The following is a 57671-nucleotide window of genomic DNA, read 5'->3' as shown; positions in this document are numbered from 1 at the left end:
CGGAGGTGAGCAACATATCCATTTCGCGGGCGGGCGGCGCTGGCGCCACCTGCTGGGCCAGATCGAGCAGTTCGTCGGTGGTATCGCCCATGGCCGAGCAGACGACCACCACATCGTGGCCCTGCTTCTTCGTTTCGACGATCCGTTCAGCGACGCGCCGGATGCGCTCGGCGGTTGCTACCGAGGATCCTCCGTACTTCTGAACCACGAGAGCCACGACAGGGTCCTCCAAGATCGACAAACAGCTGCTAACAGCTCCCCAGAGTACCGGCCGAGGTCTATCTAATTTGCTGGTACCTCCCGGCCCGGCAGCGTCGAGGGGGCCTGACGCGAGTCGATCTTGATGCCGATCGCTGCCATGAGCGGGTGCGTTTTCGTGTTCTGGAACGCGGCGATCAGCCACTCGCCGCGCTGGCCGACGACAACCGTCGCCTGCACGTTCATGGCACAGCGGGTGCGGCGCTGCCGGGGCTCGAGCACCGCATGTGTTCCAGCGGCTGCACGAGACCGCGGTGCGCGTCACGGCCCTGCTGCGCGACACCGAATCCGGATAGCTCCACCGCCAGATCCGAGGAGGACGATGGACGCCATGAAGAGCACGGTGATCGAGGTGACCACGGGACGATCCGAGGTCGTATACGACCTCACCCCGCAGTGTGCGTCATTTGCGCGGGAGGCGGGCGCGGACGGACTCCTGCACATCTTCGTTCCGCACGCCACGGCCGGAATCGCCATCATGGAACTCGGTGCGCGCAGCGATGACGATCTACTCGCCGCACTGCGCGACCTGCTGCCCGCCGATGATCGCTGGCGGCATGCGCACGGCTCGCGCGGGCACGGACGCGCACATGTGATGCCCGCGCTGATCCCGCCCTACGCCACCGTTCCGGTCATCGGCGGTGCGCTGACATTGGGCACTTGGCAGTCGATCGCGCTGGTCGATCTGAATGTCGACAATCCGGATCGGGAAGTGCGCCTGTCGTTTCTGCGCGGCTGACCGGAGCCAGCGCCGGGTGCGAGCCAGGCGAGTTCGGTGCGATCGGCGATCCCGAGCTCGGCGTAGACATGGGCCAGATGCGTTTCGACGGTGCCGCGGCTGATGAACATGGCGATCTGCGGATCGGTCAGGCCGGAGACCGCATGATCGTCGGAAGGCCGCTGCTGCCAACGCCCTTCGCGCCGACACCAGACCATCGCATCGGCGGGCCGTCCGGAATCGAGTGCCCGCAGGGCGTGCACCCGCTCCCAGCCGGGGACGAACGGCGCTGTCTCCGCACCGTCGACGAGCCGACGCCTCAGGCCCTGGTCAGCCAGGTGACCTGGGTGCCGTTGCCGAGCTCGGTGCGCTCGGTCGGCGCGAACAGCGTCGGATCGAATTCACCTGCGAAAGCCGGGGTTCCGCTACCGGCGACCACCGGATAGCTCTTGATGACGAGTTCATCGATCTCGCCGAGCAGTTGCGCGGCGAGTTTGCCACCACCCGCCAGCCAGATGTCCATGCCGTCCTCCTGCTTCAGGCGACGAACCAGACCGACGGGATCGCTGTCGACGAGCTCCACCGGCGGGTCGTCGATGCGGCCGAGGGAGCTCGACACGATGTACTGCCGCATATGGGCGTACGGACTGGTCAGGCCGACGGCCAGGCCCGGGGCGTAGGTGCCCCGGCCCATGACCAAGGTGTCGAACTTCTGGTTCGGAGCATCGACCGCCAGCCCGATATGCGGGCGCACATGGGTGGGCAGCGTCTCCGGGTACTCGGCTTTCAGCCAGTCCCACATGTCATCACCGACCGGATAGAAGCTGACGTCATCGCCGGGACCCGCGATGTAGCCGTCGAGGGACATGCCGACGAAGTAGACGAGTTTTCGCATACCGATACCTCTTTCGTGCCGCTGGATGGTCAGGCCCGGGAGAACCAGGTGACCTGGGCGCCATTGCCGAATTCCCGGCGCTGGGTGGGTGTGAACAGGGTGGGGTCGAATGCGCCCGAGAAGGCGGAGATGCCGCCACCCGCGACGACCGGATAGCTCTTGATGATCATCTCGTCGAGCTCGCCGAGCAGCGCCCCGGCCAGCTTGCCGCCGCCGCACAGCCAGATATCGCCGCCCTCTTCGGTTTTCAACCGCCGCACCAGAGCGACCGGATCGCTCGCGACCACCTCGACCTTCGGATCGTCGATCGGTCCGAGGGTGCTCGAGATGACGTACTGCTGCATATGCGCATATGGGCTGGTGACGCCCTCCGACAGCGCGGGTTCATAGCTCGCCCGTCCCATCAGGACGGTGTCGAAGCGCGCGGCCGGTTCGTCCACCGCTCTCCCGAAGTGCGGTCGCGCGGGACTCGGCACGAAGTCCGGATACCGCTCGTTGATCCAGGTCGTCATCTCGGCGTCCATTGGATAGAAGTCGTACTCCCCCGCCGGACCCGCGATGTAGCCGTCGAGCGATACGGCCACGTAGTAAACAAGCTTTCGCATATCAAAACCGCCTGATCCGTTGTACTCTGTATGTAGTGATTTGAAATGTAGTACTACGGATGGAGTGGTGTCAAGTGGTCCGGACGAATCCCGAGCGACGGCAGGCGCTGCTCGACGCGGCGCTCGAGGTACTGGCCAAGGAGGGAGCGCGCGGGCTCACCTTCCGGGCGGTGGACAAGGAGGCCGCGGTGCCCGCGGGTACGGCGTCGAACTACTTCGCCAGCCGCGACGACCTGCTCACCCAGGCCGGCGGCCGCTTCTATGAGCGCTTGGCGCCGAGCGCGGCGACCATGGCCGAACTCACCACCGGCCCGAAGACGCGTGCGCATATCACCGACTTGATGCGGGAGCTGGTCGGCCGCATCGAGGCGTTCCGCACCGGCTACCTGGCCATGCTCGAGCTGCGCCTGGAGGCGACCCGGCGACCGGAGCTGCGCGCGGTCATGACCGAGGCGGTGCGCGCAGATCTGGAATTCAACGTGCGCAACCACCTCGATGCCGGAATGCCCGGCGACGAGAAGTCGGTGATTCTGCTCTATCTGGCGCTGAATTGGCTGATCGTGGACCGGCTCACGCTGCCGGGGATCTTCACCGAGGAGCACAGCCAGGAGCTGATCGAAGCGGCGGTCGACCGACTCATCGGAAGCGAGTGAAACGCCGCGTTATGCGGCAGCCCTTGTGATGCACGTCACTGCCATTCGATAATGGGGCCATGATGGCGAATGTCGGAGACCGGCTCCTCGTGCATGGACACGTTGTGGGACAGGGCGATCGCCATGGCGAAATCGTCGAAGTCCGGGGGCCCGAGGGAGCACCGCCCTACGTGGTGCGATTCGACGACGGGCATGAATCGCTCGTCTACCCGGGCCCGGACGCGATTATCGAACCCGCAATGCCCTGAGCCGCGAAGCCCGAGGGCCCGCTAGCGGCGGGCCCGTTCTTTGCTGCGCGGCCACGCCCGGCCCGGAAATCCCGCGATCGACACCCGGCCGGCCGTCGCGATCACCGACGGCCGGATGCCGGTCCGGCTTTCCGGCCGGGCGGACGAATACCCCGGCCGGTCCGACGGCAAGTCCACTGGACCCCACGATTTCGCCGTTTGATCGAATTTGAATCGGAAAACGTTCTGGCAGTTCATAATCGATCGTGATCACCCCGAGATATGCAGCGGGAACCGCCCCATGTGGTCCCGAGCACCGGACGCTCGGTTGACTTGCGAATGTGTCGCTGGGCACAATTTGCCGATGTAGTTGGGTGGGGGCGGAGGTATGGAATGCGTACAAAGACCGATATCCGTTTCGTCGTCGACGCCGATCCCGAGCAGGTAATGGATGCATTGGCCGCGGTAGAGATGCTCCCGGAGTGGTCGACCTCCTACACCGACGCACGAGTCGCGAGCCGCGACGTCGAGCTACGCCCGCGCCGGGTATTCGTCAAAGCGGAGCTGATGGGCAGTTCGGATCTACAGGTGCTGGAGTACGAATGGACCGATATCCGGTCCTCCTGGGAGGTCACCGACAGCACGCGCGGCGTCAAGGGCGGTGGCTGGTTCGAGGTCACCGCGGGCGCGGACGGCACCGACGTCTGGTACCACGTGGAGCTCTACGTCCCGATCCCCATTCCGGGCATGCTGGTGAGCCGGACCATGCGCCGCTCGAACGAGACCATCGTGCAGAACTTCATCGAGTTCGCCGAGGGCTTCACCGAGAACGAGAACTTCCAAGCCGTGTAGCCGAGCTCCTTCGAGCAACCGGCAAACGGTGCACCGGTCGTATTCGGATGCGACTATGTGCACCATGATCGGTTCCAAACGGGCGCGACTTCTGCCAACGGCCGAGGACGCGTCGGTCACCCAGCTCGAGTTGTTCTTCGACCTCGTGCTCGTCTTCGCCTTCACCATGGTCACCGACCTCGCCGCACACGACACCAGCGCCAAGAACATGTTGCGCGCCGGGCTGGTACTCGCCGTCATGTGGTGGCTGTGGATCGCCTACTCCTGGCTCGGCAATGTGATACGCGCGGATGAGGGCATCGCCCGAGTCGCCATGTTCGTCGCGATGGGCGGCGGCTTCCTGGCCGCGCTCACCATTCCCGAGGCATTCCGCGATCTGTCCGGCGGATGGTTCGGGCCGCTGGTCTTTGCGATCGCGTATCTGATCGTGCGCCTGGTGCATCTGGGCATGTTCCTGCTGGCCAGCGCCGAGGATTCGCAACTGCGCAACCAGGTTCTGAAGTGGAGCCTGGGTTCGATCACCATCGGCACGTCCCTGCTCGTCATCGCCGCCATGACCACCGGAACCGTGCAGATCGTGCTGTGGATCGCGGCGATCGCCGGAGATATGGGCTGGACCCTGCTGGCGGGCGAGGACTGGCGAGTGAATTCGCCGAGCCACTTCTCCGAGCGCTACGGACTGATCATCATTGTGGCGCTCGGCGAATCGATCGTCTCGATCGGCATCGGCGTTGCCGGACTGCCGATTTCGTGGCCGATCGCGGTCGGATCGATGCTGGGGCTGGCGGTATCGGGTCTGCTGTGGTGGGCGTATTTCGATGTGGCAGCACTGTCGGTGGAGCACGAGTTGCGGCGGGCCGAGGGTGAACGACAGATCAAGATCGCCCGAAACTGCTACACGTTCTGGCATTTCCCGATGATCGCCGGAATCATCCTGCTCTCGCTCGGGCTGAAGAAGGTGCTCTACTACGTCGGCGACGAATCGGCGCACACCTTGCACGACGCGCTCTACGGCATCCCGCTGTTCTCGCTGTACGGCGGTGTGGCGCTGTATCTGATCGCGCTGGTCGGATTCAAGCACTACGCGACCCGCAATGTCACGGTGCCGCGACTGGTGGCCGCGGTGGTGCTGCTCGCGCTGATCCCAGCGGCCTGCGCGCTGCCCGCACTGGGCGCACTGGCGCTACTGTGCGGTGTGCTGGTGCTGCTGATCGTTTGGGAGACAATGCGTTACGCACAGCCGCGTGATGAGATCAGGCACGCGACACACGGCTGAGCTGGTGCCGCACGCTCGCTTCGGACGGCGTCGGGCCGTGGTTGGACGGCTCGACGCGCACCCCGGCGTGCACCGCGTCCCGGATCTGATCCACGTTCTCGCGGATCACGTCCGAGACCAGTTCGTCGGTGCGCGGATCGGCGAGCACCTGGAAGACGATGCGAAATGTGGTGTCGGCAATGAGCCGGATGATCTCGTCGTGGAACGGGATGTAGCGGACCCGGCCGGCCTGCGGATCGTTCTTGATGAGTTCGAGGATCATCTCGTCCATTTCGGCGCGGTTCTCCTCCAGCGCCGCGGCGATATTGCGAGTGTAGTGGCCCGCGCGCAGCACCTGCGCGACCTCGTCGAGTATGGCGATGGTCATGGGGCGCTTGATGACATCGACGATGGTCGTCACGAAGCGGTTCACCACCGCGGCGGTCACCCGCTCACCGAGCGCCCGATCGGCCACCCGGCCGACGCGGACCGCGATCGCCACTATCCGCAGTAACCGGAACCCTCGGAAGAACGGGCTGGTCACCGGGATCATGCCGAGCACTTCGTACCAGTAGATGAACGGGAACGTCCACGACCAGCCCGCACGCCGCCAGCGCCACAGGAATTCGGCGGCGAAGATCGCGCATACCGAATAGTCGATGACCACGATCACCCGGTAGGTGTGCGCGGTGACGTCGAAGAAGGTGACCCAGGTGACCAGCGCGACCGAGACGATGGCCAGCGCCAACATCACCAGATCCGACCACAGCGCGGGTGGTTTGCGCGGAAAGTCCAGCTTCGGCGCTTCATCGAGGCCGTACCGGGTCGGCCTGGTTGGAGTTGCCACGTGAGGATCCCTTCGACGCCGAACGGTCCCGCCGACAGTAATACGCGCCGCGCCGGGCTACTTCCCAGCGCGGATGATCGCCTCGATATTGCGCTCGGCCAGCGCGGCAATGGTGAGCGACGGATTCACCGTGCCGGTGCTCCCGGGAATGGCCGCACCGTCCATCACGTACAGGCCGGGATGGCCGTGTACGCGGCCATTGCCGTCGGTGGCCCGGCCGAGCACCGCACCACCCAGCGGATGCGCGGTGAACAGGCTGTTCGCGTCGTAGCCGAGGGCACCGTATTCGACAAGGGCATTGGCGCGTTCGGCGATCCGGTGATCGACCGCGCGGGCGGCCGCCACGATATCGTCACGGTTCTTGGTCGACCAGGACAATCCGACCGCATTGCGGGCGCGGTCGTAGCCGAAGCGCGCGCGGGCCGGATCGAGCACCATGCCCAGTGAGGCGAGCGCACCGGTCTCGAACGGAATGCCCGGGATATACCAACTTTCGAGGGTGAGCGGCACCGCGGATTCGTCCAGGATCCGGCTCACGCTCGGCACGCCCTGACCGAAGCCGGCGAGCTGGCTGGCGCCGCGGGCCAGCACCACATCACCGTTGGTGCCCCAGCCGTCGCCGATGTGCTCGTTGAGGTTCGGCAGTGCGCCGGTGGCCTGGGCCCGGACCAGCAGTTCCGAGGTTCCGACCGAACCGGCGCCGAGGAAAAGGCGGTCGCAGGTGAGAGTGCGGGTGCCGATCACCTCGCCGGTCGGCGCAAGTTTGGTGACGGTCACCGCGTAGCGGCCCCCGGATTCTTGCGCGATGGAGTCGACGCGGTGGCCCGGATAGATGGCGGAATTGCCGGTGTCCTGGGCATAGCGCAGGTAGTTCTGGTTGAGGTCGAACTTCGCGCCATTGGAGTTGCCCAGATTGCTGCGCGCCACCGTCGCGGAAGGCCTTGTGGTGCCAGCGATTTCGCCGCGCACAATATCCCAGTTGAAGATCGAGTCATTGGCGAGCGGCTGGTAGCCCGCCTTGCGCACCTGCTCGTCCCAGGCCCGGGAATGCGCGAACGGCGATGCCGCGTAGAGGTCGCCGGGAATCGGGCTGAGCCGCAACATCTCCCGCACGCGCGGGTAATAGACGCTGTCCATTTCGCCGTAGTCGACGGTGCCGCCGAAGACGTGGTCGAAGAAGCGGCGCTCGGGCGCGACCATCGCACCGGAGAAGATCACCGAGCCGCCACCGACCGCGGCCGCCCGCCATACGTCGATGCCCGGGTACTGGGTGCAGTCGAGCACTCCGCCGAAGCTGGCGAAATGCATCGGCACCTTGGTGACGCCGGTGAAGTTGGTGCGATGCCAGAAGCCGCGGCCGTCGGGCAGATCGTCACCGGTGAAGATCTCCCGCCACGGGTCATTGGGCCAGCGCGAACCGCGCTCCAGCACGGTATTGGCGATACCGGCCTCGGCCAGGCGCAGCGCGGCGACCGCGGCGCCGAAGCCGGAGCCGATCACGATCGCGGGCGAATGCGCGGGCGGATCGGGAAGTGGCGCAAAGATTTCCGGCACCCACATGCGGAAGAGGTTGTCCCACATGGGATCTACCGCACCGGATGGGCCCGTACCCATTGCAGCACCCGCGACACCCAACATCGCGGCCGCACCTGCTGCCTTGAAAAAGGCACGTCTGTGCACCCGGCCACCTCCCTCGTCACGCATGGCCGAGCGCAGACTACCGGGATTCCGGTGCGCTGAACAGTGCTGGGAATGATCTTGGTCGACCGAGGGGATGCGTGGGCGGCGGCAGCGGTTGTCGAAGTGGCCGTGCGCCCGAAACCGGAAGGCCGCGTGGTTTGTTCAGTCGGCGAAAGGTGCTCTATCCGGCTTGCAGGTCGCACCGGGTGCGGGGAGTTGCAGGTCGACGAGATAGTGCTCCCGGAGACGGCCCGCACAGTCGCCCACCACCTCGTGGCCATAGCCGCCCTCGATGACCACCAGTCTGGCATTGACCAATTCCTGCTGGGCCCGGCGGGCGGCCGTCAGCGGGGTGACCGGATCGAACCGATTGTTGAACAGCAGGGCCGGCTTATCCGAGCGCAGAATCCACGGACCGGTGATGCGCTGCGGATAACCCTTGGCGGATGCGGGCCAGGCTCCGCAGGCCTGGCGCAGATACAGCCACATGGCACCGTAATGCGGTGCGGTATTCGCGAATTCCGCTGCCAGCGTTGGCCATTGCTCGGGTTCGTGACCGAAGTTGTTGTCCGCGCAGCTGATCGCGGTGTAGGCGTCGAGGAAATTGTCGGCGAAACCGCCAGCGGCCAGAATCTGCTGTACCGCGTCGGGATTGCCCGCCGGACCACGCTCGAGTTCGGTGAGCAGCTCGGCCAGCGCGGGCCAGCCCTCCTTCGGGTCGTAGAGCATGGTGGCGTGCGCGGGCAGCACCTCGGTCAGGGTCACCGCGCGGGCGCGCTCACCCGCTCCGACCTCGATCGGGCCCTGACGAAGCCGGTCGAGCACGGCATCGTTGCGGGTGCGCAGTGCGGCGGCGTCGGTCTTGGCCGGGCCCGCGAAGGCGCATCGCGGCTGGCCCGCTTCGGCGCACAGCCGCAGGAATTCGGTGAGCACCTCCTCGGTGCCCGCCGCGGAGTCGGCGATTTGGGCGGACGAATCGTTGGTGTAGGCGTCCGGGTCGATCATCGAACCGAGTTGCAGTGCGCGGACCCGGTCGCCGAAGAGCGCGCCGTAGACCTCGCCCAGATAACTCGCGTAGGACGCGCCCTCATAGGTCATGGTCGCGTCGCCGACCGCGCGGCGCAGCAGATCCAGATCGCGGGCGGCATCGACGGTGGTGAGATGCGGCAGTAGCTCCGGACTGTTCGCGGCGCATCCGGCGGCCAGCGCACGGGCGTTGCGCGCGGCGATGCCCTCCTGTTCGGCAGTGGTCGGCGGCAGCAGGAATTCGGACCAGAACCGGTGCTGCTCTTCGGCATTCGGGAAGCAGCGCACCTGTCCGCTGCGGCCGATGCCGCGCTGGTCGAAGGTGATCACATCGAATCGGCGGGCCACCTCACCGGCGAACAGCTCGCCGTGGCTGGCCCATTTGAAGCCCGAACCGCCGGGGCCGCCGACCGCGGTGAACAGAGTGCCGATGCGCCGGTCCTTTTCGGTGGCAGGCTGTTTGATGATCGCCAGGGCCAGCGTCGGGCCGTTGGGCTGCGCATAGTCGATCGGGACCGCCGCGGTGGCGCACTGATACCTGCTCAACTCGGGTTCGGCGCACTGCGCCCAATCGAGTTTCGGGGTCGGCGCCGCATCGGCCTGTGCGACGAGCTCGGCGATCTGCGATACCGCCTCGCTCTGCCGGGTGCACGCGACCAATGACGGTACCAAGACGACCAGTGCCAACCCGACGATCTTCCACCCACGCATACCGATCATCCTGCGTTGCGGACCCGGTCCACGTCGTCCTCCTTTGGTACCAATCCCGCTCCGCCGCAAGTGCGTCCGCACTAGGGGCGTCGAATCTCGAGTGCCACGTACTTCCTCCACCTCAGGTCGAACTCGCCCGGGTCGACAGGACTATTGCCGCTCGGCCCGCGGACCGACTACCGCGCCGCTCGGTGCTAGGTCATCAGCAATCGGACGACGGCAATGCTGCCCACCACCACGATGACCCCGCGCAGGACATTGGGCGGCATCCGCCTGCCCAACTTCGCGCCCAACTGCCCGCCGATGATCGAGCCGACGGCGATCAGCACCGCCACCCGCCAGTCGACATCGGCGATCAGCGTGAAGATCACCGCGGAGACCGCGTTGACCAACAGTCCGAGCACATTCTTGACGCCGTTCAGCCGCTGGATGTCCTCGTGCACGAACACCCCGAGCAGGCCGATCAGCAGCACACCCTGCGCCGCGCCGAAATAGCCGCCGTAGATGCCGCACGCGAAGATCGCGAGGAACAGGATCAGGCCACCATGTTCGGGTTGCGGACCGGTATCGGCCGCGCGGCGCTGTTTCACCCAGCGCGCCAGCCGCGGCTGAACCACGACCAAGATCAGCGCCACGATGATCAGCGCCGGGACGATGGCCTTGAAGGCCGACGCCGGAAGCGTGAGCAGCAGGATCGCACCGGTGATGCCGCCGAGCAGGGACGCGGTGCCGAGCCGGACCAGCCTGGCGCGCTGTCCGGTGAGTTCGCGGCGGTAGCCGTACGCGCCGCTGATTCCGCCGGGGACCAGCCCGATGGTGTTCGAGACATTCGCCGTGACCGGCGGGATCCCGAAGGCGAGCAGCACCGGGAAGGTGATGAGGGTGCCCGATCCCACGATGGTGTTGATGCCGCCCGCCGCGATACCCGCGCCGAAAACGGCCAGTTGTTCCAACCAAGTCATCTGAACTACCTCTTACGTCCCGTCGGAGCCTGTGGTTGACCTCACCGGGCTCCGTACCGGCGTTCACCAGCCGGTCGGAACGCTAATCGTTACGTCGGATGACCGGACGATGGGGACCGGGCTTTCATCGACGCATTGCCGCACTGTAAACTCGCCGACATCATGCAGCGGGCACTTCTTCTCGGCCGCCGCGACGGGGTCTGATCGGACCGGCTTCCCGTCGCGGGGTTCTGCGGCGCCGGTCGACCCCATAACTGGGATCCACCACACCCTGGAGAAATCGCATGTCCCCCGCTGACGCTTTCGTATCCGGCACGCGCACCATCACACCCCCGTCCAAGCCCGCGCCCGCCGACCAGCCCGCCTGGAACCGACAGCAGAACTCGTCCATGCCGACCTTCCGGTACCGGCCCTTCGCCGAGGAGGTCGAGCCGATCACGCTGCCCGACCGCACCTGGCCGGACAAGATCATCGACCGCGCCCCCGGCTGGTGCGCCGTCGACCTGCGCGATGGCAACCAGGCGCTGATCGATCCGATGAGCCCCGCTCGCAAGCGCCGCATGTTCGACCTGCTGGTGCGGATGGGCTACAAGGAGATCGAGGTCGGCTTCCCGTCGGCCAGCCAGACCGATTTCGACTTCGTCCGCGAGATCATCGAGGACGGGGCCATTCCCGAGGACGTCTCCATCCAGGTGCTGACCCAGTGTCGCGCCGAGCTGATCGAGCGCACCTTCGAGGCGTGCGCCGGTGCGGCCAATGTGATCGTCCACTTCTACAACTCGACCTCGGTGCTGCAGCGGCGTGTGGTGTTCCGCGCGGACCAGGAAGCGGTGAAGAAGATCGCGACCGATGCCGCGACGCTGTGCCTGGAGATCGAAAAGAACTACCCGGACACCAACTGGCGCTACGAGTACAGCCCGGAGTCCTACACCGGCACCGAGCTGGCTTACGCCAAGGAGGTCTGCGACGCGGTCACCGAGATCATCGCGCCGACCCCGGATAAGCCGATGATCATCAACCTGCCCGCGACCGTCGAGATGGCGACCCCGAATGTGTACGCCGATTCGATCGAGTGGATGAGCCGCAACCTGGCCCGCCGCGATTCGATCGTGCTGTCGCTGCACCCACACAATGACCGCGGCACCGCGGTGGCCGCCGCCGAACTGGGCTACCAGGCCGGAGCCGATCGCATCGAGGGCTGTCTGTTCGGCAACGGTGAGCGCACCGGCAATGTGTGCCTGGTGACGCTGGGGATGAATATGTTCTCCCGCGGCGTCGATCCGCAGATCAACTTCTCCGATATCGACGAGATCCGCCGCACCGTCGAATACTGCAACCAGCTGCCGGTGCACGAGCGCCACCCGTACGGCGGCGATCTGGTCTACACCGCGTTCTCCGGATCGCACCAGGACGCGATCAACAAGGGTCTGGACGCGATGAAGGTGGCGGCCGACGCGGCCGATTCGGATGTCGACGACATCGTCTGGGAGGTGCCCTACCTGCCGATCGACCCGAAGGATGTCGGACGCACCTACGAGGCCGTCATCCGGGTCAACTCGCAGTCGGGCAAGGGCGGCGTCGCCTACATCATGAAGACCGACCACGGGCTGGTGCTGCCGCGGCGGCTGCAGATCGAGTTCTCCCAGGCGATCCAGAAGATCACCGACGGTGAGGGCGGCGAGGTCTCGCCCAAGGAGATGTGGGACGTCTTCGCCGAGGAGTACCTGAGCCCGATCCGCCCACTGGAGCGGATGCGCCAGAAGGTCACCGCCTCGGAAACCGACGGCGGCGTCGACTCGATCGCCGCGGTGGTGAAGGTCGACGGCGTGGAGCAGGAGATCACCGGCGCGGGCAATGGCCCGCTCGCCGCCTTCGTCGACGCGATCGCGGCGGTCGGCTTCGATGTGCGGGTGCTGGATTACTCCGAGCACGCGATGTCGGCCGGTGACGACGCGCAGGCCGCGGCGTATGTGGAGTGCGCGGTCGGCGACAAGGTGGTTTGGGGTGTGGGTATCGCCACGTCCATTACGACCGCGTCGCTGCGGGCTGTTGTTTCGGCGGTCAACCGGGCGCACTGAGGCGATCCTGCCGCGCTGAAGCGCTGCTATATCAGCGGCGCGGAACCACTTCCCGAACTCGGCCCGAGCCGCATTTGGTAGGGCTCGGGCCGAATTCCCCCCATGGACCGGTTCACAGTCTCGTGGTTACGAGGTGGTCACCACGCCACAGGTCCGAAGCGGTCGACGAAGATCCCGGTCGGACCATCCGCGTCGATCATCGCAAGTCCGACGATCGAGTCGGTGCCCTCGGTGACCGTCAGCTGACCGGTGTGATTGTTCATATCGGTGGCGGCGAAGGTGTGGTTGGCGACTTCTCCGGGAGTCGCGACATTGAACTTGATCTGCGGCAGAGCCTGGGCGTACCGGACGGTAATCATGTTCAGCGCCGCCTTCGACGAGGTGTAAGCGAGCTCGTGCATTTTCGACACGGGCTGCTCGGGATCGGTGACGACCGCGAAGGAACCGGCGGCGCTGGACACCATCACCACCCGCGGATTGTCCGCCTTCTGCAGCAAGGGCAGGAAGGCATTCGTGACCCTGATCGGTCCGTACACGTTGGTGTCGTAGACGGAGTGAATTTCGTCGACCGTCGCGTCCGCGGGCGCGATGACCTGCCCGGGCGCGCCTGCATTGTTGATCAGCACATCCAGCCGGTCGGTGTGCTCGCGGACGAGCCCGACCGCGTCGGCCACCGACTCGTCCGAGGTCACATCGAGCGGCACCAGGACCACGTTCGCGCCATCGGCGGTCAGCCTCTCGGCCGCCGCTCGCCCTCGGGCTTCGTCACGCGATCCGAGGAAGATCGTCCAACCCTGTTCGCCGAGCCGCCGGGCCGCCTCGAGTCCGAGTCCCTTGTTCGCCCCGGTGATAAGCACCGAGGTCTGTTCCGTATTCGTCATGGCCACAAGACGCCGGGCGGCACTCGGCTGTGACGTCATGTGATCGCCCTCACACCACCGTTCATCCCCAAGCGGATCTCGGATTCGACGCGGGTTCTCGGGTATTCGGCGGCGCGGCAATTCAGATAGCACGACGCCCCAGCCGAGCAGCGAACTTGCCGAGCACCGACACTGCTTGGCGCGACTCCCATGCATGCACCCTGTCACGGGACAATCGCTTGCCGCCGATGATCGCATGGATCTCGATGGGATCGCTCATGACGGTTCCCACCTCTGGCTATTCGGTGATTTCAGCGTGCCGTACGCCGTCGTTGCAGGCGACATGCCAGGGCGGGGGCGACCACCAACCGGGCACGAACCTCGGCTGCCATCCGCCGACGTGGACTCGCTGTGCCGGTCACAGCGTCAGCGAATCAGGCTGCGCTGCTACACATTCACTCTGGAACGGACCAGGACCGGAGCCTCCGGATGCCTTCACTACTGTCCTGGAGCCGCTGCGGCCGTTCCCGTTGAACGGCTGCTTTGCGATCGGCCCTGCTTTCCTCACGGCCAGACAGGGTCCGAGCTCGCTTGCTCGGGTGGTACTGGAACCCCTTGGCCAGCGAGGTCGTTCGGGCCCGCACCGACCGGGCTCGTCGGGTGGTTCGTCGGACCGGGTTCGTTCGAGCCGAGTTTGCTCGAGCCGAGTTCATGGATCCGGGCTTCGTTGGGGCCGAGGTCGTTCGGGCCGGGTCCGAGCGATCCGGCACCTCGGCTGAGACCGGGGAGTACGGTGAGAACAGGATGCCCATTGGTGACGAACTGATGCCGATTCGGGCGTCCGAGTCTCGAACTCGCTGTTGGATCAGTGTTTTCGAGCCGCCTGCTAGCAGTGGTTAGTGGCGGCGTGTCACCCGGCTCGCCCGCTGTATACACCACGGCGCGGGGCATGAACCCCGTGCTAGCGTTGATTCGCATTCAAGCGCCGAGCTCTCTGCTCGAATTCCGAGCAGATGGGGGAACAGTGACAACTAACGACCACAACCCGACTTCTCCGCCCTGGCTGCAGAGTCACTCGGTGGATACGGCCGAGGTCACCACCGACTCTTCGGGTCAGCACACGGCGCAGGACGAGGCGGCCGAATCCGCAACCGCCGACGCGGCACCCGAGCACGCAGGCGACGGGCACGAGACCGCCGAGGCCACCGACCAGCACGAATCCGAGCAGCCCGACGAGCCCGCACAGTTGGAGCCCGGGCAATTCGCCGGATACCCCGTGGGGCCGATGGATCAGACCACGACCTACCCGCAGGCCGGGATGCCACAGCAGTACGGACCGCCCGACGGCTTCGCGCCGCCCGGTGCGCCGGAGCCGTACGGGCCTTACAGCACCAGCCAATTCGCGCAGCCGGGTCCTGGGCAGAGTGGTAGCCACCCGGTGCAGCCCGAGCCGTCCTATGGTGAGTTCCGGCAGGATATCGGGCCCGATGGGCTGGTCCGGCGGGTGTCGCAGGATGGTCACGGCGAACCGCAGAGTGGGCCGATCTACAGCTGGGCGCCGCCACCGCCGGTGCAGCCGCCGATGTATCAGCAGCCGCCCATGGGGCAACCGCCGATGGGGCAACCGCCCATGGCTCAGCCGCCCATGGGTCAGCCGCACGCCGGGCAGTTGCCCTATGCGGAACAGGGTCCGCCGGGCTATGTGGATCAGGGGCCGAATACCGGTCAGATGCCGTACGCCGAGCAGGGGCCGCCGCCCGGATGGCAAGGCGGGCCGCCGAATCCGTATCAGCCGCAGCAGCCGTTCCAGCCGCAGCATGTGCCGCAGCCTGGGCAGCCAGGGCATTCGGTCAATGATCTGAATCTGCTCAAGCGGGCCCGCAAGGCACCGCGCAGTGGCTGGCGCCGGGCCGTGCACAAGGCCTCCGGCGGCATGATCAATCCGGGTGAGTCCGCGGCGGATGTCGTCTACCGCGATCTCGTCGACCGGGTGAATCAGCCGGTGCGCGGCGACTATCGGATCGCGATCCTTTCGCTCAAGGGTGGCGTCGGCAAGACCACGACCACGGTCGGGCTCGGATCGACGTTCTCCTCACTGCGCGGCGACCGGGTCATCGCGATCGACGCCAATCCCGACCTCGGCACGCTCGCGCACCGGGTGCCGCGGCAGACCCGCTCCACCGTGCGCAACCTGCTCGAGGACAGCCACATCACCAGGTACTCCGATGTCCGGGCGCATACCTCCCAGGCACCGAGCCGACTGGAAGTGCTTGCCAGTGAACAGGATCCAGCGGTTTCCGAGGCCTTCAGCGAGGCCGACTACCGCCAGGCCATCGGCATCCTGCAGTCGTTCTACAACATCATCCTCACCGACTGCGGCACCGGCTTGATGCACTCGGCAATGGCCGGTGTACTGGATATGGCCAGCTCGCTGGTGCTCGTGACCTCCCCCGCCATCGACGGCGCCCGCAGCGCCTCCGCCACCCTGGACTGGCTCGACCACCACGGCTACGGCAAGTTGGTCGAACGAACCGTGGTGGTGGTCAACGCCTCTCGCCGCGGCGCCTCCACCGTCGACCTGGACCAACTACGCAAACTCTTCCTGGACCGCACCCGAGCAGTCCAGGTGGTCCCCTTCGACGACCACCTCGCCGAGGGCGCCGAAATCGACCTCGAACTGGTCAGCAAACCAACCCGCCGAGCCCTCCTCGAACTAGCCGCCATGGTCGCCGACGACTTCAGCTACATCGGCTCCCAGCAATACCGCCCAGGCCCACCCCGCCACCACTAACCCCCAAACCGGCCGCCCCGCCTCCCCCGGCACTGGCGCAGAACATTTGGCTACCTCGCACAGAGACACCCTGTGCGAGGTAGCCAATTAGTATGCAGCACAAGGTTGTCGGCCCCAACAGGCCGTGCCGAAGAACCAAGTTGGACAGCCGATCACCATGCGCTGATGCAGGTAAACGTCGAGAGCGATGCTGCATCAGCGCATTCTCGAGGGAGTGGGGTGGTCTGGGGAGGCTGGTGGTGGGGGTTATTCGGCTGTTACTTGGTGGGCGGCGGTGTGGAAGGCGGTTAGGACGGTGGCTATGGCGGGGCGGGTGGCGGCGTGCGGGCGGGTGGCCAGTTCGTAGAGGCGGGCGGCGCGGACGCCGGAGAGGCGTAGGACCGCGAGGTTGGGGTGGGCCACGGCCCAGCGGGGCATGAGGGCCACGCCGTAGTTGGCGGCGACCAGGGTTTCGATTACGCGGAAGTCGTTGAGGCGCTGGGCTATACGGGGTTGGACGCCGGTCATGGTGGCGATGGAGCGTAGGACATCGTCGACCGGGAAGCCGCCGCGGACGCTGAGCCAGGTTTCCTCCGCGAGTTCGGCGGGTGTCACCTCGGTGCGGCCAGCGAGCGGATGCGTCAGGGCGACAACGACATCGGTGGGTTCGCGCATGATGACGGTGGTACTGACACGCGGGCCTGCGATACCGGGCGAGCGCTCGTCGCGGTGGGTGAGGACGATGTCGTAGTCGGCGAGCAGGCGCGGCACTTCGCTCGGCGGAACATCCTCGTCGCGGGCGATGACCTCGACGCCACTGTCGGCGAGAGCAGGCAGCACCCGCGGCAGCAATAGTGCGGCGCCGGATGGAAACAACGCGACGCGGACGCGACCGCGGGCAGAGCCGCGATGGTGGGCCATCTCGGCCACGGCGCGGTCCATCGCGGCTAGCACCTCGTCGGCGCGCACGACGAGGGCGTGCCCCGCATCGGTGAGGCGCACCCGCCGACCATCGGGCTCGAGCAAGGCGACGCCCGCCTCCTTGCCGAGCACCTTGAGCTGCTGCGACACCGCAGAAGGCGTCATCGAAAGCGCCTCCGCGACAGCCGCAATCGTCCCGCGATCCGCGAATTCACGCAGCACCCGCAGCCGCTCAACAGCCATCGGCGGCCCAACACTGGGGGCTCGACTGGGATCGGGGTTCGAGATCATTAAGTGATGCTACATTGATAGTGCATATTTATTCGATTGTTCTTATTTGTTTTATTACTCACGATAAAGAACGTGACGAATCGTGATCGACTGCTCGGGCTCGCTGTTGTGGTGCTCTGGGGGCTGAACTTCATTGCTATTCGGGTGGGGCTGGACCACTTTCCGCCGTTCTTTTTCGCTGCGCTGCGGTTTGTGGTGATCGCGGTGCCGGTGGTGGTGTTCGTTCCGCGGCCGGAAGTGCCGATGCGGTGGTTTCTGCTGTACGGCATCGGATTCGGGATTCTGCAGTTCGCGTTCCTGTTCACGGCGATGCGGGCGGGGATGCCGACCGGGTTGTCCTCGCTGGTGCTGCAGTCCTCGGCGCCGTTCACGGTTGTGCTCGGTGCGCTGATGCTGCGGGAGCGGTTGCAGGGGACGCAGCTGTTCGGCCTTGCGGTCGCGGTGGCGGGCATCGTGGTGATCGGGGTCGATCGGGCGCAGCATGCCGCACTGCTGCCGGTGGTGCTGACACTGGCGGGCGGGCTCGGTTGGGCCTTCGGCAATATCGGGTCCCGGCTGGCCACCGCATCAGGTGGCGTCAACCCGCTGCACCTCACGCTGTGGATGACGGTTGTGCCACCGATCCCGCTCTTCGCACTCTCCGCACTCACCGAGGGACCGACAACCGGTCTGCGCGCACTCACCGACGCCACCTCCCCCAGCGGCTGGCACGCACTGCTCGGGCTCGCCTATATCGTCGCGCTCGGCACCATCACAGGCTCCGGTCTGTGGACCTACCTGATGAGCCGTTACCCGGCCAGCACTGTTGCGCCGATGTCCCTGCTCGTCCCGGTGGTCGGCATCCTCGCCGCCTGGGCCGCATTCGGTGAGGACCCGACGCCGCTATCGCTGCTCGGTGGAGCAATCGTGATCGCAGGTGCATTCGCGGCAACGAAAGCCGGGCGCCGCGATGCGCCCGCGACAGCGGAATCGGTTCCAACCGTTGCGGCATCGGATCGGCCCCTCGGCGGGCAACCCCGATTGGTCGAGGCCTGACCCACCAGCGACAACGGACCCCGGCCCGGGTCCGTTTCGGTTTGCCGACGCAGTCATGAGCGAGCGGCACCTCGCCGAGCGCCACGCAAGTGCCGACTCGCGGCGATCTCGCCGAAATCCCCACCGAAGGAAACGAATTCGGCCACCAACGCGGCGTGGACCTTTCGGCGAAATGCAACAGCGCACCGTCACCACCGCAACGGTTGCCGTGACTCGTCCCGCCAGGTCGGACCAGTTGCCCCGAGCCATCGACATGGCGGGCTGCGGACCCTAGCTCGAGCTGCCACGTCTCGCTGCACCATGACGAACCGGTTGCACCGAGCCGTCGGCCTCCTCGCGACGGCCGGGCGCAGCGCCGCGCCACCATCACCCGCAACAGCGTTGCCGTGATCGTCCCGCGGGCGAACCGTTGCGAAGCATGGGCATGGTTGAGGCAGCAGCGCGCCACCGCTGCTTGCAACATCGCTGCCACATCTGGCCGCCCGAGGACAGACCGGTTGCGTCCAACAGCACTCGAGCCAGCCCGTGAGAAGCCTCGAAGCGGGCGACCTATCTGATGCTTCCGTCGAACCCCGGCAGCATCCATCGACGCGGCGTCGGCAACGGCGCACCACCATCACCCGCAATAGCATTGCCGCACCTCGTCGCACGCCGGGTCGAACCGGTTACGCCGAGCCATCGGCATAGTTGGGGGTGACACGCAGCACACCATGGCCCGCAACAGCACTGCCATAGCCAGTCGCGCCATGAACCGGTTACGCCGAACAGCACTCGACACAGCCTGCGATAAGCAACACACGCCCACCGCAAGCGAGCTACCTGGCGCTTTCGCCGAAGACCGAAAGCGCCGCCCACCGCAACGCCCCGACCTGCGAAGGTTGCGTACAACCTCGGTTCCAGGAAGTAACTCGGGTCGCTCGCACAGCCCGGTAATGTCTGCCCCGCTGTAATCGCGAACCTGTCGAGACCGATCGGGGTTCGGGTGGCGGCGTCAGGGGTGGGTCGGGGTGCCCGCCAGTTGCCGCTTTACAGTGTTTGCGGCGGTAGAGGTCAGGTCCCGAGGCTAGGCACGAAGAAGCGCATGGCAGATCAACAGTGGGCCGTTTCGCGGCGAGCAATGCTTCGCGGGACGGTCGCGATGGGGGTAGCGACGGCGGGGACGCTGTCGGCCGGTGCGCTGAGACCGGCGCCTGCCGCGGGGAGTCCCGGTGGCAGGCGGGTCGCGGTATTCGGCGGCGGGGTCGCGGGTTTGACCGCGGCGCACGAATTGGCCGAGCGCGGATTCCAGGTCACCGTATACGAGAGACGCGCGCTCGGCGGCAAGGCGCGCAGCATTCCGGTGCCGGGCACCGGATCGGGGGGACGGCCGGACCTGCCCGGTGAGCACGGCTTCCGCTTCTTTCCCGGCTTCTACCAACACATTCCGGATACGATGCGGCGAATTCCGTTCGCGGGCAATCCGAATGGCGTCTGGAACAATCTGATCGGCGTGCCCGAGGCACGTTTCGCGCGACGCGACGGCGACGATTTCCGACTACCGCTCGGTCCCAAGGCTCGCACGAGTTTTACTCCGGAGGCGTTCCGCGAAACTGTGGGCGCGACGATTTCCACGGCACTGAAAATGCCCGCCGATGAGGGCGCCTACTTCGCCGATCGACTATTGGTCTTCAACTCCAGTTGCGACGCCCGCCGCTACGGCCAGTGGGAATACACCTCGTGGCGTGATTTTGTCGGCGGGCACGAGCGCTCCCACGAATTCCGCGCACTGCTCTCGCGCACGTTGACCAGCATCATGGTGGCCGCGAAGGAGGATGTCGCCAGCGTCCGGACCATCGGCACTATGGGCGAACAGTTCCTGGGCAACCCCTTCGAGGTCGGCAACGATGGCGCACTGGACCGGGTATTGAACGGCCCGACCAATTCGGTCTGGATCGATCCGTGGGTGCAGCGGTTGCGCGAACTCGGTGTGCAATTCGCGCTGGGCACCGAGGTGCGCGGGCTCGACATGCGCGATCGGCGCATCGCCTCAGCCCGCGTCGTCGACGAGACCGGTACCACGCGCGGTGTCGACGCCGACCATTTCGTGGTGGCGCTGCCCGCCGAACAGGCCCGCGCACTGTGGTCGCCCGACGTGCTCGCGGTGCGTCCGGAACTGGCCGCGATGGATCGGCTGTTCGTCGATTGGATGAACGGCATCCAGTTCTATCTGCGCAGGCCGATGGATATTTCGCGCGGTCACACCGCCTATATCGATGCGCCGTGGTCGCTCACCTCGATCACCCAGAATCAGCTCTGGACGCGCAAACTCACCGAATTCGGCGACGGCACCGTGCAGGATTGTCTTTCGGTCGATATCTCCGACTGGAACACCCCCGGAATGCTCTACGGCAAACCCGCCAAGGAGTGCACACACGAGGAGATCGCCCGCGAGGTATGGGCCCAGCTCACCGTCCATCTCAATGATCGCGGTGAGCTGCTGCGCGATAGCGATCTGCATTCGTGGTTCCTCGATACGGGCATCAGCTGGCAGGAATCGCAGCGGCGCAATGTCAATGCCGACCCGCTGCTGATCAATACCGCCGGTTCCTGGGATTGCCGACCGGAGCCGCACGGCGCGCTCGAAAATCTTTTCCTGGCAGGCGATTACGTGCGCACCAATGTCGACCTCGCGACCATGGAGGGCGCCAACGAATCCGCGCGCGACGCGGTCAACGCCATTCTCGAGGTATCCGGCTCGAATGCCGAGCGCTGCCGCAAGTTCACCCTCTACCGGGTCCCCGAGTTGGAACCACTGCGCCGCATCGATGCCGAACGCTATGCCGCGGGCCAGCCGAATCTGTTCGATGTGCGTCTCTAACCCTGGACTCGCTGCGCGAATCACCTTAGAGTGCCAACGTAATCACTGATTTCGTCAGCACATGGGTAACTCGTCGGGTACGCCCAAGAGTCGTTCAGCATGTACCCGGCGGCCCGGAACGGGAGTCTGCACGTGCACAACGACCGGCAAAAGTTCCGGGGAGGCGGGGGAGTCATCACCGACCCGGCCGACCTGCGGCAGCTGCTCGGGGAGGTGCTGCCGCGAGCCGCGACCAAGGAGCGCATCGCACTCCATCCGCGCGACCGCGACTGGATCGCCGCCACCCCGTTCATCGCCCTGAGCACCAGTGATGCCGCGGGCAACTGCGATACCTCGCCGAAGGGCGATCCGCCGGGATTTGTGAAGGTGCTCGACGACACCACCATCGCCATCCCGGAACGACCAGGTAACCGCAGGGCCGACGGCTATCTGAATATCCTCAGCAATCCGCATGTCGGGCTGCTGTTCATGATTCCGGGCCGCCGCGAGACGCTGCGCATCAACGGGCGGGCCCGGCTGGTCCGCGACGCTCCGTATTTCGATGACATGGTGGTGCGGGGACACCGCCCGATCCTGGCCATCGAGGTCGATATCGAGCAGATCTTCTTCCACTGCGCCAAGGCGTTCATCCGCAGTCACCTGTGGGAACCGGAGCTGTGGCCGGAGGACAACCTGCCCAGTCCGGCCTGCCTGGTCAAGGAGGTCCAGACCAATGTGACGGAGTCGGTGGAGGAACTGGAGCGCCACTACGCGCCGGAGAATTACAACGCCAAGCTGTACCAGGAGTGAGCGCCGTCACTGCCGGCCAGCGAGCGGCCCGCAGCGAATGCGTCGGCGAGCAGAACACATAGACTCGCGGCGTGGCAGAGATAACGGTGCGCGGGCGGCTCGCCCTGCGGGCAGCGGCGGCGGCGTCGTGGGCCTCGCAGAAGGCGGGACGCGGCAAAGGATCGATGATCGGCGGGCTCATCGCGCTGCAGATCGATAAGACGATCATGGATCAGCTCGGCCGCGGGCGGCGCACCGTGCTGGTGACCGGCACCAATGGCAAGTCGACCACCACCAGGATGACCACCGCCGCACTGAGCACACTCGGCAAGGTCGCCACCCAGGCCGACGGCGCGAATATGGACGCGGGCATCGTGGCCGCGCTGAGCGCACACCGCGGCACACCGCTGGCCGCGATCGAGGTGGACGAGCTGCATCTGCCGCATGTCACCGATTCGCTGAACCCGTCGGTGGTGGTCCTGCTGAACCTCAGCCGCGACCAGCTGGACCGGGTCGGCGAGATCAATATGATCGAACGCAGGCTGCGCGCGGGGCTGGCACGGCATCCGCAGACCGTGGTGATCGCCAACTGTGACGATGTGCTGGTCACCTCCATTGCCTACGACCATCCGAATGTCGTTTGGGTGGCGGCGGGCAGCGGCTGGTCGATGGATGCGACGAGTTGTCCGCGCAGCGGTGAGCCGATCGTGTGGGAGGGCGCGCACTGGCGCAGCACCGGCACGGATTTCGAGCGGCCCGAGCCGAATTGGTGGCTCGATGGCGATGAACTGGTCGGGCCCAACGGTATCCGGCTGCCGCTGAAGTTGGCGCTGCCCGGACGGGCCAATAAGGGCAATGCCGCACAGGCGGTCGCCGCGGCGGTCGCACTCGGTGCGGATCCGGCGGCGGCGGCGACCGCGGCGGGTACGGTGCGCGAGATCGCGGGCCGCTACCGGACCGTGCAGGTCGGCGAGCATGCCGCCCGGCTGCTGCTGGCGAAGAATCCGGCGGGCTGGCAGGAGGCGCTGTCGATGATCGAGCCCGATTCGGCCGGTCTGGTGATCGCGGTCAACGGGCAGGTGCCCGATGGCGAGGATCTGTCCTGGCTGTGGGATGTGCGGTTCGAGCATTTCGAGGGCGTGCAGGTGGTGGCCGCCGGTGAGCGGGCCACCGACCTCGCGGTGCGCCTCACCTATGCCGGGGTCGAGCACACCACGGTGCCGGATCCGTTGCGCGCCATTGCATCCTGTCCGGCGGGACGGGTCGAGGTGCTGGCGAACTACACCGCGTTCCGGGATCTCAACCGCGATCTGGAGGAGCAAGGATGAGCGCATCGCGCAGCGAATCGACCGTACGTATCGGCTTGGTGTTGCCCGATGTGATGGGCACCTACGGCGATGGCGGCAATGCGCTGGTCTTGCGCCAGCGGCTGCGCATGCGCGGCCATGACGCGGAGATCGTCGAAATCACCCTCGCCGACCCGGTTCCCGAATCACTGGACATCTATACCCTCGGCGGAGCGGAGGATTCGGCGCAGCGGCTGGCCACCCGGCACCTGCAGCGCCACCCAGGTCTGCAGCGGGCCGCCGCGAAAGGCGCTCCGGTACTTGCCATCTGCGCCGCCATCCAGGTGCTCGGCCACTGGTACGAGACCTCCTCCGGAGAGCGTGTCGACGGTGTCGGCCTCATCGATGTCACCACCTCGCCGCAGGCGAAGCGCGCGATCGGCGAGGTGACCACCACCCCGCTGCTCCCCGGCCTCACCGCCGCCCTCACCGGATTCGAAAACCACCGTGGCGGAACCAAACTCGGCGGCGACGCGACCGGTCTCGCGCACGTCACCCGCGGCGTGGGCAACGGTGTCGGCGACGGCCTCGAGGGTGTGGTCCAGGGCTCCACCATCGGCACCTACATGCACGGTCCAGCCCTGGCCCGCAATCCCGAACTCGCCGATCTGCTCCTGCGCCGCGTCCTCGGCGTCGATGAACTCCCGCCACTGCACCTGCCCGAGGTCGACCAACTGCGCCGCGAACGCCTGCGCGCCTGATCACCGCTGCGCGGGCGGCCGTGGGTGATCGCTCCGCGCGCAGCGGGACAGCCGCGTGGCCGGGTGGTCGCGCGGCGTGCTATGGGCGCAACACAAGGCGCTTTTCGCCTAGGGCTTCAGCGGAATACCGAGTAATGCACGATACGCTCCCGCTATGGCGACGATCACATCAGCGAGATCGGATCGGCTCGAGGAGCATTCGGCACCGGAGGACTACCGGCTGTCCCTGGTTACCCGACTACGGGCATGGCGGCCGCGTCCGCTACATGCCTCGGCGATCGTCACCGGCATCGTCGCACTGACGTCATTCGAAATGTCGTTTGCCGCATTGCACGACCTGTCGGTGCGAAACCTGGTAGCTCCGGCGCTCGCCGCGAATGTGCCGATCGCCATCGACGGCTTGGTCATCGGTTCGATCATCGCCACCGCCACCTTCCGGAGGGGAAGTTCGGCATGGTGGTACGCGACCGGACTGTTCGTTGTCTGGACCCTGGTTTCGGTTGCCGGAAATATCGAGTACGCGCGCGAAATCGGGGGTAGCCCCGTGTCTTTGTCGCTGTATGCGGGCATGCCGTTGACGATGCTGTTCGCGGTGCATCTCACCCTGATGCTGTTCGGGCGCGGACGCGAGCGCACCCGCGCCGCGGATCCCGCCCCGACGCACGAGGATCAGGACCCGGCACCGCACGAGGACTACGACCTGGCACCGCACGAGAATTTCGACCGAGCACCGCAACAGGATCACGACCGAGCACCGCTACCGGATGAAGCCGAAGTGGCGGAGGAGGATTGGGACCCAGCGGAAGCGGAGGATTGGGACACCGAGGACGATTCGGACCCGACACCGCCGCCCGAGCGTGTCGTGCCGACGCGGATTCCCGTAATCCTGGCGACTACCGACCCGCTGCTCGTCGCTCCCAAGAAGATGCTGACCAGCGCACAGCCCGGGACCGTGCACTCGGCGTCGCCGCGAATCACTCCGACGTTCGCGACCGCCGGGCCGAACGGCCAGACCAAGATCGACCCCATCTAGCACAGGCGAGAGCGGACCGGCCGTCTGGGCGGTAGGCCGTGCCTGAGGTGCTCACCCTGCTCGAACTGCTTCAGCCACAATCGGACACGTCGATGGAGAAACGATGGCTTTCCACGTTTGGCAAGACCAGGGCATAGATCAATTCCGGGAGATCGCGGGCCGACTCGCGTCGGTGATCCAGAGCGGTATCGATCGATCGGGCGCATTGAACCAGTTCGCCGAATCGGTCAACAACGGCGAAGCATTCACCGAGCTGATGATCGAATACTCGTCCCGGTGGTTCACCGAAACCGGCGGACGCTCCATCCTGATCGGGCCGGAGCTGTTCTGGCTGCTATCGGAGCCGAGCCCGCGCCGGGCGTCCGGCACCGGCCTGCGGGCCCAGGAATCCTATTTGGATACCGAATTGACGGCCGGACAGCGGGCCCGGATTCTGCTGCTCGTCTGCGTATACGAGGCACTGGCGCAAAACCAGTGGGCACCGGAAGGCATTGCGGAACATATGATCGCGACCAATGGCGTCGGCTAGGTAGCGCGCAGCACGACGTAGAACCGCGCGCACGCACGGTGCGCGCGGTCAGCGGGGGTCGGCAGTGGCGCAGAGGTCGTGGACCAGCCGCATTTTCTCCAGCACCGGGTCGGGCAGAACGAAGGGGTAGAGGTCGTCGTGACCCATGGAGCGGTTCACCATATTGAGTGACCAGGCCAGCGGGAGCCAGAGGTCGATGATGCGGTCGAAGCCGGCGCGGCCCACCTGGGGCCGGTCCAGCGTGGCGCCCGCCGGAGCGAACCCGAACGCGGCCGCGGTGTCCAGGGTGTCGCGGATGTGCAGGTAGTGGGCGAAGGTTTCGGCCCAGTCCTCGGCGGCGTGCATGCTGGCGTAGGACGAGACGTAGTTGATCTCCCAGCCCGCCGGCGCGCCCTCGGCGTAGTGGCGGTCCAAGGCCGCTTGGTAGTCCGCGTTCGGATCGCCGAACAGGTTCCGGAAGCGTTGCCCGGCATCGTCATCGGCGATCAGCACGTCGAAGTAGTAGTGGCCGATCTCGTGGCGGAAGTGGCCGAGCAGGGTGCGATAGGGCTCATCCATTTCTATGCGCAACTGTTCGCGATGGGGGTCATTGGCCTCGGCCAGATCCACCGTGATCACACCGTTCTCATGGCCGGTGATGACGTGGTCGGTGGCGCTGGAGAGCAGATCGAAGGCCAGGCCGGTCTGCGGATTCTTATCGCGACCGACGATCGGCAGACCCAGTTCGACCAGTTCCATGATCAATCGTCGCTTGGCCGCCTCGGCTTCGGCGAAGGCCTGCATGCCCGCGGCGTCGAGATCATTGGGCCGGGTCCGGGTCAGGCGGCAGGACTCGCAAAGTCGCGGTCCCCCAGTGTCATCGGGTGCCGGTGTGGCGGTGCTCTGCCAGGCATCGGCTGCCGCACCGGATTCGGTGCCGGGCGGCGGACCGATCGCACCGGCCGAGACGCCCGACTCGCCCGGTAGCGGCACCAGCCAATTGCACTCCGCCACATGCAGGTTGTCGCAGAGACGGAAGCGCTCGCGATCGACAACCCCGGCCGATCGGTCCACCGCGGCGTCACCGGGCGGATCGCCGATCACCACCAGCGCGCGGTCGGCGAGACTGAAACCCAGTGGGCTGAAACAGGACAGGCATACGGAGTTCTCGAAGGCCAACTGCTGTCCACAGTTCGGGCAGGTGAAATCGCGCATTTCGCTACACCTCCACCGGCGCGACGTCGACGGATACGGTGATGGAGCTCTCCTTGGCGTCGGTATAGATGATGCCACGCAGCGGCGGCACATCGGCGTAATCGCGGCCCCAGGCGACGGTTACATACCGCTCGTCGGCGAGCTGGTCATTGGTCGGGTCGAAGCCGATCCAGTGACCGGTCCGGTCGTGCGCGGTATCACCGGGCATCCACACCGCCGACCAGGCGTGCGTCGCATCCGCGCCGATCATGCGCTCCTTACCGGGCGGCGGATCGGTTGCCAGATAACCGGATACATAGCGCGCGGCGAGGCCGTGTGAGCGCAGGCAGGCGACACCGATTCTGGCGAAGTCCTGGCAGACGCCCGCACGGGCCGCGAAGACGTCGGCGACCTTGGTGGATACCGTCGTCGAGCCGGACTTGTAGGTGAAGTCCCGGTAGATGCGGGTATTGAGTTCGGTCACCGCGGCCAGCAGTGGCCGACCGGGGGTCAGGGATTCGGCGGCGTATGCGGTGACCTCGGCCGTGATTTCGGGCGGATGCAGGTCGAGGGTGAATTCGACCGCCAATGGGCCGTTCGCGGTGTTCGGACGCGCCTGCTCCCACGGTTTGTCGGTCGCGCTGATCGCGCTCCGGTCCGGTACCTGCACCTCGACCATCGAGGCACCGATGACCACCAGCTTCGTATGTTCCGCCGTGACATGGAAATACGAGGTGGTGTTGCCGTACACGTCGGTGCCGATCGACCGGTCCGATGGCATCGGATCGATATGGATCTCGTGGGCGAGCAGGCGCTGCCCGGGAAACTCCCGCGGCGTCAGATACGCGCGACCGTAGGAGCTGCTGACCTCGTCGGAATATTTGTAAGTAGTGCGATGCTCGATCCGATAGCGCCGGACAGCGTCATTGGGCGCCATCATCCAACGACCCTCGTACTACCCCATAGCGGCTGGATGCCAACCGGCAGGGCCAGTCTCGTCGTCTCGAACGATTCGGAGACCTTGCGCAACCGCAAGTGCACGCCCTCCAGCAGCTCGGCCAGTTCGGTACGCCTGCCCTCGGCGTCGGTGCTATCCAGATCGGCCGGGTCGACGCGGCTCAGCATGCGCTGTGCGTCGGCAAGTAACCGTTGCGGGCGTGCGGATCCCGACGCGCCGGGCAGCGCCTGGAAGTCGGCCTCCAGCTGATCGAGTTGATAGGCCAGCGAACGCGGGTTGCTCGCATCGAAGAGCAGCAGTCCGGCCACGGCCGATACCCGCACCGAATCCCGGTACCGCCGACGGTAACTCACCGATGATTCGGTGGCCTCCAGCACCGCTTCGGTGACCACGCGCTCGGCCGCCACCGGATAGGTCTTCGTCAACGCGGCGGCCAGCAATGCGGTCAGCGACAGCCCCCGTTCGATGCGCTTGCCGATATCCATGACATACCAACCGGTATCGCGCACCAGCGATTCGGCACCGATTCCGGACAGTGACAGCAACGCCGCCAGTGACAGCGAATGCACCGCCGACAGTGCCGACTCCTGATCGTCGCCGGTGAATCGATATTCGGACAGCGCCCGTTCCATCGAACCCAGGATCATCCAGGTATCGGCCGACAACTGGTCCCGCACGGCCCGCGCCGCCGACCCGTACCGATCGATCGCGAAGGCCATCGAACCGGACATATACCGATCGATGGTCAATTCCACCAGATAGTCGTGTCCCTCTCGGCCCGCCCCCGGCACCACCTGCTCAGCGGCAGCAGCCTGATCCGTATCCGCCCCCGCGGCAACATCATTCGTGCCGGCTGGCTCGGATTCATGAGCGCTGGAATCGGGCCTCGGTTCATCCGGATGTTGTTCGGACCCCGAAGTAGGTTCCGTACCGGGCGCGCCCGCCGCCTGTGACTGCGCCGCATCCGAACCCGTCACTCCCACAGCAGAACTCGGCTCGATCTTTGCCACCACAGCGGGCCCGTGTACACCGCCGGGCAGCTCACTCAGTGGCGCCGAGGTACCGGTGGTGCGGGCCAGGGCGGCCATGAGCGCAGGCAGCGCGTCGGCGCCTTCCAGCCACGGCTGGTAGCGGTAGTCCTGATAGCGGATGTGGGTCGCGATCAGCAGCCGCACCACGGCTTCGGCGCGTTCGCTGTAGCGGCCCATCCAGAACAGGTCATTGAGCACGCGGGGTGAGCTGACCGGTTCGAGTGCGGGGGCACGGCGTTCGCGTTCCTCGCGTGCGAGTTCGGTGCCGATCGCGGCGACGGCGGTGGGGGCCGCGCGGACCCAAATATCCTTGGCGCCAACCTTGATGACCACTCGCTCGGGCAACAACCGCTGACGCAACTGCCCCAGACCACCCTCCATCGCGGTATAGCCGCCGCGCCGGGCCAGCGAGAACAACCGCATACCGACCGGAGCCGAGGCCAGCCCGCCATACCCCTGGACGGCAGGTGCGACCGAGAATTGCGCCGGCTCCTGCCCGACCCACTGCCAGCCGCTGTCCTCGATCCGGGTGGCGAGTTCGGCGCGCTGGGCATTGGACAGTTCCGGCCCGAACAGCGTCGCCCCGTCGACCGCCGAACGGATGATCAGCCGATCCAGATTGGCGATCAGATGCGAGCGTTCGCTGTCGTGGCCGCCCCAGTAGGTCGGCGCACTCTCCAGCGCCAACTCCTCGCCGAGCAGGGCCCGCGATATCCGGGGCAGGAATCCGGCCAGCGCCGGATTCTCCAGCAGCCCGCTGCCGAGGGTATTGACCACGGTCACCGCACCGCGCCGCAGCACCTCCACCAGGCCGACCACCCCGAGCCGCGAATCCGGCCGCAGATCCAGCGGATCGGAGAATTCGGCGTCCACCCGGCGCAGCACCACATCGACCCGCTTCAAGGTGCCGAGCGAGCGCATCCACAGCGCGCCGTCGCGCACCACCAGATCCGCGCTCTCCACCAGCGGAAAACCCAGTGTCGAGGCCAGATGGGCCTGATCGAAGGCGGTTTCGGAGTGCACACCTGGACTCAGCACCACCACGACCGGATCCTCGTCATCGGCCATCGGCGCGGATTCGATCAACATCAACCGCATGGCCCTGGCGAACGGTGTCAACGGGCGCGGATTGGAGCGCTCGAAGGCCTCCGGAATCGCCGTCGACACCACCCGGCGGTCGGCCAGCGCGTAGCCGGCGCCCGACGGGGCCTGTGCCCAGTCCGCGATCACCCGGAACTGTCCGTCACTCCACCGGCTCAGATCGCAGGCGTGCAGGAACAGCTGATGCCGTCCGGGAATCGTGATGCCGTGCGCAGCCCGCACATATCCGCGGTTGCCGAATACCAATTCCGGCGGCAGTAGGCCGGTGGTGATGGTGCGGCGCGCGCCGTAGATATCGGTGAGCACCTCGTCCAGCACTCGTGAGCGCTGCACCAGCCCGGCCTCGAGCCGGGTCCAGTCGTCCGCGGACACCAGCAGCGGAATGGGATCCAGGCGCCAGGCCGTCGGCAGGGCCGGTTCGCCGGCCGCGCCCACTTCGGTGTAGTAGATGCCATCGTCATCGATCAGCCTGCGCACCCGGCTGTCCAGCCGCCCGAGTCCGCTCGTGCCCAACTCGACGAAGTCGGCGGACAGCTCCGACCAGATATGCCGCACACCGCCGTTGGCATCGACCAATTCGTCGTAGTAGCCGCCCATCGGCCGACCGCATTCGTCGAAGGACCCGCTATCGGCCCCCTCGGCGCGGTATATGGCGAACTGTTCGGCGATCTGCTCGCGCACGCCGAGACGTCCGGCATTCGGCGGCGTCGACTCCCCCCGCGCGCCGGATTCCCGGGCGCCCGAGCCTCGCGCCTCGTCGCGCATAGTCACCGCGCCGACCTCGCTTCCCCTGTCAGACATTGTCCAGTGCGCCGCGGACACCTGTCCGACCTCGCCTTACCGATTGCTGACCAGTCCCCACACCGTCCGTGCCCGGCGCAGATCGAGAATGCCCGGCGCTCCGATATCAGTGGACTGTGCTGTCATCTTCGCACGTAGTTCCCCCAGATCGACCCGGGCCGTGGTGTGCCCGGCCGCCTCGAACCTGCGGTTGCGGCGTGATTGCGCGACCACCGCGTTGACCGGCGGCTCGTCGAAGGCCATGCCGCCCGGATGTGCGACGTGATACGTGCAGCCGCCGCGGGACAGCCCGGTCTCGGCGTCGATGAGATCGAAGACGAGCGGCGCATCGACGGTGATCGACGGGTGCAGCGAGTTGGGTGGCTGCCATGCGCGATAGCGCACCCCGGCCACCTGGACGTCGGCCTTATCGGTGGCCAGCAGCGGCACCGGCATCCCATTGCAGGTCACCACGAAGCGGTCCCGGTCCGCGCCGACCACCCGCACCTGCAGCCGCTCCACCGAGGAGTCGACATAGCGGGCGGTGCCGGTCGCCGCGGTCTGCTCGCCGAGGGTGTTCCACGGCTCGATCGCGCCACGCAGTTCGAGTTCGACATCGCCGAGCACCACGGTGCCGATGCGTGGGAAGCGGAATTCGGTGAACGGGTCGAGCCAGGAGGTGTCGAAATCGATACCGTGCGCGCGCAGGTCGGCGGCGACGTCGGCGATATCGGTCATCAGGAAATGCGGCAGCAGATAGCGGCCGTGCAGATTCGCACCGTGTCGAATCAGCCTGGCCCGCAACGGCTCCGACCAGAATCGCGCGACCAGGCCGCGAACCAGCAGCGACTGCACCAGCGCCATCTGGAAATGCGGCGGCATCTCGAACCCGCGCAGCTCGACCAATCCCAGTCTGCCCCTAGCGGTTTCCGGGCTGTACAGCTTGTCCACGCAGAATTCGGCGCGGTGGGTATTGCCGGTGAGATCGGTGAGCAGATGCCGCAGCGCCCGATCGATATGCCATGGCGCGGACCGCCCATCCGAATGCTTGCTCAACCTAGCGATTTCGGCGAAGGCGATCTCCAATTCGTACAGCGCGTCCTCGCGCCCCTCGTCCACCCGAGGGGCCTGCGAGGTCGGCCCGACGAACCGACCGGCGAACAGATACGACAGCGACGGATGCCGCTGCCAGTAGGTCAGCATCGACACCAGCAGATCCGGACGGCGCAGCAGCGGTGACCGCGCGGGGGTCACCCCACCGAGGGTGATGTGATTGCCGCCGCCGGTCCCGCTGTGCGTGCCGTCCACATCGAAGGATTCAGTGCTCAGCCGGGCCAGCCTCGCCTGCTCGTACAGCGTCGAGAGCAGGTCGGACTGTTCGGCGAAGGACGCGCTCGGCTGCACATTCACCTCGATAACGCCGGGGTCCGGCGTCACCGAAAGGGTGCGCAGCCGGGCATCGACGGGCGGGGCGTAGCCCTCGAGTACCACCGGCTGTCCCAGCGCGATCGTGGCGGCATCGACGCGCCGGAGCAGATCGAGGAAGTCGTCGAGTTGCTCCAACGGCGGCAGGAAGACGTGCAACCTGCCATTGCGCACCTCACCGACGAGTGCGGTGGTCGGCTCCCAGTCCGCGTCCGCCACCACCGCGGGTGGTTCGGTGCGTTGGGCCCGCAGCGGTCCCATGAACAGCGGGTCGCTGTCGGGCCGTGGCCGCGGCGGCTGCCAGGAGATGGCATCCAGCGGTAGCCGCAATCCGGCGGGCGAATCGCCCTCCGACAATACGATTCGGCCCTCCGGCTGATCGGCTGACTTGCCGCGACGCATCCGCCAGTCGGCACTGGCCCACCCGGATCCGTCCGCACGCCGATACAGCGGAAGCACATACGCGACGGGCGCGGTCACCGGATCGTCGAGCCGCGCCAGCAGCTCCTTGCGGGCCTGCGCCGAATCCTGGCCCGGTTCCAGATCATCGCTCGGATCCACCGGATCACCCTGCGGCGCACGGACACTGCCCGCCAGCCTGGCCAGCGGGTCCTCGAAAGCGGGGCGCACCTGGGTATCCGGGAGGCCGAGACCCGCGGCGACATGTGCGATCAAAGCGCGCGCCGACTCCGCATCGGCACGCATCGGCCATTGCGTACGCCGGACCGCCGCACCGTCCGCGGCCGCCGCACCGTTGCCATTTCCGGCCGACGCGGTGGACGAATCCGAAAGGTGCTGTGCCCCAGTCGTATTCTCGACGCCAGCGGCCGAATCACCGGCCGCATCCACCTGCTGCCGGGCTACGCTCCCGGAATGCTCGGCCATCGGCTCGACGCCGACGCTATGCCCCTCCGGGACCACGGCGACCAGCTTGGGCGGCATCCACGGATCGGTCAGCAGATCCTGGCGCGTCCAGACCGGTTCCCCGTCGGCACGCCAGGCAACCGCGATCTCCCAGCGCGGCAACGGTTCTCCCGGATACCACTTGCCCTGCCGGTATTGGACGATCCCGGTCGGCGCATAGATGCGGCGCAGGCGATCGGCGAGATCGACGGCTCGCTGCCGTTTGTGCGTACCGTCGGCTTCGGTGGTCCATTCCGGGCCGGTCTGGTCATCGATCGAGACGAAGGTCGGCTCACCGCCGATGGTCAACCCGATATCCATCGCGGCCATCCGCTCGTCCACCGCCGCACCGGCCGCGGTGATCCGCTCCCACTGGGATGCGGTGTAGGGCAATGTGGTTCGCGGATCCTCGTGCACCCGGCGCACAGTATTGGCGAAATCCATGGTCGCCTCGGTGCGCCCGGTCGCCCCGGTGATCGGGGCCGACGAGCTCGGATGCGGTGTCGCGGCCAACGGTATGTGGCCCTCCCCCGCGAATAGGCCCGAGGTCGGGTCCATCCCGACCCACCCCGCGCCGGGCAGATACACCTCGGTCCAGGCGTGCAGATCGGTGAAGTCGGCGGGCGGACCCGACGGCCCGTCGAGCGAGGGCACGTCCTGGGCCAACTGCACCAGATATCCGGAGACGAACCGCGCCGCCAACCCGAATTCGCGCAGGATCGACACCAGCAGCCAGGCCGAATCGCGGCACGACCCGATCGCGACGCGCAGCGTATGGTCCGGCGATTGCACGCCCGGCTCCATCCGAATCGTGTAGCCGACGTCATTGCGCAGCGCATGATTGACCGCGACCAGGAAGTCGATGGTGCGCGGCCGATCGGTCGGCGTATGCGCGCGCACCCAATCCCGGACCAGCGCACCGGGGCCGCAACCGGGTTCGGATTCATCCACCGGCCGCAGATATTGCTCCAGATCCGCGACCAGTTCCCGGCCGTAGGCGAACGGGAAATGCTCGGCGTAGTCCTCGACGAAGAAGTCGAACGGGTTGATCACCTCGAGATCCGCGATCAGCCCAACGGTGATCGACAGCTCCCGCGCCGGATTCGGAAAGACCAGCCGAGCAAGGAAATTTCCGAATGCGTCCTGCTGCCAGTTGCAGAAGTGATCGTCCGGGGTGACCCGCATCGAGTAGGCCTCGATCCTGGTCCGCGAATGCGGCGCCGGTCGCAGTCGCACCACGTGGGGATGGACCTCCACCAGCCGGTCGAAGGTGTAGGTCGTCCGGTGTTCGAGCGACACCTTGATGCCCATGCAGCAAGTTCACCACACCCTGGCCGGGTGTGGTGCGGCATGAGCAGTAGGTTTCCGGACAGCCGCTGTCCCGATGCTGTCGCGCGACACGCGCCCGACCTCCCACCGGCCGGCGCGTGTGGGTGCTATGACCGATTCACGAACCGATCTCGTCTGGAGGTCATATGCGTGCGCCGAACTGTCCGTCCTGCGAATTCGCCATCGACCACTGCCACGGCACCCTGATCGTTCACCCGGCCCGAATCACCGAATGCACCGACGCCGACTGCATCGATTTCGACCACGCCCGACACACCTTCGTCATCGATTGCGCCGACGTTGCCGGCGGCTGCACCTGCACCGCACCGACCCGGGATACCGCAAGCACCGCCTGAACACACCCGGCTGCGCCGAACTTGCTGCGATCGCGCCCCCGTAGGCTGGGCTGGTGAGTTACGACCACGTCTTGTTGCCGTCCGGTGCCGCCACGACGATCGCGCAGGTCGACGCGTATCTGGCCACCCAGCAGGGTAGACCCGAGACGGAAGCGGTCGCGGCGATGGCGGCCGAGCTGAACAGACGCAATGCCGAGCTACCCGAACAGGACGGTTTCCTGAGCACGGCTCCGCTCGGCGGCGCGGCGACCGGTGCGGTGCTGCCCGTTCCGTGCCCATACGACGCGATCGGATTCGTCCGGCATCTGCTGTTCGAGATCGCGACGCCGCTGAACTACGCCGTCTACGATCCGCAGCTGGCCTGGTTGATCGATCCGGCCGGACATGTGCCCGCACTGGTCACGCACGGTGGCGCCGGTGAATTCCCCTATGTGACGAAGGCGCTGACCGACCAGTGGATCGCCGAGCTGGCCCCGCCGAATCCCTATCTGGTCGTCGAACGCGATGAGCAGATCTATATCCAGACCTACCGCGACAAGTCCGGGACCTTCACTCTCGAATATCGAGATGGGGCCCCGGACAAGCACTTCGGCGTAACCGTCACCGACCCGCAGATCGTGGCGGAGCTGATCTGGGATTGGGCCATCGACGACCGCAGCCGCCTGCAAACCCTGCCCTGGAGCCGAATCACCCTGTGACGGTTACTGGTTCTGCACGGCCAGTCGACCGGCGAGGGCAATGAAGGAGGCCCCGAAGATCCGGCGCATCCACGTGACCACCGCGGGTCGCGATATCACGTGGTTGCGCACGGCGGCTGCGCACGCTCCGTATACCGCGAACACCACGAAGGTGGCGAGCATGAACAGCCCGCTCAGTTCGAGCATGCGCGCCAGCGCATTCGGCGCACTGTCATCGCTAGCGATCGCTTGCGGGTCGCTCGAAAGGGTCGGCACGAACTGGGGCAGGAAGGCGAAGAAGAAGATCGTCAGCTTCGGGTTGAGAATATTGAGCAGCACCGCCGAGGTGATCACCTGCCGCGCCGAGGGCGCACCATGGGTTCCGGTCTGTTCCTCCGGTACGGCGAGCGCACCCTTGTCCCGGAAGGTATTCCACGCCATGTACAGCAGGTAGGCGACACCGAGATATTTCAGTGTTTGAAAGGCGACGGCACTCGCGTTGAGCAGTGCGGCCAGTCCGGTCACGGCCGCGACCATGTGCGGAATGATGCCGAGTGTGCAGCCGAAGGCCGCGATCACGCTGGCTCTTGTCCCCCGGGACAGTCCGGCCGCCAGCGTGAACAGCACGCCGGTTCCGGGGGTGGCGACGATGACGAGCGTGGTCAACAAGAACTCGATGCTCATCCCCGACACAGTAACGCGTGTTCGGTCGGGCGCAACCCCCGATTTACAGTGTGCGCCGACCCGATAGCGCGCGGCCGAGCGTGAGCTCGTCGGCGAATTCGAGATCGCCGCCCATCGGCAGGCCGGAAGCCAATCGCGTCACCGAAAGACCCGGAAAATCGCGCAGCATGCGCACCAGGTAGGTGGCCGTCGCCTCGCCCTCGGTATTCGGGTCGGTCGCGATGATCACCTCGGCGACATCGACGCCGTCCTCCTGATTTCCGATGCGCGCCAACAGTTCTCGAATGCGCAGCTGGTCCGGTCCGATGCCGCTGAGCGGGTCGAGCGCGCCGCCGAGCACGTGATAGCGGCCGCGGAATTCCCGGGTGCGCTCGATGGCCTGCACATCCTTGGGCTCCTCGACCACACAGATCATGGTGCGGTCGCGGCGCGGATCCGAACAGATGCGGCACATTTCGTTATCCGAGACCGTGCCGCAGACAATGCAGAACTGCACGCCGTCGCGCACCTTCTGCAAAGCGGCCTGCAGCCGGTCGATTTCCGGCGGCTCCACCTGGAGCAGATGAAATGCGATGCGCTGCGCACTCTTCGGACCGACGCCGGGTAGCTTTCCCAACTCGTCGATCAGATCCTGGACCGGGCCCTCGTACAAAGACGTCCTCGGATCAGAAGTCGGGCAGACCGGGCAGCGCCCCGCCACCGGCCAGCGGACCGAGCCGCTCGGCGGCCAGCTGCTGCGCATTGGACATGGCGTCGTTGACCGCGCCGATCACCAGATCCTGCAGACTCTCGACATCGTCGGGATCGACGATCTTCGGGTCGATCGCCAGCGTGACGACCTCGCCGGTCGCCTTGATCGTGACCTTGACCAGGCCACCACCGGCCTGACCCTCCACTTCGGTCGCCGCGATCTCGGCCTGGGCCTGCATCACCGCCTGCTGCATCTGCTGCGCCTGGGCGAGTAACTGCTGCATATCGAACTGACCACCGGGCTGCACGGCTTGTCCTCTCTGCGGAAAGTATCGCCGTCCAGCGTAGTGGGCGCCGCTGCGGGCCGTCCGTCCGGAGCCCGGTGCCCGACCGACGGCCAGGTAACGATTGGATCTTCAACGAATGCGGCGCAGGGCCGCCATGCCTACCATCGATTTGGGTCGGGTGTGGTGATTTCTGGAGACAGCAATGAATGCGAACCGAGTTCTTTTCATCAGCACCCTGGCGCTTTCCTTGGGCTTCCCCAGTGTGCTCCTCGGGGTCGCGAGCCCCGCCGCCGCCGACTCGGGCGTCCCCGATTCCGATGTCGTCGATTCCGGTGTCGTCAACGCGGCGCTGGACTACGGCAGCGGCTGCGTACTCTACCCCGACAACCCGACGGCCACCATCGATTCGCTCCGATTCCGCTGCTCGGCAGTGCAGCAGGACGCGATCTTCCACGACGCCCCGCGCGGCAACGTGCCGAGCGGCGTGACCAACGGCTGGGTCACCCGGCCACCGGTCATGCAGGCGGTGGCCCCGTCGCTGTGGATCGGCAAGACCTTCTATACCGGCCCCGACGGTGGCTTTCTGGTGAACCGGGTCACCAGCGCGGGCCTAGAGGCCTGGAAGGCCGACGTCTACACCGCCCCCGCACTCTCCGATGGCGGACCGGCCTGGGCGCTGAACTACGACCCCTCACCGACACCACCGGTCTACGACGAGATCCGCGAGATCACGCCCAATGTGTGGTTCGGCTACTCCTGGTGGCGTGGCTATTTCCAGACCACCCTGCTGCTGACCTTCGCGCTGACTTACTAGTGCGGTTACTTGACTCTCCCGTCACTGGAGGGTGTTCGCTGGAGACATGACAGCGACAGTCTCCATCGGGGAGTTCGCCCGGCTGACCTACCTCAGCGTGAAAACGCTGCGGTACTACCACGAGGTCGAACTGCTCGAACCCGTCGCGATCGACGCCGGATCGGGATATCGGCGCTATTCGATCGATCAGGTCGCGCAGGCCCATCTGATCCGGCGGCTGCGCGGGCTGGATATGCCGCTGCCCGAGATCAAGGCGGTGCTGGCCGCCTCGGATACCGAATCCCGGGACACGGCACTGCGCGCCCATCTGGCGCGCATGGAAGCGGAGTTGCAGCGCACGCGGTCGGTGGTGGCATCGCTGCGGTTGCTGCTGACACCGTCCGCGCCGATCACCGTCGAATACCGATCGATCCCGGCCTTCCCGGCGCTCGCCCGCGTCGAATCGGTCACCAGGGACGCACTCGGGGATTGGTGCGCGGCCACGTATCCGCTCCTGCACGAGACACTGGCCGCGACGAATATCGCACCCACCGGTGTCGACGGCGCAACCTATTCGATGGAATTCTTCGCCGACGACGAGGGTGAGGTCGCCGCCTTCGTCCCGATCCCGGCCGCGGCCGATATCGCAGTGCCGGAGGAACTCTCGATCATCGAACTGCCCGCGCGCCGCTTCGCCGTGGCCGTGCACGCGGGCCCCTTCGACGATTTCGACCGCACCTACGGCGCCCTCGGCAGCCACGTCGCCGAACACGACACCGCACTGGCCGAACCGGTCCGGGAGCTCTATGTCCTCGGCCCCGGCGAAATCGACGATCCCACCGCATACCGCACCGAAGTCTGCTGGCCCATTGGTCGGCTCTGAAATAGGGAGAACCACAATGACACTCACCATCGGGCACATCACCTTCGATTGCGCCGATGCGGCCGCGCTGGCCAGTTTCTGGTCCGAGCTATTGGATCGGCCGCTGGATGCGAGCGCGAGCACCAAGTTCGCCACCGTCGGTATGGCCGCAGGGATTTCGCCGGTGCTGATGTTCATCCAGGTGCCGGATAAGACGCCCGGCAAGAATGTGATCCACCTGGACCTGAACGCCGCCGACTGGCGCGAGCAGATCGATCGCGCGATCGGCTTGGGCGCCAAGCACATCGGCGACTTCGTCGAATACGGCGTGCAGTGGGTAACGCTGGCCGATCCGGAGGGCAACCTGTTCGATATCGCGGCCAGCTGATCGTCGGGTAGCCACATCCAGCGGTCGGACTCTGGTGTCCGGATTCCGACGTCCCGTCGACTACCGCCCAGAACGAATGATCTCTGCGATATTGCGCTCGGCCAGCGCGCTGATCGTCAGCGACGGGTTCACTGTTCCGGTGCTGCCTGGCACGGCCGCCCCGTCCATTACGTACAGGCCTCGATGCCCGGAAACCCGGCCGTAGCGATCTGTCGCGCGTCCGATCACCGCACCGCCCAACGGATGTGGGGTGAACGAGGCGTTCGCTTCCCAGGCCGGTCGGGCGGGCAGGCCGGGCACGCCCGCCTGCTCGTTGACCTCCCGCGCTCGCGCGAGGTAGCCGGCCGCGCCGTTGTCCGGCCATTGCAGGTTCACGCGCCCGTCGGCCGGGTTGTAGACGAACCGGCCGCGGGTGTCGTCGAGCACCATGCCCAGCGATCCGAGAATGCCGATATCGAGGGGTGTCACACCGGGGACGAACCAGTTCTCCAGTGATACGGGTGCGCCCGCCTCGTCCAGGATCCGGCTCACGGACGCGGCGCCCTGGGTACCCACGACGGGCAAGCTGGCCGACCGCGCCAACACGACGTCGCCGTTGCCGCCCCAGCCTTCGCCGATGTGCTCGTTCAGGTTCGGCAGCGCGCCGGTCGCCTGCGCGCGCACCAGCAGCTCGGAAGTGCCGACGGAGCCCGCGGCGAGGAACAGCGTGTCGCAGGTCAGCGTCCGGGTACGCAACACCTCGCCGGTAGGGGCGAGTTTGGTAACGGTGACGGCATAGCGACCCGGTTCCTCGGCGATGGCATCCACGCGATGGCCGGGATAGATCTGGGCACAGCCGGTGCCCTCGGCATAGCGCAGATAGTTCTGGTTCAGATCGAACTTCGCACCGTTGGAATTGCCCAGGTTCGAACGGCCGATCGTCGCCGACGGCAGCGACCGTCCGGCCAGCTCGTCGCGGATGATGTTCCAATTCCAACTGCTGTCGATGCGCTGCGGTGTATGCCCGGCCGCGCGGACCTGGTCGTCCCAGGCCCGCGAATGCGCGAACGCCCAAGAGTCATAGATGTCATCCGGTACCGGGCTCAGCCGCAACATCTCTCGGACCCTGGGGTAGTAGACCTCGTGCATCTCGCGGTAGTCGACCACACCGCGGAACACTTGGTCGAAGAACCGCTGCTCCGGCTCGATCATCACCCCGGTGAACACCACCGAGCCACCGCCCACACACGCACCGCGCCACACGTCCATGCCCGGGTAACAGCAAACGTCGAGGACCCCGCCGAACGCATCGAACTGCACCGGGATCCGGTTCGCACCGGTAAAGGTGGTGCAATGCCAGAAGCCGCGGCCATCCGGAATCGTGTCGCCGCAGAAGATGTCGCGCCACGGATCATTCGGCCAGCGCGACCCGCGCTCGAGCACCGCGACCTGGACTCCGGCCTCCGCCAGGCGCAGCGCGGTGATCGCACCCCCGAACCCCGATCCGATGACGATCGCGGGCACATGATCGGCCGGATCCGGCAGCGGCGCGAAGATCTCCGGCACCAGCATGCGGTACACCGGCGCAATCGGGCTCGGGCTGAAGTCTTCGGCCCGTGCCGCCGACGCGGCTGCCGCAAGCGTGCTGCCACCCGCAAGACCCGTCATCGCGGCCAGGCCAGCGCCCCTAATGAAACCACGTCTGTCCATGGTGCACCTCACCTGATCTGAACGTCGTTCCATCACCTCCGGCGCCCAAAAACCAAAATTGGTGAGCGCTCGGAACACGGTTACACGCGGGCGCGTCGTCGAGGCGTAGCAGCCGGGCCGCAGCAACGCAACGCTCCGCCATAGCGACTATCTATCATAGGTAAGAAACCGGAGTGGGAGGTGACAACGTATTGATCCGCGTGTGGATTAGGTGGCTGCTGTTACATGGCCTGCCACGGTTCCTTCTCCTGTTGACGGCGCGCGGGGGCAATCCCCTCGGGCAGATGGCGATCGGTCCGGATCGTCTGCTCGGCTCGTCGAGCTACCTGGAGCAGATCCGGCAGCGGGGCCGGATCCCCACGATATCGGGGGCGCGCGTGACCGCGGACTACGAAGTGTGCCGACTCATCCTGCGGGACCGTCGCTTCAGCGTGGTCACGCCCAACCATCGAGCCCTGCCCAAGCCGATCCAATGGGTGATGACCAAGACGGATCCGGAGCTGCCCAACCTCACGGAACCGCCCTCGATGCTGGTGACCGATCCGCCGGATCACACCCGCTACCGTCGCCTGGTCGGGCAGGCATTCACCCCGAAGGCGATCGCCGAACTGCGGGAACGGGTTGTCGAAGTGACCGATGACCTGCTCGACAACCTGCAATCGAAGCCGCGGCCGGATCTGATCGTCGACTTCTGCCAACAGCTGCCCGTCGCGATCATCGCCGAGATCCTCGGGTTGCCCGCCGAGATGCATGCGACCCTGCTGAAGTGGGGAGACAGCGGTGCGCCGCTGCTCGAACGCGGTCTGAGCTGGGCCACCTACCGCCACGCCATCGAAGATCTGGCCGAGGTCGAGCAGTACTTCAACCAATACCTCGACAGGCTCACCGCCGCACCGGGCGACGACGTGCTCAGCATGCTGGTGAAGGGTGGCGAGCTCACCCGCCGGGAGCAGATGGCCAATGCGGCGCTACTGCTGGACGCCGGGTTCTTGACCACGGTGAATATGCTCGGCAACGGAATCGCCCTGCTGACAAGTCATCCGGACCAGCTGGAACTGTTGGCCGCGCAGCCGGAGCTCTGGCCGCGCGCGGTCGAGGAAATCCTGCGCTACGACGGTCCGGTGCGGATGACGGGCCGGGTCGCGAGCTGCGAGGTCGACATCGCCGATCAGCGCGTCAAATCCGGTGCCCTGATACTGCTGTCGTTGGCGGGCGCCAACTACGACCCCGCAGTCTTCCCCGATCCCGAAAGATTCGATATCACCAGGGCCAACGCCGGGGACCATCTCTCGTTCGGCAGCGGGATGCACGGCTGCCTGGGAGCGACGCTGGCCCGATTGGAAGGCACCGTCGCGCTGCGAGCCCTCTTCGAGCGGTTCCCGGATCTGCGCCTGGACGGCCCGCCGATCCCGCATCCCCTGCGGAACCTGCACGCCTACCGCTCGATGCCCGCCAAACTATATGCCGCCTGATCGAAAGGCCCGGCACGTGTGGTGCCGGGCCATTCGGTTGTCTCAGGCGAGTTCGCGCGCCAGATTCGCGAGCACCTCGGCCTGAATCTTCTTCAGCCCCAACGGTGCGAAGATGCCCTCGAAGATGCCGGCGACACCGCCCGCGCCCTGCCACGAGGTACGCAGGGTTATCCGCGAACCCGAACCGTCCGGCGTCACCGTCCAGGTGTTCACCAGCGTCGAATTCGAATCCCGTTCGGTCACGATGGAATCGGAAACCGAAACGACCGCATGCACATTGCGGGAACGCTTCTCGGTGGCCTGCAGGGTCCACTCGGCGACGGTGCCCGCCCCCTTGCCGCCCTCCACCACCTTGTAGTCGCGGTAGTGCGAGGACAGGATGCGCGGACGCACCGTCTCGTAATCCGCGATGGCCTCGAGTGTGCGCTGCGGATCCGCCGCGACGGTGATCGAACTGCTGGCGCTGACCTGTCCCACAATGAGCTCCTTGTCCGGCTGCGTCTTCTGGTCGCTCCGCGGGCTCGCTCCCCGCGGTTCGGTCGCTCCGCGGCTCCGCTCCCGCGGCTTCCCCCTTATCCTGCCCTGTCGGCGGCGCTGCGTGGCGTCGAGGTCGGTCCGCGCGGCGCGATGTTGATCACCGCGCGCCGACCGGTCCACACTGTTAGGCTTCGATCAGATTGCGCCGGAGGGGATCCATGCAATACATCGTGCGAAACGGCTGCTCGACGCGGGAGCGGAGCCCGCGCGACGAGCAGCGAACACGGCCCGGATCACCGCTGCACTGATACGGCGAGTCCTTGATATTCCCGATGCAACGGATCCGTGACATTTATCCCTCGTCTACGTCATGGCAGTGGCTCGGCGAACCGGTGCGTATTAGCGTCGAGGAGTGGCAGTGAGTCTGTTGGGGAAGGCCGGACCCGCGTCGGCCGCACACGAATCGGGTTTCGCCGCGCATCGGGCGGGTGTGGACCGACTGTTGGCCAGTTATCGCGCAATACCCACCGACGCCAACGTCCGACTGGCGAAGAAGACCTCGAATCTGTTCCGGGCCAGGGCCAAGAACACCGCACCCGGACTCGACGTCTCCGGACTGGCCAAGGTCATCGCGGTGGACGCCGAGGCCAAGACCGCCGAGGTGGCCGGGATGACCACCTACGAGGATCTGGTCGCCGCCACCCTGCCCTACGGACTGGCCCCGCTGGTGGTGCCGCAGCTCAAGACGATCACCCTCGGCGGCGCGGTCACCGGCCTCGGCATCGAGTCCACCTCGTTCCGCAATGGCCTGCCACACGAGTCGGTACTGGAGATGGACGTGCTGACCGGCGCGGGCGAAATCATCACCGCGACACCGGATGGCGAGCACGCCGATCTGTTCCGCGGCTTCCCGAACTCCTACGGCACCCTCGGTTACTCGGTCCGCCTGAAGATCGAACTGGAGGCCGTGCGGCCCTATGTGGCGCTGCGCCACATCCGCTTCCATGATCTGCGCGAACTCGAATCCACCCTGGCCCAGATCGTCACCGATAAGACCTACGACGGTGAACCCGTCGACTACCTCGACGGCGTGGTCTTCACCGCCGACGAGAGCTACCTGACGCTGGGCCACCAGACCGACGAGCCCGGCCCGGTCAGCGACTACACCGATCTGGACATCTACTACCGGTCCATCCAGCACGACTCCGCACAACCCAAGCGTGACCGACTGACCATCCACGACTACCTGTGGCGCTGGGACACCGACTGGTTCTGGTGCTCGCGCGCCTTCGGTACGCAGAATCCGAAGATCCGTCGGTTCTGGCCGAAGCGCTACCGCCGCAGCAGTTTCTACTGGAAGCTCATCGCGCTGGATCACAAGTACCACATCGGCGACAAGCTGGAGGCCCGCCAGGGCAACCTGCCGCGCGAGCGGGTGGTGCAGGACATCGAGGTGCCGGTCGAGCGGACCGCGGACTTCGTCGAATGGTTCCTGCGCGAAATTCCGATCGAACCGGTCTGGCTGTGCCCACTGCGGCTGCGGGAAACAACGGCGGCGACCGATGCCCGCCCGTGGCCGCTGTATCCATTGGCGCCCAACCGGACCTACGTCAATGTCGGATTCTGGTCCGCGGTCCCGACCGTCGCCGGTCAGCAGGAGGGCACGGCCAACCGCGCCATCGAGCGGACGGTGTCCGAATTCGACGGTCACAAATCCCTGTACTCGGATTCCTATTACGGCGAAGATGAATTCGCGGCCCTGTACGGCGGCGAAACCTACACCGAATTGAAGAAGCGCTACGACCCGGACCAGCGATTGCTGGATTTGTATTCGAAGGCGGTGCAACGCAAATGACTACATTCAAGGACCGTTCCGATGTCTTCGCGGACCTCGGGACAAAACTCAGCATTGCCGAGATCTTCGAGACCCTGATCGACGGCGATGTCCCGATCCGGCTGACCGCCTACGACGGCAGCACGACCGGACCGGAGGATTCGGAATACAGCCTGGAGATCAAGACCCCGCGCGGCATCAACTACCTGGCGACCGCGCCCGGCGACCTAGGCATGGCCCGCGCGTACATATCCGGTGATCTGACCGCCACCGGCATCCACCCCGGCGATCCGTACAACATTCTGAAGGCGATGGACGGCTTGAAGTTCCGTCGTCCTTCGGCGCTGGCGCTGGTCACCATCGCCCGCTCGCTCGGATGGGAGCGGCTCAAACCGATCGCACCGCCCCCGCAGGAGACGCTGCCGCGGTGGCGCCGGATCGCACTGGAAGGCCTGCGGCACTCCAAGACTCGCGACGCCGAGGCCATCCACCACCACTACGACGTCTCGAACACCTTCTACGAATACGTCCTCGGCCCCTCGATGACCTACACCTGCGCGGTCTATCAGGACGAGAACTGGACGCTGGAGCAGGCCCAGGAGAACAAGTACCGCCTGGTCTTCGACAAGCTGCGGCTGAAGGAGGGCGACCGCCTGCTCGATATCGGGTGCGGCTGGGGCGGCATGGTGCGCTATGCGGCCAAGCGCGGCGTCAAGGTCATCGGCGCGACACTATCCGCGGAACAGGCGGAGTGGGCGCAGCAGCGGATCGCCGAACAGGGACTGTCGGAGCTGGCCGAGGTGCGGCACTCCGATTACCGCGATATTCCGGAGGTCGGCTTCGACGCCGTCTCGTCGATCGGGTTGACCGAACACATCGGTGTGCACAACTACCCGTTCTACTTCGACTACATCAAGAGCAAGCTGCGCGAGGGTGGCCTGTTCCTGAACCACTCCATCACCCGGCCGGACAACACCCGGACCACCAAGGCCGGTGACTTCATCGACCGCTATGTCTTCCCGGACGGCGAACTGATCGGCTCGGGCCGGATCATCTCCGAGATCCAGAATGTCGGCCTCGAGGTGACGCACGAGGAGAATCTGCGCGAGCACTACGCGCTCACCCTGCACGAATGGTGTAAGAATCTGGTCACCAACTGGGATGCGTGCGTCGCGGAGGTCGGCGAGGGCACCGCGAAGGTGTGGGGCCTGTACATGGCCGGTTGCCGACTCGGCTTCCAGCGCAATGTGGTTCAGCTGCACCAGGTGCTCGGCGTCAAACTCGGCCCGAACGGCGAATCCGGTCTGCCGCTGCGGCCATGGTGGCAGCCGTAACCATTACCCCGCGACTGCCCGTCCTAGCCGAGGAGTTCATCCAGGAATAGGGCGGGCAGTGCGGTATCTCCGGTTTGTCCCGGTGTGCCACGCATTTCGGTGCGCAGCACCCCCAGGATGGACAGCACACCGGGGCCCGCATCCAAAAGTGGCATGGTCCAGCCGTGTTCGGCACAGGTGGCCGCGGCGGGCAGCAGCAGTCCGGTGGCCTCGCCGACCCAGCCGGAGGCGGCCAGACATTCGGCCAACAGCAGTGCGGTATCCAATTCCGCACGGGGGCGCTGCTGTTCGACCATCCGGCCGTGCAGTGCGCGGGCCCGGCGCACCGCACGATCATCCGAACGCAGCTGACGTCCGGCCAGCAGCGCCCGGATGGCGGCGATCTCCTCCGCCTCCGCCGCCAGCGCCGCCGCACCCGTCATCCGATGTGCCTGGTGAATGGTTCCGGAGATATCCGATTCGTATCCGGACGCGGCGTCGGCAGCCCGCCGGGCCGCGGTATCGGTCAGCAGGCCGAGGCGCAGCCGCTCGGCGCGAATATGCGCGGCGAGCCGAATCAGCCGGTTATCGGTGGCGATTCGATCGCCCTCGTCGAGACGCGCGGTGGCCGTGTAGAGATCGCCGAGCGCGGCCTTGACCCGAGCGCCGATCACGAAGGTGGAGATCAGGAAGTCGACCGGACCGACCCGGGTGACCAATTCGTGGCTGTCGTCGAGCAGCCGATCAGCGGTATCGAGTTCGCCTCGGCGGTAATTCATCTCACCGACCAGCGCGGCGGCCACCCGCACGGCATGTGAGCGCGGCCCCGACCGCTCCCGCGCGGTCTCCCATGCCTGTTGGAAACAGCCTGTGGCGGTGGCGATATCGAGTTGTTCATAGGCCGCGGCACCCTGTCCGCACAGGCCGAATACCACGCCGAGCGGATCCTTGGATCGGGCGTGATACGGGGCGGCCCACTCCTGGATTTCGCGGGCGCCGTCGAAATCGAATTCGCACAGTCGCACGAAAGAGATCAGATTCGCCGCGGTCGATACGGTCCACGCGGGCAGTTCGTCGGGCTTTTCCAGACAGTCGGCCACCCGGTCCAGTACACCCTCGGTGTGGTCGCGTGCGATCTGGTCCGAGGCCGCGAGCACTGCCGCCTCACAGCGCTGCCGGACCACATCGTCATCGCTGGCGGACCCGCGCGCCAGCACATTGGACAATCGGCTCAAAGCGGTCCGGGCCGCACTGGACTGCTGCAGATTCACATTCGCCCTGGCGACTGCCATCAGCAGTTTGGATCGCGAAGCCACTTGCTGCACCGGCAGTTTCGATACCGTGCCCAGCAGCGTCGCGAGCCGGGACTTGTCGATGAGGTCCATGCCGCCGCTCTCGAGCAGGTCGAGGGCCATCTTCAGATCCGTCGCCGCCAGCGCGTGATCGACCGACTTGCGCAATAGCTGGTGTTCGGCGTACCAGCGGGATGCCTTGCGGTGCAATGCCCGCAGCTCGGCCGGGTCGGAACGCTCCAACCGCGCCCGCAGATGTTCGGCGAACAGCGGCTGCATCCGGAACCACTCGGGATCGTGGGCAATGCGCCGCACGAACAACTCTCGCTGTTCGGCCTGCTCCAGCAGCTGTTCACCGTCCGGATCCTCCGACAGCGCCGAGGCCAGCGAACCGCTGACGCGCTCGGTGATCGAGATCGAGGTCAGGAAGTCGAGCATCCTGGGTTCGAGCGTGTTCAGCACATTCTCGGCCAAATACTCGCGAATGCCGTGACTGCCCTCGGCGAGATTGGCGATCAACCGATCCGGATCGATATTGCCGCGCAATGACAAACTCACCAGCTGGATGGCGGCGGGCCAGCCGTCGGTGGTCGCGTGGATCTGCTCCACCTGGTTGTCGGTGAGTGCGAAACCATTGCGCCGCACCAGAATATCCTCGGTCTCCGCCGTGGTCAGGCGCAGCGCCGATGAGCCGATTTCGACCAGTTCGTCGTGCACCCGCATCCGGCTGGTCGGCAGGCCGGACTGTTCGCGGCTGGTCACCACGAAGCGCAGATGGTGACATCCATTGTCCAGCAAGGTATCCATCGCCCGATGCACGCCGGCATCGCCGACCCGATGCCAGTCGTCCACGATCACCACAACGGTGGAGCCGCTGGCATGGATCTCATCGATCAGGGTGGAGATGACGAAGGCGACCGCATCGGCGGGCCGTTCCTCGAGCACCTGGTCCAAACCCTCGCCGATATCCGGGCGGACCCGGCGGATCGCCTGGATGAGGTGGGCCAGAAACCAGATCTCGTTATCGTCGTCCTGATCCACACCGAGCCAGGCCACCGCGACCCCGGCATCGGAGAGTTCGGTGCGCCATTGCGCGGCCAATGTGCTCTTGCCGAATCCGGCCGGTGCATGGATCACCGCGAGCCTGCGACGGCCACCGGCGCGCAGCGTATCCAGCAGGCGCGGGCGCGGCACCGGGTCGCGGGCCGGGGTCGGCGGGCGGAATTTCGTCGTCGCCGTCGGCGGCAGTGTCGGCACGGCCGAGCTCGAATTGTCCGGATGCCGAGATACCGCGGGACGCAATGTCAATGGCCAACTGCGGCGTGCGGTGACCGCGGGCCGCGTCGAGGTGGATTCGGTCACGTCCGCATGATCCGGCTCACCCAGAACCACCGTGGTATCCAATAGCGCCATCTCATCGGGCATCTGGTCGTGTGCACTCTGCACCGCGCGCAGCTGCTCACCGAATTCGAATGCCGAGGCGGGCCGCTCACTCGCGTCGGTGTTCATCGCGTACTGGATGGCGTCGACGACATCGTCGGGGATGTCGTGACCGTGCAGATCCGGCACCGGCTGGGTGGTGATCCGCAGGAATTGCGCGATCACCTTCTCCCCCGACAGCCGCTCGAAGGCGGCGTGTCCGGTCAGCAACGCGAACAGCGTCGACCCGAGCCCGTACACATCGGAACGGACCGTCGGCTCAGCACCCTTGAGCACCTCGGGGGCGGTGAAGGCGGGTGAGCCGGTGATCAACCGGCTCGAGGTGCGGAAACCACCCGGGATCCTGGCGATACCGAAATCGGTCAGCTGTGGTTCACCGTAGGCGCTGAGCAGCACATTCGCTGGTTTGACGTCGCGGTGCAGAATCCCGGCACGATGTGCGCTCTCGATGGCACCGGCCAGCTTCACCCCGGCACGCAGGGAATCCGCCCAGGTGAGCGGCCCCTGTTCGCGGATGAGCTGTTCCAGCGATCCGCGGGTGCAATAGGGCATGACAATGAACGGCTGACCAGTCGGGGTGACATCGACCTGGAGAATGTCGACGATATTCGGATGCCCGGACACCCGTCCCATCGCCTGTTCTTCGCGCAGGAATCGTTCGCGGCTCTCCGCGTCGATCTCCTCGGACAGCACCTTCACCGCGACCACCCGGTTCAGTGCGTACTGGACACAGCGGTACACCACCCCGAACCCGCCCCGGCCGATCTCGACGGCACTCGACAGGCCCATCGCCTCCAGCTCGTCGACCATCTCGATGGGCGCATGTCGCTGAGTGTCCGATTCGGCCGGAGTCGATTCGGGGCTTGCCTTGCCCGAACGCATCTGTGGATTCACGTGACCACCTCGAACTCATATCGAATCGGCGTCACCGGCGATCAACAAACACACCGACATCGGACATCGCGAAACGATCCCGCGATGCCCGATATGCCTGCGCACACTCCAACGTAGCGCGGTATCAACCGGAGTGCGTGGCTTTCGAAACAGCGTGGCTCCGACCACGCGGCGGGTGCCAACCGCTCAGCGCTCGGCGGCGGGCCGCGTCGTTAACCGCCGCCCGCGGCGACGCCGAGGGTGATGGCGGAGGCGGCGAGGATGCGGGAGACGATGCGGCGGCGATTGCGCGGCTTGCGCTCTGGGGCGTTCATGGCAGGTCCTTCTGGCGAAAACGGCAGGGGGAGTTCAGCGTTCGGCGGACGGGCGGGCGGCGGGGGTGGACAGGTAGGTGATGCGCTCCATGAGCTTGTTGCGCTTGGTGTTCTGGAAGGCGGCGATCAGCCAGCGACCCTCACGACGGACCAGGGTGTAGGTCTGGGTCTTGCTCAGCTGATCGGTGCGCTTGGGCTGGCCCTTGTAGGTGTCGCCGTGGCTGTTGACCACGGCGGTGTCCGGTCCGTAGAAGCGGATGTCGACGATGTCGTCGGCCAGCCGGGTGCCCTTCAGGACGCTGCCGAACAGGGCACGGTGCGAGGCGGCGATATCGGCGCGACCGCGGTAGAGCGTGCCGAGAAAGCTTGTGTAGGTGGCGTCTTCGGTGAAGACCGCGCCGTAGGCGTCGGCGTCACCGCGCCCCCACGCCTCGATCAATTCCGTGAGCACGTCCTGGATGGCCTGGGTGTCCGCATTGGTGTCGGTGCCGCGCATGATGGTCCTCCGTGTTAGATTTCTTCTTACAAGAGCTTTCTTCGTCGAAGAAGTCTCTTCGTTGAAGAAGAGATTAGAAGCTGGAGGTATCCGTGTCAACACCGCCGATGCGCCCCGACGCGAGCGAGGTCTACCGCCGCTATCTGAGCGCGGTCATGCTGCACGGACAGGCGGGCGCCCGAGCCGTCGACCTGGGCGCGACAGACCTCTACGCGCTCAACATCCTGGAACTCAACGGCGCCATGACCCCCGGAGAACTCGGCGCCCGCAGCGGACTGACCACCGGCCCGACCACCCGTCTCATTGATCGCCTGGAGGACGCGGGCTATGTGCGCCGCGTCCCCGTGCCCGGCGACCGCCGCAAGGTCATTGTCGAATTGATCGACAAGCCAGCCGATCTCGACGAGATCCTGGCCCCCGCGCGCCGCCGCATCGGCGAAATCATCGGCGGCTATTCCGCCGAACAGCGCGAGGTGCTGTTCGACTACTTCACCCGCGCCGCCGATGCGTACTACCAGGCAGCCGAGGATCTGCGCCCCAGCTGAGCGCCACCGCAGATGCGATAGGGCTCCTAGTGGAGGGCCAGCGCAACGATCTGGGTGACCTGCTGGTCGGCGAAGTTGTTGTCGCTGACCAGGATCAAGGTTCGCGCACCCGATCGCAGGCGAGGCCCCCAGGTCATGCCCTCGAGATTGTCGATCGGATCCAGGCCGAGAACGGCGAGGTCGACCAACAGACGCTTGGCGACCGGACGGGCATTGTCGAGCGGCGCATCAAGGATATTGTTCGCGTCACTGGCATCGGCCTCGTCGATGCGGATCTCATTGCCGACGCCGACCACGAAAGAGCGTTCCAGGACCAGGAGTTTCGTGGGATCGAGCGATCACTCGGTCCGCTTCGGATGACCGGAGCATGCGAGCACCAGCCACACGGTCCGCTTGTCAGGATCAGGGCAATACCAGATGCGACCACCCGCGGTGACCTCATACTGCCACTGCTCCAAGACATTTCCGCCGATCAGCCGGGAGGCGAAGGCATCCCGCAGACGGTGCTGACGCGCCGAGTTCTCCGGTGTTGTCGGCCGTTCGGTCAGCACGATCCAGGCTTCCCAAGTGTTGGAGCGCGCCGTACGGCATAGCTCCTCCCAGCCCTTCGCGGCCTCTGATGTTGCGAAGCGCGCCTCCCACATGCCGGGTCGTGCTGGTGGCGCGACCCGGTCTCCACGCTTAGCGGGCATGGGGTCATTCCTCCCCGACCGGTTGGGGTACCGGGCCGAAGTCGTCGTCCAGTGGCCCGGAAAGCTGTTCGGCGAGTGCTGGATCGGCATAGATGGTGGCTGTGCTTCGCCACTCCTGAACGGTCTGCGCCAGCACCGACCACTCGCCGAGTTCCGCTGACGCCTGAAAGGCCCTGGCGAAGTCTTTGACGAACCGCGCCTTGGCCTCGACAGGCAGCACGTCGACCCAGGGAAACTCGTCGAGCAGTGCTCGGGCGGCGATATCGGCGGGCAGGTGCACCAGCACATTTCGCAGCGCTCGCGCGGCGGCGACAGAACCTTCCGACAGGGACTGTGCACGATCCTCGCGGATCAGCAGCAGCGGTACACCGTCGCGACGCCGAACCCGAACGTCGCCCTGGTCGGCCAGCCGCGCGACCTCTTTGGGATCACGTTGTAGCTCGCTCCACTGAACTTCGGTAACCATGGCTCCATTCTGAACTTTTTCAGAAGTCTTGCCAAGGGGGATCGCTCACGCCGCGTTTCCGCCCGAAACGGCGAAAGCCCGCCACCGCGAAAAGCGGTGGCGGGCTGACCTTTTCGAGCGACCTGCAAGCAGTCGCTACGGCGCGTTGCGAATTACCGCGAGACTACTTGCGCAGCGAGGCCGGAACCTCGAAGCGCTCGCCGTAGGTCTTGGCGAGGTAGTCGGCGCGCTCGACGAAGGCCGCCTGGCCACCCGGGTAACCGACGATGAACTGGTGCACACCACCGGTCCAGGCCGGGAAGCCGATGCCGAAGATCGAGCCGATATTGGCGTCGGCGGTGGTGATCAGCACACCCTCGTCGAAGCACTTCTGGGTCTCGATCGCCTCGATGAACAGCATGCGGTCGATCAGATCCTGCAGCGGCACACCGAAACCGGCGGTGGTCTTGAAGTGCTCGCGCAGGCCCTGGAAGATGCCGATGCGCTTGCCGTCTTCGTCGTAGTCGTAGAAGCCTGCCTTCTCCAGGCGGCCCGGACGACCCTGCTCGACCAGGTAGTCGATGACGTCCTGAGCCGGGTGACGCTTCTTGCCCAGGGTGGCGTCGCCGTGCGCGGCGGCCTCGAGGGTCTCCTTGGCGATCTTCTGCATGAGCTTGAGGTTCAGCTCATCCGAGAGCTGCAGCGGCGCGGCCGGGTAGCCCGCCTGCAGACCCGCCTGCTCGATGGTCGCGGGCTCGATGCCCTCGGTCAGCATGGCGATCGCCTCGTTGACGAAGGTGCCGATCACCCGCGAGGTGAAGAAACCGCGGCTGTCGTTGACGACGATCGGGGTCTTCTTGATCGCGAGGGTGTAGTCGAACACCCGGGCCAGCGCCTCGTCCGAGGTCTTCTCACCCTTGATGATCTCCACCAGCGGCATCTTGTCGACCGGCGAGAAGAAGTGGATGCCGATGAAGTCCTCCTGGCGCTTCACGCCGGTCGCGAGACCGGTGATCGGCAGGGTGGAGGTGTTCGAGCCGAGCAGCGCGTCCGGGGTGACGATGTCCTCGATCTCCTGGAACACCTTGTGCTTGAGCTCGGTGTTCTCGAAGACGGCCTCGATGACGAAGTCGACACCGGCGAAGTCGGCCGCATCCGCGGTCGGCTTGATCCGGTCCAGCAGCGCCTTTGACTTCTCCTCGGTGGTCTTACCGCGGGACAGCGCCTTGGCCTCGATCTTCTCGGAGTAGTTCTTGCCGCGCTCGGCCGCCTCGATGGTGACGTCCTTGAGCACGACCTGGTAGCCCGCCTTGGCCGAGACGTAGGCGATACCCGCGCCCATCATGCCCGCGCCGAGCACGCCGACCTTGCGGATCTCCTTCTTCGGGACATCCTTGGGCCGCGAACCACCGTTGTTGATCGACTGCAGGTCGAAGAAGAACGCCTGGATCATGTTCTTCGCGACCGGGCCGGTCAGCAGCGAGACGAAGTAGCGCGATTCGATCAGCGACGCGTTGTCGATATCGACCTGCGCACCCTCGACCGCGGCCGCCATGATGGCGCGCGGTGCGGGCATGTTGGTGCCCTTGAGCTGCTTGCGCAGGTTGGCCGGGAAGGCCGGGAGGTTGGCGGCAAATGCGGGCGTAGACGGCGTGCCGCCCGGGATCTTGAAGCCCTTCTTGTCCCACGGCTGCACGCCGCCCTCGGGGTTGGCCTTGATCCACGCCTTGGCGGCGGGCACCAGCTCCTCGATCGAGCCGACGACCTCGTTGATCAGGCCGATCTCCTTGGCCTTGCCCGGGCGGTACTTGTTGCCCTGCAGCAGAACCTGCATGAGCGCGCCCTGCAGGCCGAGCATGCGCACGGTGCGGGTGACACCGCCGCCGGCGGGCAGCAGGCCCAGGCTCACCTCGGGCAGACCGAGCTGCACGCCCGGCACATCGGCCGCGATGCGGTAGTGGGTGGCCAGGGTGATCTCCAGGCCGCCGCCGAGGGCCGCGCCGTTGATCGCGGAAACGACCGGCTTGCCGAGGGTCTCCAGCCGACGCAGCGCCGACTTGATGGTGCCCAGCTCCTCCATGAGGGCCTGGCCGTCTTCCGGGCCGACCTTCATCATGTTCTTCAGGTCGCCACCCGCGAAGAAGGTCTTCTTGGCCGAGGTCAGCACCACACCGGTGATGTTGTCCTTCTCGGCCTCGAGCCGGTCCACGGTCGCGGTCATGGACTTCTTGTACAGCTCGTTCATCGTGTTGGCGCCCTGGTTCGGGTCGTCCATCGTCAAAACGACGATGCCGTCCGAATCCTGCTCCCAACCGATCATGTTGGTCTCGCTCACAGCTCTGTGTCTCCTTGAATTCTCAGCTGTCGGTTGGGGTTAGACGCGCTCGATGATGGTGGCAACGCCCATGCCGCCGCCGATGCACAGGGTGATCAGCGCGTAGCGGCCGTTGCGGCGCTCCAGCTCGTCGACCATGGTGCCGGTGATCATCGCGCCGGTGGCACCGAGCGGGTGGCCCATCGCGATGGCGCCGCCGTTGACGTTCAGCTTCTCGTCCGGGATCTGCAGGTCCTTCTGGAACTTCAGCACCACCGAGGCGAAGGCCTCGTTGATCTCGAACAGGTCGATGTCATCGACCGACAGACCGGCCTTGGCCAGCGCCTTGTGCGCGGCCGGGGTCGGGCCGGTGAGCATGATGGTGGAGTCGGCGCCGCTGGTGGCGGTGGCGACGATGCGGGCACGCGGGGTCAGGCCCGAGGCCTTGCCCGCCTCTTCCGTACCGACCAGCACCAGCGCGGCACCGTCGACGATGCCCGAGCTGTTGCCGCCGTGGTGGACGTGGTTGATCTTCTCGACGAAGTGGTACTTCTGCAGCGCGACCGCGTCGAAGCCGCCCATCTCACCGACCATGGCGAACGACGGGTTCAGCTTGGCCAGGTCCTCGGCGGTGGTGCCGGCGCGGCGGTGCTCGTCGTTGTCGAGCACGATGATGCCGTTCTGGTCCTTGACCGGAACAACGGACTTGGTGAAGTAGCCACCGGTCCACGCCTTGTCGGCGAGGTCCTGCGAGCGCACCGCGTAGGCGTCGACGTCGTCGCGGCTGAAGCCCTCGATGGTGGCGATGAGGTCGGCCGAAACACCCTGCGGCACAAAGTAGGTGTCGTAGTTGGTGGCCGGGTCCAGTGCCCAGGCGCCGCCGTCGGAGCCCATCGGCACCCGGGACATGGACTCGACGCCACCGGCGATGACCAGGTCGTCGAAGCCCGAGCGGACCTTCTGCGCGGCCAGGTTCACGGCCTCGAGGCCGGAGGCGCAGAAGCGGTTGATCTGGAAGCCGCCGACGGTATCCGGCATACCGGCCACGGTGACCGCGGTGCGGGCGATGTCCATGCCCTGGTCGCCGACCGGGGTCACGACGCCGAGGATGATGTCGGAGATCCGGTCCTCGTCGAGGTTGGGGAAGCGAACGCGCAGCTCCTGGATCAGACCAACCGTCAGATCAATCGGCTTCACCGAGTGCAGCGAACCGGTCTTCTTGCCGCGGCCACGTGGAGTGCGGATGGCCTCGTAAATGTAGGCCTCTGTGGTCATATCGGAGTATTTCCTTCCTTGGGGTGCGGCGGGGGCGAACATGCGTCCATCCACGCTCTATGCAGCGTCCGAACGTCATCCGTTCGAGCGCGTTGTGCAGCGACACCACGTTTGCGGCGTGGCCGCGGGAGACCTCGCCGACCGGGCCGGAACCCGGTCGTCCTAACGCTGTACAAAAGCCGACAAGCAGCGGTAATCGCGATTCCTACCGCCCAGTAGCCCTGGGCATACGATAGAACGTCGCGATACCGCAGTTCGCGGCCACCCGTTCATACTACCGTTGTGTGCGAACTCCGGTTAACTTAACGTCTTGTGAACGCCGGTTGTCAACCATCGAGTCGTGTGGCACCCAGCTCACTTTTGAGCAACTCCAAGGCGACCTCATCCGGGTCGCGCCGATCCCCCGGCGCCACCGGGGTCTGTGATTCAGCCAGCATCTCCTGCTCCTCCTCCGGCGTGGAGGGCGGTGGGACGCCGTCGATCGGCGGGTAGTCCATCGGACCCGGGTCATCCGGTAGATCGGGGTAGTCGGGCGGCGGAATATCGTCGTCGCCGCGGAACTGCCGGGCTTCGCCGCCCGGTGCGGGTCGCTGCGCACCGCCGGTCGCGGTATCGGCGGCCCTGGCCTGACTCGGTCGCGAGAATCGCGGCGGCGCGGGCGCATCCGAACCGCGGGCGGTCGCGTTGCCGGATTCACGTCCCGGCGCACTCCCGGCCGGCTGCCCGGTCTGGCCACGCCCCCGGCCCGCCTTCTGCGCTGCGGCGGCCGGCCGCGGCGCGGCGCCACCGGCCTCCCAGCGCACCGGATGATCACTGCCGAGCACGGCCCGCACCGCCGACCGCACCGCCTCCACATTCCGCGGATCCGACAGCCGCTGCGCCAATGGCGCGTGCTGATGCGCGAAAACGATCACATCCCCCTCGATCCGCGCCACCGAAGCCCCCGACAACAACGCCTGCACGGTAGGCCCGAACTCCCGAACCTTCGCCCGAATATCCGCCCAGGCCCCCTCCACTGCCCGCAACAGATCCACGTCCCCCTGCTGCTCCCCAGCAGTACTCGCACCACCCTGGTCCGCCGCACCACCCTGGTCCGCCGCGCCACCCTGGTCCGCCGCGCCACCCTGGTCCGCCGCGACACCCTGGTCCGCCGCGCGTCCATGCTGCGCCGCGACACCCTGCCGGGCGGCACCTTGCGGCACGGCAGCACCACCCGCACCCGCACCGGTCGTCGGCGCGCTCGCTTGCGCCGATGCCCCGGCCGCGGACGCCACCCGTTCTGCGTCAGCCTGGTCGGACCGTTGAGCCGACAATGACGCCGCGCCAGCACCGGTGGACCGTGCGTAGTCGCGCCCTGTGGGTGCGGTTGTCTCGGAAACCGCCTGTGTCCCTTCGGATTCCAGCAACCCGGCACCGGCCGACGAACCCGCCGCACCAGCAGACTCGCCCCCGGTCGGATCCGCGACGACGCGGTCTCCGGACTCGGCCGCCAGCGGCGGCGCGGCCACCTCCGGTCCAGCCGTATCGACCGGCACAAAGGCGAACTCCGGCCCCGCGTCCCCCTGCTCGCGGTCCGACTGCCGTCCAGCAGCGGCGCTCTGTTCGTCGCCAACAGCTTGCCGCGCAGTCTCCTCAACAGGCTGCGCCACAACGGCACCGCCCGCACCGACGACCTCATCCGACGCCGCACCGAGCCCGGCGGCCGAATGCTGCTCAGCGGCCGCGGCACGCTCCGCGGGCAGACGCGGCCCCGGAGCAGCAGCCTGCGTCGGAGCAGCAGCCTGCGTCGGAGCAGCAGCCTGCGTCGGAGCAGCAGCCTGCGTCGGAGCAGCAGCCTGCGTCGGAGCAGCAGCCTGCGTCGGAG

The 57671-nt window shown here is 66.3% G+C and carries 49 protein-coding genes and 3 pseudogenes (1 of these 52 running past the window's edge); 23 read left to right on the top strand and 29 right to left on the bottom strand.

Annotated features, from left to right (window positions below):
* Both ABZ293_RS23075 and ABZ293_RS23070 read right to left on the bottom strand, forming a co-directional pair.
* Nucleotides 1–217, bottom strand: partial view of an aspartate kinase gene (locus tag ABZ293_RS23075; protein ID WP_355183649.1) — the beginning only. It extends 1049 nt beyond the left edge of the window; only the first 217 of its 1266 coding nucleotides appear in the window; it begins with the start codon at nt 215–217; the stop codon falls past the left edge of the window.
* 65 nt (nt 218–282) lie between these two features.
* The gene (locus ABZ293_RS23070; protein WP_355183647.1) at nt 283–444 is read right to left on the bottom strand and encodes a hypothetical protein; all 162 of its coding nucleotides are present in this window, start codon (nt 442–444) and stop codon (nt 283–285) included.
* Between the two features lie 145 nt (nt 445–589).
* On the opposite strand from ABZ293_RS23070, the gene ABZ293_RS23065 reads away from it, so the two are divergent.
* Nucleotides 590–997, top strand: coding sequence for a YjbQ family protein (locus tag ABZ293_RS23065; protein ID WP_355183714.1), 408 nt, complete (start codon nt 590–592; stop codon nt 995–997).
* A 29-nt stretch (nt 998–1026) separates the two neighbouring features.
* Here ABZ293_RS23065 and ABZ293_RS23060 read toward each other — a convergent pair.
* The 3 genes and pseudogenes from ABZ293_RS23060 to ABZ293_RS23050 form a co-directional block, all read right to left on the bottom strand.
* Nucleotides 1027–1194, bottom strand: a pseudogene (locus ABZ293_RS23060) (LuxR C-terminal-related transcriptional regulator); the annotation flags it as partial.
* Nucleotides 1195–1295: 101 nt separating this feature from the next.
* Nucleotides 1296–1871 (bottom strand): dihydrofolate reductase family protein, encoded by a 576-nt coding sequence (locus tag ABZ293_RS23055; protein WP_355183645.1) that lies wholly within the window; start codon nt 1869–1871, stop codon nt 1296–1298.
* A 29-nt stretch (nt 1872–1900) separates the two neighbouring features.
* Complete coding sequence (locus tag ABZ293_RS23050) at nt 1901–2476, bottom strand: dihydrofolate reductase family protein (protein ID WP_355183643.1); 576 nt, start codon at nt 2474–2476, stop codon at nt 1901–1903.
* Between the two features lie 59 nt (nt 2477–2535).
* On the opposite strand from ABZ293_RS23050, the gene ABZ293_RS23045 reads away from it, so the two are divergent.
* The 4 genes from ABZ293_RS23045 to ABZ293_RS23030 all read left to right on the top strand — a co-directional run bounded on the left by ABZ293_RS23045 (nt 2536) and on the right by ABZ293_RS23030 (nt 5484).
* Nucleotides 2536–3129 carry a TetR family transcriptional regulator gene (locus ABZ293_RS23045; protein ID WP_355183641.1) on the top strand — a complete coding sequence of 198 codons (594 nt, stop codon included), beginning with the start codon at nt 2536–2538 and terminating at the stop codon, nt 3127–3129.
* Nucleotides 3130–3188: 59 nt separating this feature from the next.
* On the top strand, nt 3189–3377 hold the full coding sequence (locus ABZ293_RS23040; RefSeq protein ID WP_354954598.1) for a DUF1918 domain-containing protein: 189 nt from the start codon (nt 3189–3191) through the stop codon (nt 3375–3377).
* A 372-nt stretch (nt 3378–3749) separates the two neighbouring features.
* Nucleotides 3750–4208, top strand: coding sequence for an SRPBCC family protein (locus tag ABZ293_RS23035; protein ID WP_355183639.1), 459 nt, complete (start codon nt 3750–3752; stop codon nt 4206–4208).
* Nucleotides 4209–4272: 64 nt separating this feature from the next.
* A complete protein-coding gene (locus tag ABZ293_RS23030) occupies nt 4273–5484 on the top strand; it encodes a low temperature requirement protein A (protein ID WP_355183637.1) in 1212 nt (403 codons plus the stop codon).
* Here ABZ293_RS23030 and ABZ293_RS23025 read toward each other — a convergent pair.
* From ABZ293_RS23025 to ABZ293_RS23010, 4 genes are all read right to left on the bottom strand, one after another.
* Nucleotides 5462–6310: an ion transporter gene (locus ABZ293_RS23025; protein ID WP_355183635.1), complete on the bottom strand. Its 849-nt coding sequence runs from the start codon at nt 6308–6310 to the stop codon at nt 5462–5464. The two genes, ABZ293_RS23030 and ABZ293_RS23025, sit on opposite strands and share 23 nt — an antisense overlap.
* A gap of 57 nt (nt 6311–6367) precedes the next feature.
* On the bottom strand, nt 6368–7990 hold the full coding sequence (locus ABZ293_RS23020; RefSeq protein WP_355183633.1) for a GMC oxidoreductase: 1623 nt from the start codon (nt 7988–7990) through the stop codon (nt 6368–6370).
* 162 nt (nt 7991–8152) lie between these two features.
* Nucleotides 8153–9727, bottom strand: a complete 1575-nt coding sequence (locus tag ABZ293_RS23015) for an alpha/beta hydrolase (RefSeq protein ID WP_355183631.1) — start codon at nt 9725–9727, stop codon at nt 8153–8155.
* A 194-nt stretch (nt 9728–9921) separates the two neighbouring features.
* Nucleotides 9922–10689 (bottom strand): sulfite exporter TauE/SafE family protein, encoded by a 768-nt coding sequence (locus ABZ293_RS23010; protein ID WP_355183629.1) that lies wholly within the window; start codon nt 10687–10689, stop codon nt 9922–9924.
* 284 nt (nt 10690–10973) lie between these two features.
* Here ABZ293_RS23010 and leuA point away from each other — a divergent pair, with 284 nt between their 5' ends.
* On the top strand, nt 10974–12767 hold the full coding sequence (leuA, locus tag ABZ293_RS23005) for a 2-isopropylmalate synthase (protein WP_355183627.1): 1794 nt from the start codon (nt 10974–10976) through the stop codon (nt 12765–12767).
* Nucleotides 12768–12904: 137 nt separating this feature from the next.
* On the opposite strand, the gene ABZ293_RS23000 is transcribed toward leuA, so the two are convergent.
* Nucleotides 12905–13648: an SDR family NAD(P)-dependent oxidoreductase gene (locus ABZ293_RS23000; RefSeq protein WP_355183625.1), complete on the bottom strand. Its 744-nt coding sequence runs from the start codon at nt 13646–13648 to the stop codon at nt 12905–12907.
* Between the two features lie 121 nt (nt 13649–13769).
* Complete coding sequence (locus ABZ293_RS22995) at nt 13770–13907, bottom strand: hypothetical protein (RefSeq protein WP_355183623.1); 138 nt, start codon at nt 13905–13907, stop codon at nt 13770–13772.
* Between the two features lie 1038 nt (nt 13908–14945).
* Here ABZ293_RS22995 and ABZ293_RS22990 point away from each other — a divergent pair.
* Entirely contained in the window at nt 14946–16418 is a 1473-nt protein-coding gene (locus ABZ293_RS22990) for an AAA family ATPase (RefSeq protein ID WP_355183712.1), read from the top strand.
* Between the two features lie 246 nt (nt 16419–16664).
* Here ABZ293_RS22990 and ABZ293_RS22985 read toward each other — a convergent pair whose 3' ends face one another.
* Nucleotides 16665–17561 (bottom strand): LysR family transcriptional regulator, encoded by an 897-nt coding sequence (locus tag ABZ293_RS22985; RefSeq protein WP_355183621.1) that lies wholly within the window; start codon nt 17559–17561, stop codon nt 16665–16667.
* Nucleotides 17562–17681: 120 nt separating this feature from the next.
* Here ABZ293_RS22985 and ABZ293_RS22980 point away from each other — a divergent pair, with 120 nt between their 5' ends.
* The 7 genes from ABZ293_RS22980 (at nt 17682) to ABZ293_RS22950 (ending at nt 25878) form a co-directional block, all read left to right on the top strand.
* On the top strand, nt 17682–18644 hold the full coding sequence (locus ABZ293_RS22980) for an EamA family transporter (RefSeq protein ID WP_355183619.1): 963 nt from the start codon (nt 17682–17684) through the stop codon (nt 18642–18644).
* 1138 nt (nt 18645–19782) lie between these two features.
* The gene (locus tag ABZ293_RS22975; protein ID WP_355183617.1) at nt 19783–21501 is read left to right on the top strand and encodes an FAD-dependent oxidoreductase; all 1719 of its coding nucleotides are present in this window, start codon (nt 19783–19785) and stop codon (nt 21499–21501) included.
* A gap of 132 nt (nt 21502–21633) precedes the next feature.
* The gene (locus ABZ293_RS22970) at nt 21634–22290 is read left to right on the top strand and encodes a pyridoxamine 5'-phosphate oxidase family protein (RefSeq protein WP_355183615.1); all 657 of its coding nucleotides are present in this window, start codon (nt 21634–21636) and stop codon (nt 22288–22290) included.
* 71 nt (nt 22291–22361) lie between these two features.
* Nucleotides 22362–23597 carry a MurT ligase domain-containing protein gene (locus ABZ293_RS22965; RefSeq protein ID WP_355183613.1) on the top strand — a complete coding sequence of 412 codons (1236 nt, stop codon included), beginning with the start codon at nt 22362–22364 and terminating at the stop codon, nt 23595–23597.
* Nucleotides 23594–24316, top strand: a complete 723-nt coding sequence (locus ABZ293_RS22960) for a glutamine amidotransferase (RefSeq protein WP_355183612.1) — start codon at nt 23594–23596, stop codon at nt 24314–24316. Before ABZ293_RS22965 ends, ABZ293_RS22960 begins: the two co-directional genes overlap by 4 nt.
* Nucleotides 24317–24470: 154 nt before the next feature.
* Nucleotides 24471–25349: a DUF2637 domain-containing protein gene (locus ABZ293_RS22955; RefSeq protein ID WP_355183610.1), complete on the top strand. Its 879-nt coding sequence runs from the start codon at nt 24471–24473 to the stop codon at nt 25347–25349.
* Between the two features lie 103 nt (nt 25350–25452).
* Nucleotides 25453–25878: a hypothetical protein gene (locus ABZ293_RS22950; RefSeq protein WP_355183609.1), complete on the top strand. Its 426-nt coding sequence runs from the start codon at nt 25453–25455 to the stop codon at nt 25876–25878.
* A gap of 48 nt (nt 25879–25926) precedes the next feature.
* Here ABZ293_RS22950 and ABZ293_RS22945 read toward each other — a convergent pair whose 3' ends face one another.
* The 4 genes from ABZ293_RS22945 to ABZ293_RS22930 form a co-directional block, all read right to left on the bottom strand.
* Nucleotides 25927–27072, bottom strand: coding sequence for a putative zinc-binding metallopeptidase (locus tag ABZ293_RS22945; RefSeq protein ID WP_355183607.1), 1146 nt, complete (start codon nt 27070–27072; stop codon nt 25927–25929).
* Nucleotides 27073–27076: 4 nt separating this feature from the next.
* Nucleotides 27077–27991 carry a transglutaminase family protein gene (locus tag ABZ293_RS22940; RefSeq protein WP_355183605.1) on the bottom strand — a complete coding sequence of 305 codons (915 nt, stop codon included), beginning with the start codon at nt 27989–27991 and terminating at the stop codon, nt 27077–27079.
* Nucleotides 27988–30906: a circularly permuted type 2 ATP-grasp protein gene (locus tag ABZ293_RS22935; RefSeq protein ID WP_355183710.1), complete on the bottom strand. Its 2919-nt coding sequence runs from the start codon at nt 30904–30906 to the stop codon at nt 27988–27990. The genes ABZ293_RS22940 and ABZ293_RS22935 overlap by 4 nt, the downstream gene beginning before the upstream one ends.
* A gap of 72 nt (nt 30907–30978) precedes the next feature.
* Complete coding sequence (locus ABZ293_RS22930; RefSeq protein WP_355183603.1) at nt 30979–34560, bottom strand: transglutaminase family protein; 3582 nt, start codon at nt 34558–34560, stop codon at nt 30979–30981.
* 164 nt (nt 34561–34724) lie between these two features.
* On the opposite strand from ABZ293_RS22930, the gene ABZ293_RS22925 reads away from it, so the two are divergent.
* Nucleotides 34725–34934, top strand: a complete 210-nt coding sequence (locus tag ABZ293_RS22925; protein WP_355183601.1) for a hypothetical protein — start codon at nt 34725–34727, stop codon at nt 34932–34934.
* Between the two features lie 53 nt (nt 34935–34987).
* Complete coding sequence (locus ABZ293_RS22920; RefSeq protein WP_355183599.1) at nt 34988–35632, top strand: hypothetical protein; 645 nt, start codon at nt 34988–34990, stop codon at nt 35630–35632.
* A 3-nt stretch (nt 35633–35635) separates the two neighbouring features.
* Here ABZ293_RS22920 and ABZ293_RS22915 read toward each other — a convergent pair whose 3' ends face one another.
* The 3 genes from ABZ293_RS22915 to ABZ293_RS22905 are packed head-to-tail and all read right to left on the bottom strand — an operon-like array spanning nt 35636 to nt 37293.
* Nucleotides 35636–36295 carry a LysE family translocator gene (locus tag ABZ293_RS22915; RefSeq protein ID WP_355183597.1) on the bottom strand — a complete coding sequence of 220 codons (660 nt, stop codon included), beginning with the start codon at nt 36293–36295 and terminating at the stop codon, nt 35636–35638.
* Between the two features lie 43 nt (nt 36296–36338).
* Nucleotides 36339–36947 (bottom strand): recombination mediator RecR, encoded by a 609-nt coding sequence (recR, locus tag ABZ293_RS22910; RefSeq protein WP_354954554.1) that lies wholly within the window; start codon nt 36945–36947, stop codon nt 36339–36341.
* 13 nt (nt 36948–36960) lie between these two features.
* A complete protein-coding gene (locus ABZ293_RS22905; protein WP_355183595.1) occupies nt 36961–37293 on the bottom strand; it encodes a YbaB/EbfC family nucleoid-associated protein in 333 nt (110 codons plus the stop codon).
* A gap of 181 nt (nt 37294–37474) precedes the next feature.
* Here ABZ293_RS22905 and ABZ293_RS22900 point away from each other — a divergent pair, with 181 nt between their 5' ends.
* The 3 genes from ABZ293_RS22900 to ABZ293_RS22890 are packed head-to-tail and all read left to right on the top strand — an operon-like array spanning nt 37475 to nt 39315.
* Entirely contained in the window at nt 37475–38086 is a 612-nt protein-coding gene (locus ABZ293_RS22900; RefSeq protein WP_355183594.1) for a hypothetical protein, read from the top strand.
* Nucleotides 38087–38132: 46 nt separating this feature from the next.
* Entirely contained in the window at nt 38133–38948 is an 816-nt protein-coding gene (locus tag ABZ293_RS22895) for a MerR family transcriptional regulator (protein WP_355183592.1), read from the top strand.
* 16 nt (nt 38949–38964) lie between these two features.
* Entirely contained in the window at nt 38965–39315 is a 351-nt protein-coding gene (locus tag ABZ293_RS22890) for a VOC family protein (RefSeq protein ID WP_355183590.1), read from the top strand.
* Nucleotides 39316–39375: 60 nt separating this feature from the next.
* Here ABZ293_RS22890 and ABZ293_RS22885 read toward each other — a convergent pair whose 3' ends face one another.
* Nucleotides 39376–41004 carry a GMC oxidoreductase gene (locus tag ABZ293_RS22885; protein ID WP_355183588.1) on the bottom strand — a complete coding sequence of 543 codons (1629 nt, stop codon included), beginning with the start codon at nt 41002–41004 and terminating at the stop codon, nt 39376–39378.
* A 284-nt stretch (nt 41005–41288) separates the two neighbouring features.
* Here ABZ293_RS22885 and ABZ293_RS22880 point away from each other — a divergent pair, with 284 nt between their 5' ends.
* Nucleotides 41289–42476 carry a cytochrome P450 gene (locus tag ABZ293_RS22880; protein ID WP_355183586.1) on the top strand — a complete coding sequence of 396 codons (1188 nt, stop codon included), beginning with the start codon at nt 41289–41291 and terminating at the stop codon, nt 42474–42476.
* 42 nt (nt 42477–42518) lie between these two features.
* Here the strand turns inward: ABZ293_RS22880 and ABZ293_RS22875 are convergent, their stop codons facing one another.
* Entirely contained in the window at nt 42519–42953 is a 435-nt protein-coding gene (locus tag ABZ293_RS22875; protein WP_355183584.1) for an SRPBCC family protein, read from the bottom strand.
* A 418-nt stretch (nt 42954–43371) separates the two neighbouring features.
* On the opposite strand from ABZ293_RS22875, the gene ABZ293_RS22870 reads away from it, so the two are divergent.
* Entirely contained in the window at nt 43372–44808 is a 1437-nt protein-coding gene (locus tag ABZ293_RS22870; protein ID WP_355183582.1) for an FAD-binding oxidoreductase, read from the top strand.
* Nucleotides 44805–46121, top strand: coding sequence for a class I SAM-dependent methyltransferase (locus tag ABZ293_RS22865; protein ID WP_355183581.1), 1317 nt, complete (start codon nt 44805–44807; stop codon nt 46119–46121). The genes ABZ293_RS22870 and ABZ293_RS22865 overlap by 4 nt, the downstream gene beginning before the upstream one ends.
* A gap of 23 nt (nt 46122–46144) precedes the next feature.
* On the opposite strand, the gene ABZ293_RS22860 is transcribed toward ABZ293_RS22865, so the two are convergent.
* Entirely contained in the window at nt 46145–49726 is a 3582-nt protein-coding gene (locus tag ABZ293_RS22860) for a protein kinase (protein WP_355183578.1), read from the bottom strand.
* A gap of 348 nt (nt 49727–50074) precedes the next feature.
* Nucleotides 50075–50536: an SgcJ/EcaC family oxidoreductase gene (locus ABZ293_RS22855; protein WP_355183576.1), complete on the bottom strand. Its 462-nt coding sequence runs from the start codon at nt 50534–50536 to the stop codon at nt 50075–50077.
* 92 nt (nt 50537–50628) lie between these two features.
* On the opposite strand from ABZ293_RS22855, the gene ABZ293_RS22850 reads away from it, so the two are divergent.
* The gene (locus ABZ293_RS22850) at nt 50629–51081 is read left to right on the top strand and encodes a MarR family transcriptional regulator (RefSeq protein WP_355183574.1); all 453 of its coding nucleotides are present in this window, start codon (nt 50629–50631) and stop codon (nt 51079–51081) included.
* 26 nt (nt 51082–51107) lie between these two features.
* Here ABZ293_RS22850 and ABZ293_RS22845 read toward each other — a convergent pair.
* The 6 genes and pseudogenes from ABZ293_RS22845 to ABZ293_RS22820 all read right to left on the bottom strand — a co-directional run.
* Nucleotides 51108–51404 (bottom strand): annotated as a pseudogene (locus ABZ293_RS22845) (esterase-like activity of phytase family protein); the annotation flags it as partial.
* A 15-nt stretch (nt 51405–51419) separates the two neighbouring features.
* The gene (locus tag ABZ293_RS22840) at nt 51420–51773 is read right to left on the bottom strand and encodes a hypothetical protein (protein WP_355183572.1); all 354 of its coding nucleotides are present in this window, start codon (nt 51771–51773) and stop codon (nt 51420–51422) included.
* A gap of 4 nt (nt 51774–51777) precedes the next feature.
* Complete coding sequence (locus tag ABZ293_RS22835) at nt 51778–52239, bottom strand: hypothetical protein (protein WP_355183570.1); 462 nt, start codon at nt 52237–52239, stop codon at nt 51778–51780.
* A 163-nt stretch (nt 52240–52402) separates the two neighbouring features.
* A complete protein-coding gene (locus ABZ293_RS22830) occupies nt 52403–54553 on the bottom strand; it encodes a 3-hydroxyacyl-CoA dehydrogenase NAD-binding domain-containing protein (protein WP_355183568.1) in 2151 nt (716 codons plus the stop codon).
* Between the two features lie 39 nt (nt 54554–54592).
* Nucleotides 54593–55807, bottom strand: a complete 1215-nt coding sequence (locus ABZ293_RS22825; RefSeq protein ID WP_355183566.1) for an acetyl-CoA C-acetyltransferase — start codon at nt 55805–55807, stop codon at nt 54593–54595.
* Nucleotides 55808–56133: 326 nt separating this feature from the next.
* Nucleotides 56134–57671 (bottom strand): annotated as a pseudogene (locus ABZ293_RS22820) (hypothetical protein); the annotation flags it as partial.

Origin of the sequence: Nocardia sp. NPDC005998 (genome assembly GCF_040614395.1) — a bacterium.
Classification (GTDB): domain Bacteria; phylum Actinomycetota; class Actinomycetes; order Mycobacteriales; family Mycobacteriaceae; genus Nocardia.
Note: the sequence above shows the minus strand (reverse complement) of the source record. Positions and strands in the feature narration are given on the sequence as shown.

Bases quoted from the DNA above. Each gene is read 5' to 3' on its own strand.
- ABZ293_RS23070 (WP_355183647.1), bottom strand. From the start codon at position 444: ATGAACGTGCAGGCGACGGTTGTCGTCGGCCAGCGCGGCGAGTGGCTG.
- ABZ293_RS23065 (WP_355183714.1), top strand. From the start codon at position 590: ATGAAGAGCACGGTGATCGAGGTGACCACGGGACGATCCGAGGTCGTA.
- ABZ293_RS23055 (WP_355183645.1), bottom strand. From the start codon at position 1,871: ATGCGAAAACTCGTCTACTTCGTCGGCATGTCCCTCGACGGCTACATC.
- ABZ293_RS23050 (WP_355183643.1), bottom strand. From the start codon at position 2,476: ATGCGAAAGCTTGTTTACTACGTGGCCGTATCGCTCGACGGCTACATC.
- ABZ293_RS23045 (WP_355183641.1), top strand. From the start codon at position 2,536: ATGGAGTGGTGTCAAGTGGTCCGGACGAATCCCGAGCGACGGCAGGCG.
- ABZ293_RS23040 (WP_354954598.1), top strand. From the start codon at position 3,189: ATGATGGCGAATGTCGGAGACCGGCTCCTCGTGCATGGACACGTTGTG.
- ABZ293_RS23035 (WP_355183639.1), top strand. From the start codon at position 3,750: ATGCGTACAAAGACCGATATCCGTTTCGTCGTCGACGCCGATCCCGAG.
- ABZ293_RS23030 (WP_355183637.1), top strand. From the start codon at position 4,273: ATGATCGGTTCCAAACGGGCGCGACTTCTGCCAACGGCCGAGGACGCG.
- ABZ293_RS23015 (WP_355183631.1), bottom strand. From the start codon at position 9,727: ATGCGTGGGTGGAAGATCGTCGGGTTGGCACTGGTCGTCTTGGTACCG.
- ABZ293_RS23010 (WP_355183629.1), bottom strand. From the start codon at position 10,689: ATGACTTGGTTGGAACAACTGGCCGTTTTCGGCGCGGGTATCGCGGCG.
- leuA (WP_355183627.1), top strand. From the start codon at position 10,974: ATGTCCCCCGCTGACGCTTTCGTATCCGGCACGCGCACCATCACACCC.
- ABZ293_RS23000 (WP_355183625.1), bottom strand. From the start codon at position 13,648: ATGACGAATACGGAACAGACCTCGGTGCTTATCACCGGGGCGAACAAG.
- ABZ293_RS22995 (WP_355183623.1), bottom strand. From the start codon at position 13,907: ATGAGCGATCCCATCGAGATCCATGCGATCATCGGCGGCAAGCGATTG.
- ABZ293_RS22990 (WP_355183712.1), top strand. From the start codon at position 14,946: ATGCCACAGCAGTACGGACCGCCCGACGGCTTCGCGCCGCCCGGTGCG.
- ABZ293_RS22985 (WP_355183621.1), bottom strand. From the start codon at position 17,561: ATGGCTGTTGAGCGGCTGCGGGTGCTGCGTGAATTCGCGGATCGCGGG.
- ABZ293_RS22975 (WP_355183617.1), top strand. From the start codon at position 19,783: ATGGGGGTAGCGACGGCGGGGACGCTGTCGGCCGGTGCGCTGAGACCG.
- ABZ293_RS22960 (WP_355183612.1), top strand. From the start codon at position 23,594: ATGAGCGCATCGCGCAGCGAATCGACCGTACGTATCGGCTTGGTGTTG.
- ABZ293_RS22955 (WP_355183610.1), top strand. From the start codon at position 24,471: ATGGCGACGATCACATCAGCGAGATCGGATCGGCTCGAGGAGCATTCG.
- ABZ293_RS22950 (WP_355183609.1), top strand. From the start codon at position 25,453: ATGGCTTTCCACGTTTGGCAAGACCAGGGCATAGATCAATTCCGGGAG.
- ABZ293_RS22945 (WP_355183607.1), bottom strand. From the start codon at position 27,072: ATGCGCGATTTCACCTGCCCGAACTGTGGACAGCAGTTGGCCTTCGAG.
- ABZ293_RS22940 (WP_355183605.1), bottom strand. From the start codon at position 27,991: ATGATGGCGCCCAATGACGCTGTCCGGCGCTATCGGATCGAGCATCGC.
- ABZ293_RS22935 (WP_355183710.1), bottom strand. From the start codon at position 30,906: ATGCGCGACGAGGCGCGAGGCTCGGGCGCCCGGGAATCCGGCGCGCGG.
- ABZ293_RS22930 (WP_355183603.1), bottom strand. From the start codon at position 34,560: ATGGGCATCAAGGTGTCGCTCGAACACCGGACGACCTACACCTTCGAC.
- ABZ293_RS22925 (WP_355183601.1), top strand. From the start codon at position 34,725: ATGCGTGCGCCGAACTGTCCGTCCTGCGAATTCGCCATCGACCACTGC.
- ABZ293_RS22915 (WP_355183597.1), bottom strand. From the start codon at position 36,295: ATGAGCATCGAGTTCTTGTTGACCACGCTCGTCATCGTCGCCACCCCC.
- ABZ293_RS22900 (WP_355183594.1), top strand. From the start codon at position 37,475: ATGAATGCGAACCGAGTTCTTTTCATCAGCACCCTGGCGCTTTCCTTG.
- ABZ293_RS22895 (WP_355183592.1), top strand. From the start codon at position 38,133: ATGACAGCGACAGTCTCCATCGGGGAGTTCGCCCGGCTGACCTACCTC.
- ABZ293_RS22890 (WP_355183590.1), top strand. From the start codon at position 38,965: ATGACACTCACCATCGGGCACATCACCTTCGATTGCGCCGATGCGGCC.
- ABZ293_RS22885 (WP_355183588.1), bottom strand. From the start codon at position 41,004: ATGGACAGACGTGGTTTCATTAGGGGCGCTGGCCTGGCCGCGATGACG.
- ABZ293_RS22880 (WP_355183586.1), top strand. From the start codon at position 41,289: ATGGCGATCGGTCCGGATCGTCTGCTCGGCTCGTCGAGCTACCTGGAG.
- ABZ293_RS22865 (WP_355183581.1), top strand. From the start codon at position 44,805: ATGACTACATTCAAGGACCGTTCCGATGTCTTCGCGGACCTCGGGACA.
- ABZ293_RS22855 (WP_355183576.1), bottom strand. From the start codon at position 50,536: ATGCGCGGCACCGACACCAATGCGGACACCCAGGCCATCCAGGACGTG.
- ABZ293_RS22840 (WP_355183572.1), bottom strand. From the start codon at position 51,773: ATGCCCGCTAAGCGTGGAGACCGGGTCGCGCCACCAGCACGACCCGGC.
- ABZ293_RS22835 (WP_355183570.1), bottom strand. From the start codon at position 52,239: ATGGTTACCGAAGTTCAGTGGAGCGAGCTACAACGTGATCCCAAAGAG.
- ABZ293_RS22825 (WP_355183566.1), bottom strand. From the start codon at position 55,807: ATGACCACAGAGGCCTACATTTACGAGGCCATCCGCACTCCACGTGGC.